The sequence below is a fragment of the Candidatus Thiodiazotropha sp. AKAK2 genome (assembly GCF_058244685.1).
Genome location: NZ_JBSYOP010000039.1, coordinates 1 through 57,254 on the forward strand (window position 1 = coordinate 1; position 57,254 = coordinate 57,254).

Annotated in this window: 53 protein-coding genes (1 of these 53 running past the window's edge); 41 read left to right on the top strand and 12 right to left on the bottom strand. The window is 53.7% G+C overall.

Annotated features, from left to right (window positions below; genetic code table 11):
- Positions 1 to 212 precede the first annotated feature (212 nt).
- Positions 213 to 1,139: an oxygen-dependent coproporphyrinogen oxidase gene (gene hemF, locus AC4IE8_RS21275; protein WP_490791999.1), complete on the top strand. Its 927-nt coding sequence runs from the start codon at positions 213 to 215 to the stop codon at positions 1,137 to 1,139.
- 253 nt (positions 1,140 to 1,392) lie between these two features.
- The gene (locus AC4IE8_RS21280; protein ID WP_068987293.1) at positions 1,393 to 3,006 is read left to right on the top strand and encodes a cation:proton antiporter family protein; all 1,614 of its coding nucleotides are present in this window, start codon (positions 1,393 to 1,395) and stop codon (positions 3,004 to 3,006) included.
- Positions 3,007 to 3,071: 65 nt separating this feature from the next.
- Here AC4IE8_RS21280 and AC4IE8_RS21285 read toward each other — a convergent pair whose 3' ends face one another.
- Positions 3,072 to 3,449 carry a winged helix-turn-helix transcriptional regulator gene (locus AC4IE8_RS21285; protein WP_068987294.1) on the bottom strand — a complete coding sequence of 126 codons (378 nt, stop codon included), beginning with the start codon at positions 3,447 to 3,449 and terminating at the stop codon, positions 3,072 to 3,074.
- A gap of 95 nt (positions 3,450 to 3,544) precedes the next feature.
- Here AC4IE8_RS21285 and AC4IE8_RS21290 point away from each other — a divergent pair, with 95 nt between their 5' ends.
- The gene (locus tag AC4IE8_RS21290; RefSeq protein ID WP_490792000.1) at positions 3,545 to 4,549 is read left to right on the top strand and encodes an alpha/beta fold hydrolase; all 1,005 of its coding nucleotides are present in this window, start codon (positions 3,545 to 3,547) and stop codon (positions 4,547 to 4,549) included.
- A gap of 683 nt (positions 4,550 to 5,232) precedes the next feature.
- On the top strand, positions 5,233 to 7,929 hold the full coding sequence (locus AC4IE8_RS21295; protein ID WP_490792001.1) for a diguanylate cyclase domain-containing protein: 2,697 nt from the start codon (positions 5,233 to 5,235) through the stop codon (positions 7,927 to 7,929).
- Between the two features lie 99 nt (positions 7,930 to 8,028).
- On the opposite strand, the gene AC4IE8_RS21300 is transcribed toward AC4IE8_RS21295, so the two are convergent.
- Both AC4IE8_RS21300 and AC4IE8_RS21305 read right to left on the bottom strand, forming a co-directional pair.
- Positions 8,029 to 8,841 carry an ABC transporter permease gene (locus AC4IE8_RS21300; protein ID WP_083226171.1) on the bottom strand — a complete coding sequence of 271 codons (813 nt, stop codon included), beginning with the start codon at positions 8,839 to 8,841 and terminating at the stop codon, positions 8,029 to 8,031.
- Positions 8,838 to 9,773, bottom strand: a complete 936-nt coding sequence (locus AC4IE8_RS21305) for an ABC transporter ATP-binding protein (protein WP_083226170.1) — start codon at positions 9,771 to 9,773, stop codon at positions 8,838 to 8,840. Before AC4IE8_RS21305 ends, AC4IE8_RS21300 begins: the two co-directional genes overlap by 4 nt.
- Positions 9,774 to 10,109: 336 nt before the next feature.
- Here AC4IE8_RS21305 and AC4IE8_RS21310 point away from each other — a divergent pair, with 336 nt between their 5' ends.
- From AC4IE8_RS21310 to AC4IE8_RS21345, 8 genes are all read left to right on the top strand, one after another.
- Positions 10,110 to 11,372 (top strand): outer membrane beta-barrel protein, encoded by a 1,263-nt coding sequence (locus AC4IE8_RS21310; RefSeq protein WP_490792002.1) that lies wholly within the window; start codon positions 10,110 to 10,112, stop codon positions 11,370 to 11,372.
- On the top strand, positions 11,369 to 12,217 hold the full coding sequence (locus AC4IE8_RS21315) for a prenyltransferase (RefSeq protein WP_490792003.1): 849 nt from the start codon (positions 11,369 to 11,371) through the stop codon (positions 12,215 to 12,217). The genes AC4IE8_RS21310 and AC4IE8_RS21315 overlap by 4 nt, the downstream gene beginning before the upstream one ends.
- The gene (locus tag AC4IE8_RS21320) at positions 12,214 to 13,083 is read left to right on the top strand and encodes a bile acid:sodium symporter family protein (RefSeq protein WP_068994194.1); all 870 of its coding nucleotides are present in this window, start codon (positions 12,214 to 12,216) and stop codon (positions 13,081 to 13,083) included. Before AC4IE8_RS21315 ends, AC4IE8_RS21320 begins: the two co-directional genes overlap by 4 nt.
- 188 nt (positions 13,084 to 13,271) lie before the next feature.
- On the top strand, positions 13,272 to 13,883 hold the full coding sequence (locus AC4IE8_RS21325) for a DUF938 domain-containing protein (RefSeq protein ID WP_068994362.1): 612 nt from the start codon (positions 13,272 to 13,274) through the stop codon (positions 13,881 to 13,883).
- Positions 13,884 to 13,980: 97 nt separating this feature from the next.
- A complete protein-coding gene (locus AC4IE8_RS21330; protein ID WP_068994191.1) occupies positions 13,981 to 14,517 on the top strand; it encodes a glycine zipper 2TM domain-containing protein in 537 nt (178 codons plus the stop codon).
- 159 nt (positions 14,518 to 14,676) lie between these two features.
- Positions 14,677 to 14,943 carry a PepSY domain-containing protein gene (locus AC4IE8_RS21335; RefSeq protein WP_068994188.1) on the top strand — a complete coding sequence of 89 codons (267 nt, stop codon included), beginning with the start codon at positions 14,677 to 14,679 and terminating at the stop codon, positions 14,941 to 14,943.
- Between the two features lie 65 nt (positions 14,944 to 15,008).
- On the top strand, positions 15,009 to 15,689 hold the full coding sequence (locus AC4IE8_RS21340) for a response regulator transcription factor (protein ID WP_068994186.1): 681 nt from the start codon (positions 15,009 to 15,011) through the stop codon (positions 15,687 to 15,689).
- Positions 15,673 to 17,022 (top strand): ATP-binding protein, encoded by a 1,350-nt coding sequence (locus AC4IE8_RS21345; RefSeq protein WP_490792004.1) that lies wholly within the window; start codon positions 15,673 to 15,675, stop codon positions 17,020 to 17,022. Before AC4IE8_RS21340 ends, AC4IE8_RS21345 begins: the two co-directional genes overlap by 17 nt.
- A 70-nt stretch (positions 17,023 to 17,092) precedes the next feature.
- Here the strand turns inward: AC4IE8_RS21345 and rsgA are convergent, their stop codons facing one another.
- The 3 genes from rsgA to AC4IE8_RS21360 form a co-directional block, all read right to left on the bottom strand.
- Positions 17,093 to 18,088 (bottom strand): small ribosomal subunit biogenesis GTPase RsgA, encoded by a 996-nt coding sequence (gene rsgA / locus AC4IE8_RS21350; protein ID WP_068994183.1) that lies wholly within the window; start codon positions 18,086 to 18,088, stop codon positions 17,093 to 17,095.
- Between the two features lie 90 nt (positions 18,089 to 18,178).
- The gene (locus AC4IE8_RS21355; protein ID WP_490792005.1) at positions 18,179 to 18,466 is read right to left on the bottom strand and encodes a c-type cytochrome; all 288 of its coding nucleotides are present in this window, start codon (positions 18,464 to 18,466) and stop codon (positions 18,179 to 18,181) included.
- A gap of 13 nt (positions 18,467 to 18,479) precedes the next feature.
- Positions 18,480 to 19,727: a M48 family metallopeptidase gene (locus AC4IE8_RS21360; RefSeq protein WP_068994173.1), complete on the bottom strand. Its 1,248-nt coding sequence runs from the start codon at positions 19,725 to 19,727 to the stop codon at positions 18,480 to 18,482.
- 311 nt (positions 19,728 to 20,038) lie between these two features.
- On the opposite strand from AC4IE8_RS21360, the gene orn reads away from it, so the two are divergent.
- Entirely contained in the window at positions 20,039 to 20,587 is a 549-nt protein-coding gene (gene orn, locus AC4IE8_RS21365; protein WP_068994168.1) for an oligoribonuclease, read from the top strand.
- Between the two features lie 18 nt (positions 20,588 to 20,605).
- Positions 20,606 to 21,712: a VanZ family protein gene (locus tag AC4IE8_RS21370; protein ID WP_490792006.1), complete on the top strand. Its 1,107-nt coding sequence runs from the start codon at positions 20,606 to 20,608 to the stop codon at positions 21,710 to 21,712.
- On the opposite strand, the gene queG is transcribed toward AC4IE8_RS21370, so the two are convergent.
- Positions 21,694 to 22,776 carry a tRNA epoxyqueuosine(34) reductase QueG gene (gene queG / locus AC4IE8_RS21375; RefSeq protein WP_068994162.1) on the bottom strand — a complete coding sequence of 361 codons (1,083 nt, stop codon included), beginning with the start codon at positions 22,774 to 22,776 and terminating at the stop codon, positions 21,694 to 21,696. The genes AC4IE8_RS21370 and queG overlap by 19 nt on opposite strands.
- A gap of 121 nt (positions 22,777 to 22,897) precedes the next feature.
- On the opposite strand from queG, the gene AC4IE8_RS21380 reads away from it, so the two are divergent.
- The 13 genes from AC4IE8_RS21380 to AC4IE8_RS21440 all read left to right on the top strand — a co-directional run bounded on the left by AC4IE8_RS21380 (position 22,898) and on the right by AC4IE8_RS21440 (position 36,972).
- Positions 22,898 to 24,409, top strand: coding sequence for an NAD(P)H-hydrate dehydratase (locus tag AC4IE8_RS21380; protein WP_490792007.1), 1,512 nt, complete (start codon positions 22,898 to 22,900; stop codon positions 24,407 to 24,409).
- Positions 24,402 to 24,872, top strand: coding sequence for a tRNA (adenosine(37)-N6)-threonylcarbamoyltransferase complex ATPase subunit type 1 TsaE (gene tsaE / locus AC4IE8_RS21385; RefSeq protein WP_068994155.1), 471 nt, complete (start codon positions 24,402 to 24,404; stop codon positions 24,870 to 24,872). Before AC4IE8_RS21380 ends, tsaE begins: the two co-directional genes overlap by 8 nt.
- Before the next feature lie 122 nt (positions 24,873 to 24,994).
- The gene (locus tag AC4IE8_RS21390; protein ID WP_490792008.1) at positions 24,995 to 26,296 is read left to right on the top strand and encodes an N-acetylmuramoyl-L-alanine amidase; all 1,302 of its coding nucleotides are present in this window, start codon (positions 24,995 to 24,997) and stop codon (positions 26,294 to 26,296) included.
- Between the two features lie 170 nt (positions 26,297 to 26,466).
- Positions 26,467 to 28,269 (top strand): DNA mismatch repair endonuclease MutL, encoded by a 1,803-nt coding sequence (mutL, locus tag AC4IE8_RS21395; RefSeq protein ID WP_490792009.1) that lies wholly within the window; start codon positions 26,467 to 26,469, stop codon positions 28,267 to 28,269.
- A gap of 1 nt (position 28,270) precedes the next feature.
- Positions 28,271 to 29,242, top strand: coding sequence for a tRNA (adenosine(37)-N6)-dimethylallyltransferase MiaA (gene miaA / locus AC4IE8_RS21400; RefSeq protein ID WP_068994150.1), 972 nt, complete (start codon positions 28,271 to 28,273; stop codon positions 29,240 to 29,242).
- A 154-nt stretch (positions 29,243 to 29,396) separates the two neighbouring features.
- Positions 29,397 to 29,663: an RNA chaperone Hfq gene (gene hfq, locus AC4IE8_RS21405; RefSeq protein ID WP_068994146.1), complete on the top strand. Its 267-nt coding sequence runs from the start codon at positions 29,397 to 29,399 to the stop codon at positions 29,661 to 29,663.
- 95 nt (positions 29,664 to 29,758) lie between these two features.
- Complete coding sequence (gene hflX, locus AC4IE8_RS21410) at positions 29,759 to 31,039, top strand: ribosome rescue GTPase HflX (RefSeq protein ID WP_068994143.1); 1,281 nt, start codon at positions 29,759 to 29,761, stop codon at positions 31,037 to 31,039.
- 298 nt (positions 31,040 to 31,337) lie between these two features.
- Positions 31,338 to 32,495, top strand: coding sequence for an FtsH protease activity modulator HflK (gene hflK, locus AC4IE8_RS21415; RefSeq protein WP_068994140.1), 1,158 nt, complete (start codon positions 31,338 to 31,340; stop codon positions 32,493 to 32,495).
- Positions 32,495 to 33,361, top strand: coding sequence for a protease modulator HflC (gene hflC, locus AC4IE8_RS21420; protein ID WP_068994137.1), 867 nt, complete (start codon positions 32,495 to 32,497; stop codon positions 33,359 to 33,361). Before hflK ends, hflC begins: the two co-directional genes overlap by 1 nt.
- A gap of 92 nt (positions 33,362 to 33,453) precedes the next feature.
- The gene (locus AC4IE8_RS21425; RefSeq protein ID WP_490792010.1) at positions 33,454 to 34,029 is read left to right on the top strand and encodes a hypothetical protein; all 576 of its coding nucleotides are present in this window, start codon (positions 33,454 to 33,456) and stop codon (positions 34,027 to 34,029) included.
- Between the two features lie 191 nt (positions 34,030 to 34,220).
- Complete coding sequence (locus AC4IE8_RS21430) at positions 34,221 to 34,406, top strand: DUF2065 domain-containing protein (protein ID WP_068994131.1); 186 nt, start codon at positions 34,221 to 34,223, stop codon at positions 34,404 to 34,406.
- A 5-nt stretch (positions 34,407 to 34,411) separates the two neighbouring features.
- The gene (locus AC4IE8_RS21435) at positions 34,412 to 35,596 is read left to right on the top strand and encodes an ATP phosphoribosyltransferase regulatory subunit (protein ID WP_068994359.1); all 1,185 of its coding nucleotides are present in this window, start codon (positions 34,412 to 34,414) and stop codon (positions 35,594 to 35,596) included.
- Between the two features lie 83 nt (positions 35,597 to 35,679).
- Positions 35,680 to 36,972 (top strand): adenylosuccinate synthase, encoded by a 1,293-nt coding sequence (locus AC4IE8_RS21440; protein ID WP_068994128.1) that lies wholly within the window; start codon positions 35,680 to 35,682, stop codon positions 36,970 to 36,972.
- Positions 36,973 to 37,147: 175 nt separating this feature from the next.
- Here AC4IE8_RS21440 and AC4IE8_RS21445 read toward each other — a convergent pair whose 3' ends face one another.
- Positions 37,148 to 37,597: an RDD family protein gene (locus AC4IE8_RS21445; protein WP_068994125.1), complete on the bottom strand. Its 450-nt coding sequence runs from the start codon at positions 37,595 to 37,597 to the stop codon at positions 37,148 to 37,150.
- A 131-nt stretch (positions 37,598 to 37,728) separates the two neighbouring features.
- On the opposite strand from AC4IE8_RS21445, the gene AC4IE8_RS21450 reads away from it, so the two are divergent.
- The 6 genes from AC4IE8_RS21450 to cmoB all read left to right on the top strand — a co-directional run bounded on the left by AC4IE8_RS21450 (position 37,729) and on the right by cmoB (position 44,789).
- Positions 37,729 to 38,130: a PilZ domain-containing protein gene (locus AC4IE8_RS21450; protein ID WP_068994121.1), complete on the top strand. Its 402-nt coding sequence runs from the start codon at positions 37,729 to 37,731 to the stop codon at positions 38,128 to 38,130.
- A 349-nt stretch (positions 38,131 to 38,479) separates the two neighbouring features.
- Complete coding sequence (locus AC4IE8_RS21455; RefSeq protein WP_490792011.1) at positions 38,480 to 41,038, top strand: PAS domain-containing sensor histidine kinase; 2,559 nt, start codon at positions 38,480 to 38,482, stop codon at positions 41,036 to 41,038.
- Positions 41,039 to 41,040: 2 nt separating this feature from the next.
- Positions 41,041 to 41,673, top strand: coding sequence for a response regulator transcription factor (locus tag AC4IE8_RS21460; RefSeq protein WP_068994115.1), 633 nt, complete (start codon positions 41,041 to 41,043; stop codon positions 41,671 to 41,673).
- Between the two features lie 114 nt (positions 41,674 to 41,787).
- Entirely contained in the window at positions 41,788 to 43,074 is a 1,287-nt protein-coding gene (locus tag AC4IE8_RS21465) for an MFS transporter (RefSeq protein ID WP_068994112.1), read from the top strand.
- Between the two features lie 9 nt (positions 43,075 to 43,083).
- The gene (gene cmoA, locus AC4IE8_RS21470) at positions 43,084 to 43,809 is read left to right on the top strand and encodes a carboxy-S-adenosyl-L-methionine synthase CmoA (protein WP_068994107.1); all 726 of its coding nucleotides are present in this window, start codon (positions 43,084 to 43,086) and stop codon (positions 43,807 to 43,809) included.
- Positions 43,806 to 44,789, top strand: a complete 984-nt coding sequence (gene cmoB / locus AC4IE8_RS21475) for a tRNA 5-methoxyuridine(34)/uridine 5-oxyacetic acid(34) synthase CmoB (RefSeq protein ID WP_490792012.1) — start codon at positions 43,806 to 43,808, stop codon at positions 44,787 to 44,789. Before cmoA ends, cmoB begins: the two co-directional genes overlap by 4 nt.
- Positions 44,790 to 45,120: 331 nt before the next feature.
- Here the strand turns inward: cmoB and AC4IE8_RS21480 are convergent, their stop codons facing one another.
- On the bottom strand, positions 45,121 to 45,513 hold the full coding sequence (locus AC4IE8_RS21480) for an OsmC family protein (protein WP_490792013.1): 393 nt from the start codon (positions 45,511 to 45,513) through the stop codon (positions 45,121 to 45,123).
- Between the two features lie 14 nt (positions 45,514 to 45,527).
- Positions 45,528 to 46,934: a dihydrolipoyl dehydrogenase gene (locus AC4IE8_RS21485; RefSeq protein WP_068994098.1), complete on the bottom strand. Its 1,407-nt coding sequence runs from the start codon at positions 46,932 to 46,934 to the stop codon at positions 45,528 to 45,530.
- A gap of 216 nt (positions 46,935 to 47,150) precedes the next feature.
- Between AC4IE8_RS21485 and AC4IE8_RS21490 the strand changes: the two genes are divergently transcribed.
- On the top strand, positions 47,151 to 47,606 hold the full coding sequence (locus tag AC4IE8_RS21490) for a hypothetical protein (RefSeq protein WP_490792014.1): 456 nt from the start codon (positions 47,151 to 47,153) through the stop codon (positions 47,604 to 47,606).
- Positions 47,607 to 47,678: 72 nt separating this feature from the next.
- On the opposite strand, the gene glcE is transcribed toward AC4IE8_RS21490, so the two are convergent.
- Positions 47,679 to 48,746, bottom strand: a complete 1,068-nt coding sequence (gene glcE, locus AC4IE8_RS21495; RefSeq protein ID WP_490792015.1) for a glycolate oxidase subunit GlcE — start codon at positions 48,744 to 48,746, stop codon at positions 47,679 to 47,681.
- Positions 48,746 to 50,206 (bottom strand): FAD-linked oxidase C-terminal domain-containing protein, encoded by a 1,461-nt coding sequence (locus AC4IE8_RS21500; protein WP_490792016.1) that lies wholly within the window; start codon positions 50,204 to 50,206, stop codon positions 48,746 to 48,748. The genes glcE and AC4IE8_RS21500 overlap by 1 nt, the downstream gene beginning before the upstream one ends.
- A gap of 691 nt (positions 50,207 to 50,897) precedes the next feature.
- Between AC4IE8_RS21500 and AC4IE8_RS21505 the strand changes: the two genes are divergently transcribed.
- From AC4IE8_RS21505 to AC4IE8_RS21535, 7 genes are all read left to right on the top strand, one after another.
- Positions 50,898 to 51,659, top strand: a complete 762-nt coding sequence (locus AC4IE8_RS21505) for a DUF3450 domain-containing protein (protein ID WP_490792017.1) — start codon at positions 50,898 to 50,900, stop codon at positions 51,657 to 51,659.
- Entirely contained in the window at positions 51,656 to 52,996 is a 1,341-nt protein-coding gene (locus tag AC4IE8_RS21510) for a MotA/TolQ/ExbB proton channel family protein (protein ID WP_490792018.1), read from the top strand. The genes AC4IE8_RS21505 and AC4IE8_RS21510 overlap by 4 nt, the downstream gene beginning before the upstream one ends.
- A gap of 1 nt (position 52,997) precedes the next feature.
- On the top strand, positions 52,998 to 53,426 hold the full coding sequence (locus AC4IE8_RS21515; protein WP_068994073.1) for a MotA/TolQ/ExbB proton channel family protein: 429 nt from the start codon (positions 52,998 to 53,000) through the stop codon (positions 53,424 to 53,426).
- Positions 53,426 to 53,836, top strand: coding sequence for an ExbD/TolR family protein (locus AC4IE8_RS21520; protein ID WP_068994070.1), 411 nt, complete (start codon positions 53,426 to 53,428; stop codon positions 53,834 to 53,836). Before AC4IE8_RS21515 ends, AC4IE8_RS21520 begins: the two co-directional genes overlap by 1 nt.
- The gene (locus tag AC4IE8_RS21525) at positions 53,836 to 54,453 is read left to right on the top strand and encodes an energy transducer TonB (RefSeq protein WP_068994067.1); all 618 of its coding nucleotides are present in this window, start codon (positions 53,836 to 53,838) and stop codon (positions 54,451 to 54,453) included. The genes AC4IE8_RS21520 and AC4IE8_RS21525 overlap by 1 nt, the downstream gene beginning before the upstream one ends.
- Positions 54,453 to 55,682 (top strand): tetratricopeptide repeat protein, encoded by a 1,230-nt coding sequence (locus tag AC4IE8_RS21530; protein ID WP_490792019.1) that lies wholly within the window; start codon positions 54,453 to 54,455, stop codon positions 55,680 to 55,682. The genes AC4IE8_RS21525 and AC4IE8_RS21530 overlap by 1 nt, the downstream gene beginning before the upstream one ends.
- Positions 55,683 to 55,913: 231 nt before the next feature.
- A protein-coding gene (locus AC4IE8_RS21535; protein ID WP_490792020.1) for a TonB-dependent copper receptor crosses the window boundary here: on the top strand, positions 55,914 to 57,254 show its 5' portion. Its footprint extends 747 nt past the window's final position; the window shows 1,341 of its 2,088 coding nt (coding positions 1–1,341); its start codon is at positions 55,914 to 55,916; its stop codon lies beyond the right edge, outside the window.

The window sequence follows — 57,254 nt, forward strand, 5'->3', positions numbered from 1 at the left end:
AAATACATGAATTGATAGGGAATCTGACTCTGAGAGGGACGCCTATGCAACTCATCGATCATCGACCGTGGTTCTCCTACAGGGGACTTACACCCCATCAGTTCATGCCCATGCTGGGCGTACACAAGTTATTAACCCGGCAGCTTGCCAATAGCGGGTTATTGGGATCGGCTGTGCCATGAATACCTAAAACAACAAGAGATATGACGACCTTGAATGAAGAACCAAACAAATCCCAGGTGAAGGAGTACCTGTTGAATCTGCAACAGACTATTTGTTCTGCCCTTGAACAGGAGGATGGTCACACCGGCTTTCTACAGGATAGCTGGCAGCGGGAAGCGGGGGAGCGATTGGGGGGTGGCGGGATCAGTGCTGTGCTTCAGGCTGGTGACGTGTTTGAGCAGGCCGGGGTCAACTTCTCCCATGTCAGTGGCAGTCAGTTACCCGGTTCGGCGACCGCGCATCGACCGGAGTTGGCGGGGCGGGCGTTCGAAGCCATGGGCCTATCCCTGGTGATACATCCAAACAATCCCTATGTACCGACCTCACACGCCAACGTCCGCTTTTTTATCGCCGAAAAAGCCGGGGAAGCTCCGGTCTGGTGGTTTGGCGGTGGTTTTGACCTGACTCCCTATTATGGCTTCGATGAAGATTGCAGAGCCTGGCACCAGGTTGCTAAAAAGGCCTGCCTGCCGTTCGGCGAGGATGTCTACAGCCGATATAAAAAGTGGTGTGACGAATACTTCTATCTTAAGCACCGGCAGGAACCACGAGGAATCGGAGGTCTCTTTTTTGACGATCTGAATGAGTGGGGGTTCAGTAAGTCCTTCGATTTCATGCAAAGTGTTGGTGACCACTATCTGGACGCCTATCTGCCGATTGTGCAGCGTCGACGGGATACGCCCTACGGCGAGCGGGAGCGGGATTTTCAACTCTATCGTCGCGGACGCTACGTGGAGTTTAACCTGGTCTATGATCGGGGTACGCTGTTTGGTCTGCAATCCGGCGGGCGTACGGAATCGATTCTGATGTCCCTGCCTCCACTGGTACGTTGGCAGTATAGCTGGACTCCGCAGGCAGGTTCGGAAGAGGCTCGATTGTATGAGCATTTCTTAAAACCCAAAGATTGGGTAGACTGACACCAGTTTGCTTTTGGCTTATGACGATAAACCCGTCAAATCTGCAAGGAAAGTCACTCCTGCCGCAGCAGGGGAGACCTTGACTGCGGACCCAAATAAATGAAGGTTAATAACAAATCAGAAACCGTTGGTTCATTGCAAACCTTAAGCATCATGTTTATACCGTTTTTTTCAGTAGTTTATGATTGCAGATATCATTGGTTTGAAAGCCGGTGTTTTTTCCTTAATCCCCTGAATTAAGTTAACCTTACGTATGGACTCCCTCCTGCTATCAATAGATCCACGTGAACCGTTGTGGATTGGGTTTGCATTTGCCTGTGGGTTACTGGTAAGTCACATTGGTTTACCACCATTGGTTGGCTTTTTACTGGCCGGTTTTATGCTCAATGCTGCAGGTGCCGAAGGTGGTGATTTTCTTCGTATCACCGCTGACCTGGGTGTTACGCTTTTGCTGTTTACCATTGGTTTGAAGCTGCGCCTAAAAGTATTGCTGCCACCCCATGTCTGGGGTGTGGCCATTTTACATATGGCTCTGGTGGTTGGTTTGATGACGATGTTTGTGCTTTTTCTCTCCTCATTTGGTTTGCCACTGGTCTCGGGGGTTGAGTTACAAACAGCGTTGATCATCGGTTTTGCCCTGACATTTTCCAGTACGGTATTTGCGGTTAAAAGCCTTGATCAGGCCGGAGGGAGTGGTTCGTTTTATGGCTTAATCGCCATTGGCGTGCTGATCATACAGGATATAGCTGCAGTGGCGTTTCTTGCCGTATCTGCGGGTAAACTGCCATCGCTATGGGCATTTGGGTTATTGGCGCTCATTCCGCTGCGTTACTTGCTGTTTGCAGTTCTGTCGCGAACCGGTCACGGCGAATTATTGGTGCTCTACGGTTTTGTATTGGCACTGGGTGGTGCCGACCTGTTCGAGCTGGTTAATCTCAAGGGAGACTTGGGGGCGCTGGTGGTTGGGATGCTGCTGGCTGGTCATCCCAAGGCTAATGAAATGGCAAAAAATCTACTTGGTTTCAAAGAGTTGTTTTTAGTGGGTTTTTTTCTCAGTGTCGGTATGGCCGTGCCACCAAGTTGGAATGCGATTCTGTTGGCCTGCCTCTTCCTTCTCGTGCTACCCATCAAGACCGCGTTGTATTTCGGCCTGTTTGCTGCCTTTAAATTGCGAGCAAGTACATCCTGGCGTTCTTCCCTTGTATTGGCCAACTACAGCGAGTTTGGCTTGATTGTCGGGTCGGTATCGGTCGCAGCCGGTTGGCTTCCAGCTGAATGGATGGCGGTATTCGCCATTCTGCTGTCGCTCTCTTTTATCGGTGCTGCACCGATCATAGATAACGGTGAGCGTCTGTATACGCTGTGGCGACCACGATTCAAACGCATGGAGCGTAAACAGCGTCTCTCTGGAGAGGAAGATATACAGATAGGTGATGTCCAGGTGCTGGTGTTTGGAATGGGGCGTGTTGGTAGTTCAGTCTACGATTCACTTGCCGTAGACTTTCCTGGCAAAGTGCTAGGGATCGACATGGATGATTTCCAGGTCGAGAGACATCTGGCCCAGGGTCAGCAGGTTGTCAAGGGAGATGCTACCAACCCCGATTTCTGGTCACGTGCGCCAGATCTGGCCGCAAAGTTGAAATGGGTAATTCTAGCATTACCCAGACACCCGGCGAACCTGGCCGCTGCTGAGCGCTTGCGTGAGATTGGATTTGAAGGGCATATCGCTTCAACATCCAAGTTTCATGATGAAATTGCCTCGCTGAAGAAGCTAGGGGTAAATTTTGTTTTCAATATCTATACAGAGGCCGGCAAAGGTTTCGCTGAGGATTTGAAACAACATTTCAATACACTCGATAAAGCTTGAAACTCATTCATCACTCAATCACTTTCAGGCAACGCCAGAGTTAATGGTCATGAAGCCAGCAACTCTTATGGTTTCGCCTCTTTCGCCGGTATTATCTGAGCTTTTGTGCCGGGTAGATGCTTTTCACCCCACTGAACCATCGTCATTAAAACAGGGCCCAAATCCTTGCCTTTTGCTGTGAGTAGATATTCATAGCGCACAGGATGATGTTGGTATGGTTTTTTCACAACGATCTCATACTCAGCCAGCCGTTTTAGCCTTTCTGCCAGAATATTGGTCGGAATTTTCTCGGGAGATCCCTGAAATTCACTATAGGTTCGCTTGCCGGCAAACAGATCCCTGACAACAAGCAGGGTCCATTTATCACCGATGATGTCGAGTGTGGATGCCACCGGGCATGATGATCTTTTGAACTTTTCGCTGCTTTCAGTCTGCTTTGCCATGATTTCAAGTTAGCACGCTATCGAGTAACTTGCAATTAACAAGTAAGTTGTCTAGACTGAAGTAACTTTAAAAATGCAAGTGACAATGTGAGGCAATGAAAATGGAATTACGGGTCTATAAGTTGATGGCGTTCGGTAAAATGGTTTTTTTCATTCTGTTGTTGAATGGCTGCGCAACCGTGGATCATAGTGGCTACTTTCAAGCTTACGAAGAGCGTTACCGGGCCGAAACCGATTACCGACTCCACCAATTACCCCGGGACGGTTTTAAGATTCATGCCCGTGAATACGGAGTCGAGAGTCATAAACCGACCCTGGTTATGATGCATGGCTTTCCGGACAGTATGCATCTCTATGACAGACTGGTGCCGCTGCTTGCTAAACACCGTCATATCATCACTTTCGATTTTTTAGGCTGGGGCGATTCAGACAAGCCTGAGCAGCATCGATATGACGTAGCCAGTCTGCGCCGGGACCTGGAGGCAGTGATTGATCATTTCAACCTGAACCAGGTAGTTCTTGTCATGCACGATGCGTCCGGTCAACCCGGAATAGACTGGGCTTTGGACAATCCACTCAAATCTTCAGGCCTGGTATTGCTTAACACCTATTACGCATCTTCACCCACGTTAAAGGCGCCTGAGGCAATCAAACGTTTTTCAACACCAGGTCTCTATCGAGACCTATCGGTCTGGGCAACGAGCCACTTCGATAGCCTCTGGATGCAAGGCTACAATCAACAGATTGCCAAGTTCATCAGCACAGACGCCTTACGGGAACCGTTTCAAAAGATACTCGGTTATCAATCACTGCAGATCCGTCCCGCCTTTTTCAGCCTGAACCGGGTATTGAATGAGGAGATCGAAAAACGTCAGGAGAAGATTCCGGCATTACAGAGACTGCAGACCCCGGTGCGGATCATATTCGGTAATGACGATACGGACCTGAATGCCGGTGTGGCGAAAGACTTTCATCAGCTGTTGCCCAACTCTGAGATCCATTTAATCGAAGGTGCAGGGCATTTTGTGCAGATCGATAAACCGTCGGTCGTGGCATCGCTGATTCGTGATTTTCCAAGCTCCGATGGTGCAGGAAGATAAGCTTGCAACTTAAATAGAGACTCAGCATTGGTCACCGGAATTTAAAAGCAATGAGACTGCCCTTAGAGGATGGGAACGGATACAGATGGGCATTCAATTGGATAGTCAGGAATTCCATGGGAGTTCAGATTCCCAGGAAATGTGGATCGCCTGCTGCCGTTGCAAACCCTGTTTCCTGGTTTGGGTATGAACGGTTGGTGCAAGTTACGGAATAGCTGGTTATTTTACGTTACTACTGTTCGGGTGGACAGCTGCTGCCGGTAGATCTCTGATATCAATTGTTAGCCATGACATGCGGCAGTATCGTGGTTGCTTTACCGATACGCGAGAATGCAGGTGGATGTTGCGGTGCAAGCGCAGCAGGCTTGAAGTCCCTAGCAATTTGCATATTATTAAAGACAGGCTATCTTGGCTGAGAGCGAACGATTTGGTCGCCGGATTAATAATTAATACAGACCGGGGATATTTGAGTGTGTGCATTGCGGTTCTGCGGTTTTTTACGAATTTTGCATAACAGCACCAAGAAGATAGTAGTAAGTGTTGATTCTGATGAAGGCCCTTTTTTCCACCGGGCAAACCTGCCGCGACTGCTGCTCTGTTTTCTGATATTAATTCCTCTGCTCTGTTCAGCTGAACAGGGGAAGGTTCAGCAGGTATTGATCCTGAACTCATACCATTCAAGCATGGATTGGGTTGTTGATATTGAGCGAGGTGTGCGTGATGCCCTGCGAGGGAAGGCTGGTCAGATCGAAATCTTTTCGGAGTACATGGACACCAAGCGCATCCCTTTTACACCTGAGTATGAGCAGCAGGTCCGTGATTTTTTAAGTAACAAGTTCACAGATAACCAGTTCGCAACCGTGCTCGTCACGGATAACAATGCCTTTGACTTTGTGCGCCGTCATGGTGAGGTACTTTTTTCCGGTGTTCCAGTGGTATTCTGCGGTATCAATTTCTTCAATGAGGAACAGCTTGAGGGGTACCCGAATTACACCGGTGTGACGGAGACCTATGATGCCAAAGGCACCTTGTCGCTGGCATTGGAGTTGCATCCCAACTCCCAGCAGGTTTTGGTGATCAATGACCATCTGCCGACCGGACTGGCCACGGAAGCGGATATCCGTCAACAGCTGAAAGGGATGGATCTCAGTATACCTGTCCGTTACGCGGAGAAGATGCCGATTGCAGAACTTGAGCGGCAATTGGAAAGGCTACCGGCGGACAGTATCGTCCTTCTTGGCAACTACTATCGGGACGGATTGGATCTCTTTATCCCTCCCAAAGAGAGTTCGCGCCTGATCTCCACCACGAGCAAGGCGCCCGTCTACAGCATGCTGGAGTTTCGTATTGGCCAGGGTGTGGTGGGTGGCTATGCGGTCAGTGGATATCGCCAGGGTCGCGCCGTCGGGGGCTTGATGGCACAGATCCTCAACGGGAAGCCGGTATCCGAGATACCTGTCCTCAAAACCGGTGTGAATCGGTTGATGTTCGATAGCATTCAGTTGGATCGTTTTGCTATCGATCCAACCAATCTCCCTGCGGAGAGTATCCAGGTCAATCTTAACAGGACCCTCTTTACGCACCAGGAGAGACTGTGGCTGGAACAGCATCCCGTGATACGAATCGCTCCGGATCCCGATTTTCCGCCTATCGAGTATTTCGATGAGAGCGGTGCGTATTATGGTCTGGCGGCTGACTATGTGCGAAAATTGGAAGAGAAGATCGGCTTTCGTTTTGACATCGTACGTCTGGAAAACTGGGACCAGGCGGTGGTCCAGGCGCAACACCGTGAGGTGGACATGTGGGCAGCGGCCAGCCCTACCGAACAGCGTCTGGAGTATATGTCTTTTACCCAACCCATGATTGATGTCCCTGCTGTCATAATGACGCGGCGTGACGAGGAGGGGGTGCTGGGAATGCAGGGCCTGATCGGGAAGGAGGTAACTGTTGTCTCGGGTTATGCCGCGCATGACTTTCTTTTGAAAAACTATCCTGCGATAACACTCGATGTGGCCCCCGATATCCGCAGTGCTTTACGCAAGGTCTCTTTCGGTGAGGTGGATGCCATGATCGGTAACCTGGCCACCTCCACCTATTACATGGAACAGGAAGGGATCAGTAACCTGAAAGTTGCCGGAGAGTCCGGTTACCGCTACCGCTTGTCATTGGCGGTACGCAGTGACTGGCCTATGTTGCGCCATATTCTCGATAAAGGGCTGAGGCTGATCACTGAGGAGGAGCGGCGCGCCATCATGGATCGATGGGTGCGTTTCGATGTGGCGGATCGGGCATGGTGGCAACTGTCACGTGAACAGTGGGTTGTACTGCTTGCTGTGCTCGGAGTGTTTGCGGTAGGCATCGTTCTGGCCTGGAATCTGATCCTGCGGCATCGCGTCAGGGAACGGACAGTCGATCTGGCCAGGATCAATGAGCGGCTGAACGAGATCAACAGTCAGCTGGTCGAGAGTGAAGAGAAATACCGCTTGATCTTCGAAACCTCGGAAGATCCGATGTGGCTGATCGAGGATAATCAGTTTGTCATGACCAATCACGCGGCATCCCGTCTGCTGGGATACGCGAGCCCGGATCAGCTGGTCAACACGCCACCCTGGGAGTTGTCACCGGAATTCCAGCCCGATGGCATGTCCTCCGCCGAGAAAGCCAAAGCAATGATAGGGCAGGCCATGAAATATGGCTATAACCGTTTTGAGTGGGAGCATATAAAGCGTGACGGTACAACCTTTCCTGTGGAGGTTTCCCTGACGCGTATTCCCTACCGCGGGCACTCGGCCATTTTCTGTATGGGGAATGACATTACCGAGCGTAAAGCGGCCGCTATGGAGATCCAACGCCTGGCTACCCATGACGCGCTCACCGGTCTCGCCGGTCTGCGTCTGGCGGAAGACCGAATAGAGATGGCGATTGCCAAGGCGCGACGGGAAAAATGTAAGATGGCCATACTGTTTATCGATCTTGATGGGTTCAAGGCGATCAACGATGAGTTTGGGCACGATGCGGGTGATGCGTTGCTTAAGGAAGTGGCGGCTCGATTGGAGAGCAAGGTGCGTGAGGTCGATACTGTCGCGCGCATGGGCGGAGATGAGTTCCTGATTGTATTGACCTCCATTCAGACGCTAGCGGATATCAAGCGTGTTTCGGAACAGATTGTTCAATCCGTGAGGCGCCCCTACCACTATGAAGATCAGAAGCTGAAAGTCAGCATCAGTGTGGGAGTCGCGCTCTATCCAGATCATGGTGAAACACGCGAAAGCCTGGTGCGGATAGCCGACAGGGCCATGTATGATGTCAAGAAGGAAAGTAAAAACGACTACCGTGTTGCGCAGTTAGAGACGCAGGGTGCGGTGGGACGAAAAGAGTGACAGGAATGAGAGGCGTCCTGTTTCCGTCAATGCAATCCTGACAATGGAGAGCCAGGCGGATCCCTCACGCTTCAGGCTGACTTGTCTGGTTGCTTCGCTTCAATTTTCCCCCAGCACCCTGCGGCGTAACAGCCGCAGATCGACCGGCAATAAAATAGCGATCATCAGAAGGAATAGAAACACCGCCATGATCAGGTGGAAACTCCATACGCCTGACAACAGCAACAGCCGTACCCCCTCCGCCAGATGGTGCAGTGGATTGATCATTAACCAGGCCTGGGCCAACAAGGCATCGCTCTCCAGAGGGAAGTAGGTGTTGCTGGCAAAACCCAGTGGCATGATCACCAGATAGAACGGAATGTTCATATGATCAATGGTTGGTACGATGGCCGTGAACAACAGACCCAGGGCCGCAAAGGCGACCCCCGCAAGAAACAGCAGCGGCAGGGTCGCAATCACACCGGTCCAGTGAAGATCGAGCCATCCCCCCAGGTTAAAACCGAGTAGTACGAAGAGTACGATGACCGCATAGGCCAGGCCCAGGCTGGCGGACCAGAGCGCCTCACCCCAGACCACATGTTCTAATCTCACCTGGGTGGTTAGTTGACCGTCCCAGGTCTTCTGGTAGTGCATGCGGATGTAGGCGGCGAACAATGCCTGAAAAAATGCGGTCATGAAAACGGTGTAGGCGAGAATGCCCGGCGCCAGATAGGCCAGGTAGGAGACATTCTGCGACTTCCAGTCGAAGTCGGGGATATTACTCCCCAGACCAACCCCGAATACCAACAGCAGGATGATCGGTTCAAAGATCGGTGGCAGCGCGGCGGTGTGCCAGTTACGCAGATAGACGGTCAAATGACGCCGCAATACGGCCCAGCTCTGCCAGGCTGTCATAGCCAGATAGAGCCTCATGAGTCGTCATCCGTCAATTGCAGAAACAGATCATCGAGATTTGGCGGCCGAACCTCAAACCGTAACTGCCCGAAGGTGGCAGAGAAGCGAGCCAGACCCGCACCGTCCAGGGCAAATTGCCAGGTGTTCAGAATTCGCGTTGGTTCGCCAAATCCCTCTTTATCAAGCCAGGACTCTATCATCTCTGCCTCCGGGATCTTGGCGTCCAGTACCACAACGTGTTCACCCACCAGATCCCCCAAAACCGTACGCGGCGCCCCCACCGAGACTACTTGTCCCTCCTTCAGGATCAGCAGATTATCTGATAAACGCTCTGCTTCATCCATGTAGTGGGTGGTCAGCACAATTCCCAATCCTTCGTTACGTAAGCCGTCAACGAGCTCCCATACTGCCATCCGCGCCTGAGGGTCGAGTCCTGTTGTTGGTTCGTCTAGGAAAAGTACCTTAGGCTGGTGCACCAAGGCTCTGGCGATCATCAGCCGGCGTCGATAGCCGCCGGACAGGGTGTCCGGTTTAGCCGTGGCGTAACGGGCGAGATCGAAGCGTTCCAACAACTCCCTGACGCGGGATTCAATATCCGTCGGTCTTGGACGAAAATAGTGTCCAAACCAGAGCAGGTTGTCCCGCACGGTGAAATCAGTATCGAAGGTATCATCCTGTGTGCAGACACCGATCAGACGATTGACCCCGTCCGGGTCTTTCTCCCGTTCGACGCCATCAATAAACACACGGCCTTCGTCGGGCTGTAAAAAGCCGTAACAGAGACGGAGTGTTGTGGTTTTACCCGCGCCGTTGGCCCCCAGCATGCCCAGGATTTCACCGGATCGGCACTGTAGATCGACTCCATTCACAACCCGAGCAGAGCCGAAGTGCTTTACCAACCCATGTGCCGCCAGCAAGGGTTTTGGGCTGTTTTGAATTACTCTACTCATCGAGTCTCTCTAGCCTGTTATCCAAGTGGGTGATGATTACGAACAACGTCATATCAGTAACGTCAAATCGTGTCCTGAATAGCTTCAATTGATCTGGGATCCTACCCTATATTTTCCACGGTTAGAGTAAAGATATCTGCAAACACTCAACCTATGGCCTAGTGAGATCTTTTGATATCATTCTTGGTCATTCAGGTGCAGGCCAAGTTCCACATAACGCATAAACAAGATACCCATTTTACATTCTCCACTCATGCCTCGATCGAATTACGGATGGTATGATTTGTCTCAGATCAAGCCAGGTCGGCCGGTAATGAAATAGAGTAGCGGCCCTATATGAAACAGGCTACTACACGATCAATAATCACTTTTTTGTTACTGGTGTCCACCCTCGGTGCTTGCCACGCTTCCGCCTGGCCCACACTGCAGAGTCGAATCCAGTTCGGTGCCATTGCCAATGACTCTTCATCGGAGAACGTTTTCCCGTCAGGGTTTCTGAATTTCGATGAGGGGGTCAACCTCAATCGGGCGGAGTTAATCATCGAAAAGTCAGCGAACTCCAATATCAAACCCCGGATCGGTCCCTTTCCCGGTCCCGCACCGGCAGAGTCCGACTGGGGTTTCGAAGTCGACTTGCGCTACGGTGAGGACGCCGCCATTACCTACGGTCTGGATGATGAGCTCTCCATCAACGAGGACAAGGATCGGCTGTTTCTCATGCCCCAGTGGTTCCTGAGCGGCTACCTGCCGTTGGCGGACGGTTTTTCCTGGATTGCGGGGAGTTGGTTCACCTCGCTGGGGTATGAGATTGGCGCTCCGGTCGATCCGCCAACCGGCTTCTATACCCACTCTTACGCCTTTGTCTATCAACCGGTCAAGCATGTGGGGGTGATGGGGGCGCTAAAGCTGCCGATGGCCGCAGAGCTTGGTCTCTGGTCTGTCGGTCTGGGATTGGTGCAGGGTTGGAACAACCTGCAGGACAACAATGACGACAAGACGCTGCTGTTCGACATTCGTTGGCGCAGTGCCGATTTCAGGACCTGGTTCGATTTTGAGAACATCATCGGCTACGAACAGTCGGAAGATGGCCTGACTGAACAGACACGGCCGTTCAACGCGGTCAGCACTAAGGGCGAAAAGCTGTTGCGCCGCATGCACTCGGTGTTGTTAAGTCACCGTTTCAACCCGATCCACCGGGTCGCGTTGAACGCCGTCTACGGCTATCAGGAAGGGGGCGATCTGCTGGCGGATAGCAACAATCCCCCCGGCTTTCTGATCACCCGGGACAGTCGCTGGTACGGTGCCAATCTGAACTGGTACCTGAAGTGGCGTGAAGATAGTCAGATTGGACTGAGAATGGAGTGGTTCAAGGATGCGGATGGGGCTCACGCGCTGTTACCAGCGGGTATCTATCGGGGATTGACCGCCAATCTCTCCTGGTGGGTGAGGGAAGGTCTCAGGATTCGCCCTGAACTGCGCTATGATCACTATTCCGGCGCCGGCGCGCCTTTCGGTGGCCGGGTACCGAGCACTTTTTTTGGTGAGGAGAAAAAGCAGTGGGTGGCCTCTCTGGATGTCACCTGGTCATTTAACCTATGAGCGGCAAATACAGTTTTATCGGCGCCATGCGACCATTTTCCCTGGTCGTGGCCATCGCCACCTGTGGCCTGGGGGTCAGTCTGGCACTGATCGACCAGGCTGTGGATGGCTGGATGGCCTGGCTGGTATTGCTGACCGGCGTGTTACTGCAGGTGGCGGTGAATCTGATCAATGACACGCCCGATCTGCAAACGCCCGGGCTGGAGTCGGCGCTCAAGCAGGCGATCCGGCGCAATGCCAGCGTAGGCTGGGGGGTGATGCTGCTGGCCATCGCCCTGGGGCTCTACATGGTGAGTGTCCGCGGTTGGCCTCTGTTGCTGCTCGGGCTGATCGGGGTGGCCGGTGCCTGGGGTTACACCGGCGGCAAGGTCAATTACAAACAGCGGGGACTGGGTATTCTGCTGGTGTTCCTGTTGATGGGGGTGTTGCTGATCGGTGGCTCCTACTACGTTCTCACCGGCATCTACACCCTTGAGGTGTTCTGGTTGTCACTACCGTTCAGCCTGTTGTCCTCCTTGCTGTTGCTGAGTAACGAACTGCGGGACTACGAAGCGGATCGAGAGGCCGGTATCCGTACGTTGATTGTGCGTATCGGCTACCGCTCCGGCATCAAGCTCTACTACCTGCTGGTGAGTCTGGTCTATCTGGTCAGCGCCTTGCTCTACTGGACCCAGATGCTGCCGGGCATTGTCATGTTGCTGGTAACCTCGATCGCACTGATCGGTCCGATCAGCCTGCTCACCGCCAATGCGTCCCAGCGCCGCAGATTGACGCCGCTGACCGGTCGTTTCTATCTGCTTTTCGGTGCCACCTATCTGGCGACACTCTGGATGCAACTGCCATGAATCACGACATCGTACTGAAACTGGCGCTACCGGTAACCCTGTTCTGTATCATGTTCAGCATGGGTAGCCGTCTGGTGGCTGCCGATTTCAAGCGGGTACTGGAAACCCCAGCCGCTGTCATCACCGGAGTGATCAGTCAGATGGTCGTCCTGCCGCTGGCGGCATTCATCCTATTGTCTCTACTGCAGCTGCCGCCTGAGCTATTCATCGGTTTCATGATTCTGGCCTTCAGTCCGGGCGGCACCACATCGAACATGTTCTCCTATCTGGCGCAGGGTGATGTGGCCCTCTCCATCACTCTGACCGCGATCGTCAGCCTGGTGACACCGTTGACCATCCCTCTGCTCGGGGGGCTGGTACTTGAATGGCAGTTGGGTGATCAGAGTGAAATTGTGCTTCCTTTCCTGCCGACCTTCGCCAAACTGGTGGTAATCACTCTGATTCCCGTACTGCTTGGTATGTTGTTGCGTCACTATCGGGCGGGCTTTTGTCTGAAACATGAGAGGCTGATAACCCGCATCCCCTTGATCATGCTGTTGTTGGTGATCGGCGGGATTATCTGGCAAAACCGGGACTCAATGGCCTTGTTCCTGGATCAGACCGGCGTGCCGGCGTTGTTGTTGTCGAGCATCGCCCTGGGTCTGGGTTACGCAGTGGCGAAATTGGCCAGCATGCCAGTCCGTACGGCCCGGACCATTGCCATAGAGACCGGAATTCAGAACGGTGGTACGGCGATTCTCGTCACCGGCACGATTCTCAACAACCCCAATATGACCATTGCGCCGGTGATGTACGGCATACTGATGCTGATACCGACCTTTGCCTATATCCTCTGGCTCAACCGCAGACAGGCTGCGATCGCATGATAGTTGGGTGCCGTTGTCCGTCATTGAGTAGATAGCTGTTGAATTGATCAGCGCCGTAATCTTTATGCCCGTTGGGTGTCCTACATGTTGCAAGGGGTATAACCGGGAATCGGCATCCCTGCGGGCTTGGCAACGGACTAGCGGCTATAATCGGCAACTGTTATGGGACACAACCATTGGAGTTCAACTTGAGTCAGGCAAACAAACCCTACGCCGAAGCCTGTGATGAGAATAAGGTGCCGATTCTGGAGCAGCTGCAGCGGTTGTTCCGTGCGACACGCTCGGTCCTGGAAATTGGCAGTGGGACCGGTCAGCATGGGGTCTTTTTCGCGGCGGCACTGCCGGATCTGACCTGGCAAACCAGTGACCGGGAGGAGAATCTCGAGGGCATCCGGGCCTGGTTGTCTGAAGCCGGGCTGGACAATCTGTTATCCCCATTCTCGCTCGACGTTACCTCGGCCTGGCCGGAGATCCGCTACGACGCCGTATTCAGTGCCAATACCACCCATATCATGTCCTGGCCGGCTGTGATCAGCCTGTTCCAAGGGGTTGGTCGTGTGCTGCAGGCAGAAGGGCAGTTTGTTTTGTATGGGCCATTCAACTACCAGGGGGCCTTCACCAGTGAAAGCAACAGTCGCTTCGATGAATGGCTGAAATCCCGGGATGCGTTGAGTGGCATCAGGGATTTTGACGATCTGAATGCTTTGGCTGCAGATCAGGGCCTGATCTTTGAAGAGGATATCGAGATGCCGGTGAACAACCGTATCCTGGTCTGGCGTAAACGCTCTGACCCCGCATAGTATGAGATTCAGTTAACGTTCAGTTTGACTCTCTTAAGCTGTAGATAACAACGGTGAGCCACTCACCTCAATTATCTGTATCTGCCAGGAGAGCGTCATGAAAAAAACCTCACTGATTACCGGGATCCTAACGCTGGCCCTGTCGATGAGCGCCACAGCCGGGCCACGGGATCGTTACCAGGATAGCGCCAAGGTCATCGATGTGGAACCTGTCTACCGGACGGTGGAGATCACCGAGCCGGAGCGCCACTGCTGGGATGAAGAGGTCACTCAATACCAGCCCGGAGAGCATGGCTACACCGGTACAGTTCTGGGCGGTATCATCGGTGGTGTGGTCGCCAATTCCGTCAGCCGCGGACGCGGTAGAGGCAAGGATGCGGCAACTCTGGCCGGAACCCTGCTGGGTGGCGCCATCGGCCACGACCTGAGTCATCAGAAGCGTGGAGGAGGTCACTATTCAACTTCCTATGAACGTCGTTGTGAAACCACTCATCAGACCCACTATGAGGAGCAGCTGACCGGCTATGATGTGACCTATCGTTATCGGGGCCGGGTCTTCACAACTTTCACAAAAGAGCACCCGGGAGAGCGGATCCCTGTGCGAGTCAGTGTCAGGCCGATCCATGATCACTGATCTGAATTTGATTGTCCTGTGATTGTCTGACTGGAAAATCGCATTAAACTGACGAAAGAGGTATAACTGATAGACCATCTGTGGCGAGCCGGGTAGTGCCCTGGCTCGCTGCAGGTGCGGACTGAACAGGTTTCAAATCTACCATCGGGTTTTCATCCTATGAGGAAAAGCAGATCACAACTTTGGCGTACCCTGCTGCTCAGCTTGCTGCTGTTGTCGCTGAACCCGGCGTTGGCCGAGGTGAGCCTCAACAAGGCTGTAGAGCAGGCTAAAAAGCGTACCGGTGGCCAGGTGATTTCGGCGGAAACCCGTAACCAGGACGGGCAGAGAGTGCACAATATCCGCATTCTGACGCAAGACGGTAAGGTGCGTCGGTTACGAATCAATGCAAATAACCGGGGTGGAGGCAAAGGTGGCAGACGCTGATCAACGGATGGTTTTACAGTGTCCATCAGTTTTCACTCAACTGAGCTGAAGGTCGGGGGCCTACGATGCGTGTTCTGCTGGTAGAAGATGAAGCGGAAATCCGCGAACCGCTTGCCGCCCGACTGGCTGAAACCGGCTACACCGTTGACAGTGCGGAAGATGGTGCAGAAGGCCTTTTCCTCGGGCGGGAGTATGCGATCGATGTGGGCATCGTCGATATCGGTCTGCCGAAAATGTCCGGTATCGAGCTGATCCGCGAATTGCGAAAACTGGATAAGCATTTTCCGATTCTGATTCTTACCGCACGAGGCAACTGGCAGGATAAGGTGGAAGGCTTGGAGGCCGGCGCGGACGACTATCTGGTGAAACCCTTCCATGTGGAAGAGCTACTGGCCAGACTGAATGCTCTGTTGAGACGCTCCGGTGGCTGGTCTCAGCCCGTGCTGTCGGGTGGTCCTGTCTCCCTGGATACCCGGACTCAGGCCGTATCGATCAATGATCAGCCCGTCGAGTTGACCGCCTACGAATACAAGGTGCTCGAATATATGATGCTGCATGCGGGAGAGGTGGTCTCGAAGACCGATCTCACCGAGCATATCTATGAGCAGGACTGGGACCGGGACAGTAATACCATTGAGGTTTTTGTCAGACGCCTGCGTAAAAAACTCGACCCGGAAGACCGCTACAAACCGATTGAGACACTGCGCGGAAGAGGTTACCGGTTTGCCCTTGAGCGGAATATCTAATCTCTCGATTCGGCAACGTCTGCTGTTGGCGGCATCCCTGGTGCTGGGTGCCTTCCTTGGTCTCACCGGTCTGTCGCTGGACAAGGCGTTTCGATCCGCCACGGAAGAGGCGCTCGAGGCCAGACTGTTAAGCAATGTCTATGCGCTGCTTGCCGCCGCGGAAGAGGGGAGTGAGGGGCAACTGACCATGCCCAGGGTATTGACCGATCCCCGCTTCAATCGCCCCGAATCCGGTCTCTATGCCCAGGTGGTCCAATATCCGGAAGGTTACAACTGGCATTCAGGCTCATCACTTGGACAGGCGTTGAGTTTCTCCCGTGACATTGCCCCCGGTGAGTCTGAGAGTGGTCGATTCCAATTGACCGTTGGGGATGTCATGGGCTTTAACTTTGCGGTGGTCTGGGAGGACTTCAATGGGCGGGAGTTGAAGTATGTGCTGTCGGTGGCCGAGGACCTGCAGCCGATCCAGGAGCAGATTGCCACCTATCGCGATACCCTGTTTCTCTGGCTGGGAGGTGCAGCGCTACTACTGCTGTTGGTGCAGGGGTGGGTCTTGAGTTGGGGGTTACGGCCGCTGCGCGAGGTGGAACAGGCGCTCACAGAGATCGAGTCGGGACGCTCGGAAAAACTCCAGGGGCGCTACCCCAAAGAGTTGAATCGACTCACCTCAAATATCAACTCCCTGATTCAGCATGCCCAGGCACGACAGCAACGCTATCGTGACAGTCTCGGCGATCTGGCCCACAGTCTGAAGACACCCCTGGCGATCCTGCAGGGTATTGCCGACCAGCCCGGCAGTCACACCGAACAGACGGTGCGGGAACAGGTCGAGCGAATGAACCAGATCGTCAGTCATCAATTGCAGCGCGCCGCCGCTTCAGGGCGACATCTGCTGACCCAGAGTCTGGAGATCGGGCCGCTGCTTGAAAGGCTGGTCAGATCTCTGGACAAGGTCTATCTGGAGAAGGGGATTGAGTGGCAGACGACGGTTGCCCCGGAGAGCCGCTTTTTCGGTGAAGAGGGGGATCTGATGGAGCTGCTCGGCAACCTGACGGAGAATGCCTGTAAATATGGCCGCAGCCGGATTCGGGTGACGGTGAGATCTGATCCCTCACTGTCGATTCTCATTGAAGATGATGGGGAGGGGATTCCCCAGCACCTTCAGCAGAGTGTGTTTCAACGGGGCAATCGAGCCGATACCAGGCAGCCCGGCCAGGGAATCGGTTTGGCCGTGGCCCTGGATATCGCACAGGCCTATGGAGGGGAGATCAAACTTGGTAAATCCGCCGATCTGGGTGGGGCTGCGGTGGAGATTCAATTCCCGGAGAGTTGATAGATAGAGCTGTCCGGCGCTGGGGTAAATCCATCCTAAGTAGACAGATCCGAGCCAAACAATGAATGGCCTATGATGCCTTGCTCAAGCGGAGAAAATTCTCCAGTCGGAGCCGGGTTATCTCACCCTGTTCCACCGCACCCTGGATGGCACAATCCGGTTCATGGCCATGGGTGCAGTTGTGAAAGCGGCACTGCCCGATATAGGGGCGGAATTCGGCAAAACCCTGCTCCAGCTCCTCACGACTGAGATTGGTTAGCCGGAAACTGCGGACACCGGGAGAGTCGATCAGTTTGCCCCCCTGCGGCAGGTGGTAGCAGGTTGCCGCTGAAGTGGTATGGCGGCCCAGTCCGGTGGCTTCTGAGAGTATCCCGGTTTCAATGTCGTGTTCCGGGAGCAGGGCATTGATGAGTGAGGATTTTCCCACCCCCGACTGTCCCAGCAGAATACTGGTTTCATCCTTCAAATGGTCAATCAATGTATCCAGTCCATGCTCACGCTTTGCACTGATGTTGATGATCGGATATCCGATCCTCGAATAGGTCTCAAACTGGTCGATGAAAGCTGATTCTGTCTCCTCGGTCAGCAGATCGATCTTATTGATCGCAATCAGCGGTGGGATCCTGATGGTTTCCGCAGTAACCAGGTATTGATCGAGTAGATAGCCACTGGGTTCTGGTTTGGGTGCCAGTACGATCACCAGTTGACTGATATTGGCGGCCAGGGGTTTGTGTCGACCGCTATAGTCCGGACGGCTGAGTACACTCTCACGAGGCTGCAGTGCGGTGACTACCCCGCTGTGTTCATCCACCTGTTGCCAGATGACCCGGTCACCGCAGACGGGATGGCCAATGTTCTGACGGGTCTGACAGCGGTAGATCCTGCCCGAACCGTCGTCGATGCCCAGCGTCGCGCCATGGCGAATGATCACCACACCCTCTTGTTCAGATTGTTCGGCAGCACTGCAAAGGGCCTGGTTTGCCCGTTGATCCAGACGTTGACGGCGTTTTTCCTGAATGGCCTTGATACGGTTTCTCTGTTGGTTTGTCAGACGCCGTTTAGCCATGCAGCGGTAATCCTAAGCTGGAAATCGCGGGCTCACCTGAGTCACACAAGCTTTTGATCTGTACAGCGATGGAAACAGTCTCACCAGAGCCTAAGGTTTGAGGTCGAATTTGTAGTATTCCAGGTTGAGATAGATTGCGGTACCCTCGATTTGGTCTTCGAACCAGGTGAGGCCAAGATTCTGTTCGCAAAAACGTACTTGTTTATGCAGACCATCGAGGCTTTTCACTCGGCGGTTTGGTCGGGTATAGAGCTCACTGCCATGACATTTCAGGCAGTGCGCTTCATTCAGCTGCTTACCCAGTTCCGCATCCCCCGCCATCAGGTTTGAGGTGGCAAGAATCAGCAATGAGGTTGCAGCTATCAATATCAGTTTCATCTACTCGCTCCGTCTATTGGGTAATCTGCTTGGATATGTGGGCGATACGCACCGGTGCCGGTGGGTGACTGTCATGGAAGAATGAATAGAGTGGATCCGGTGTCAGTGTGCTTGCATTGTCCTGATAGAGTTTGACAAGCGCCTGAATCAGAAACTCCCCACTACTCTGGCTGACGGCATAGTCATCCGCTTCAAATTCGTGGCGTCGGGAGAGAAAGCTGCCCAGGGGTGTGAAAAATATGGTGAACACAGGGATAGTCAGGACAAACAACAGTAGAGCCGCCGCATTGGAGGGTTGAGATATACCCAAACCGTTATAGAACCAGAGCTGCTGGGAGAGCCAGCCAAGCAGTGCCATGGCGCCAAGTGAGAGCAGGGCCATTAGCAGCATCTGTTTGTGGATATGTTTGTAGTGAAAGTGGCCAAGTTCGTGGGCCAGAACCGCTTCCACCTCATCCGCATCCAGGGCCTCCAGCAAGGTATCAAAAAACACAATGCGTTTGGTTTTGCCAAAGCCGGTGAAATAGGCATTGCCATGGGCAGAACGTTTGGAGCCGTCCATGACAAAGATACCGTCGCTGGTGAATCCGCAACGTTGCAGCAGCTTACCAATGCGCTCACGCATCTCCCCTTCCGACAGTGGGGTGAATTTATTGAACAGCGGTGCGATGAAGCGGGGATAGGCCCAGGAGATGGTCAAGGTGAAGCTGAGCCATACCAGCCATGCGGCAAGCCACCAGTATTGACCGGCACTGGCCATTAATTTCAGTATCACCCACAACAGCGGTAAACCGAGCAGCATTGACAGCAGCAGTCCGATCAGACGGTCCTTGATATATTGCTGCGGAGTGTTGCGGTTGAATCCGAACAGGGCTTCCAAGCGAAAGGTCCGATAGAGATCGAAGGGCAGGTCGAGCAGAGAGCCGAGAAAGAAAAAAGAGAATATAAACACAATCCCAGTGGTTAATGGACCCCATTGCATCCCGTTCCAGTACTGAATCAGTAGCTCCAGGCCGCCACCCAGAGTCCAGAAGAGCAATAGAGCCACTCCGATCAGGGCCTCGATAAAGGCAAGCTTACCCTTTGCCTGGGTATAGTCGGCCGCTTTCTGGTGGTCCTCGAGGGGAACCTGGTCCTTGAAGGCATCAGGGACCTGGCTTCGGTGTTGTGTGACATGCTGCAGATGCCGATAGAGCAACCATAGCTGTAGCATGGTGCCGAGAATCAGAAACAGTAAAAACAGTTGTGTGAAAAGTGCCATCAGTGGTTAATCAAAATTCCTGGGGTTACGGGACGCGATCGATGCGGCGACTAATTATGTCGTGTTGAGCCCTGGTATGCCAGCCAACAGACTGGGATCCGTTTCCAGTTTTGCTCATTCACGGTCTGTTCCAATGTTCCCTCTCACTTACAGTTACGGCGGTTTGTTGGGAGAATGGGTTGTGATTTTGACAGGAGTTGCAAAGCAAAGGTTCGACAGTATGTATCTTTTGCATGAATTACCATACAGTCTTAGACAGCTTCCTGTTAGAATTTCGCCGCGTAGCGATTCTGTAACAGAAGGATAACAAGATGCCTGTTGATGCCTCCAATCTGATTTGGATCGACCTGGAAATGACCGGGTTGGATACCCTGCAAGACGAAATCATTGAGATTGCAACCATTGTTACCGATGTCAATCTGAACATTCTTGCTGAAGGGCCGGTGATTGCCATCCATCAACCCCAGACAGTTCTCGATGCCATGGATGAGTGGAATCAGCGCCAGCACGGCGGCTCGGGATTGCTGGATCGGGTCAAGCAGAGTCAATTCAGTGAAGTTGAGGCACAGGCAGAGACGATCCGCTTTCTGCAACAGTACGTACCTGCCGGGGCATCACCCATGTGTGGCAACAGTATCTGTCAGGACCGGCGTTTTATGGCCAGGACGATGCCTGACCTGGAAGCCTACTTCCACTACCGCAATCTGGACGTCAGTACTTTGAAAGAGCTGATGAACCGCTGGTCACCATCATTGAGCGAGGGATTTACCAAACAGGGGAAACATCTGGCTCTGGACGACATCAAGGACTCGATTGCCGAGCTCCACTTCTATCGCAACCACTTTCTCAGGCTACCCTAGTCTGACTCCGGTTTATCCATGCTTGAAGGTTCAGGGAAGTACCCTCAAAGTATATCGGTTCACTATCTGATCGCCACCTCACTGGCGCTCCTGAGTTATCTGTTTTTTGCCTCGGTCGATGCTTACGTGGTTGACGGTGAGCAGTTGCTGGTCAACCCGGATTTTTCAGATCATCTGGCCGGCTGGCGGATCAGTGGTGATAAGGATCTGCTGCAGGTGTCTGATGGTACTGTGGAGATCCGCCACGATGCGCTATCCCAGTCCAACACGCTCTCCCAATGTTGGGATCGTGAACGGTTTCCTGACCGAATACTGGTCGGCATCAGCGCTTCAACTAAAGATCTGGCGCTCGGAGACAAACCCTGGCACCTGGCCCGGGCAGGGCTGATAGGTCAGCTTCCCGATGGGACAAAGGACTACCGGTTGACCAGCCGGTTGGTGTTGCTCAAGGAAGATGTCGGCTGGCAGCCCTATCGGACAGGCATTGAAATTGATCAATCGCTTGAGCGTATCTGTCTCTCAATCGGCTTGCTTGGCTCAAAAGGCAGCTTTCAGTTCAAAGACCCGCTGCTCTATCCGGCCGCAATACCACCCACCTACAGCCTGATCAAAAACCTGCTGCTGGCCGTCTGGGCCGCTGTTGGAGTCATCTGGCTGATACGGCTGATCAGACATTATCGCCAGAGAACCCAAATGGGATTTATGCTGGCCATACTGGTGGCGATTTCAGTGGGCATTCTGATGCCGGCCGAGCTGAAATCGGAAGTGGAAAACTGGCTTTCACTCTATCTTCCCGAGTTCACCACCAAGCAGGTGCTGAATACGCTGGGAGTACCGTATCAGTTACCGGCAGACGTACTTCCGCAACGCTGGGACGTATCCAAATTCGGCCACTTGCTGGGCTTTTTTCTGCTGAGTCTGATTCTGTTTTCTGAAAAGGAGAAGTCGGTTTGGATCCTGTTGCCGGGGCTGGTGATTGCTGCGGTAGTGACTGAAATCCTGCAACACTATGTGCCTGGCCGGGCGCCCCGATTGAGTGATGTGATGGTCGATCTGATCGGTATCGTTGCGGGCTGGTGGTTGATCAGAGGTTATTTCAAGATCCGTCAGAGCGTCGCCGGTTGATTGCGCTGACGACTCAATGCCCAGAGTATATGCTCCTTCACCAGTGGTGTGGCCTGCTCCAACCGGCCCAACAGTGCCTCTTCAACGGCATCGGATGGGGGGGTATTGCCCAATGCCACGGCCAGGTTTCTCTGCCAGCGTTGATAACCGATCCGTCGTATGGCGGATCCCTCGGTCTTCTGTAGAAAAGTCGTTTCATCCCAATCAAACAGTGAGAGCAGGCCACTGCTGTCGAGATGGTGTCTCGCGAGAAAGTCCTGTTCGTCGGTCACCTGGGCGAAGCGGTTCCAGGGGCAGATTTGCTGGCAGTCATCGCAACCGTAGATCCGGTTGCCCATGGCGGCCCTGAATGGTTCGGGAATGGCGCCATTCAGCTCTATGGTCAAATAGGAGATGCAGCGTCGCGCATCGAGCTGGTATGGGGCAGTGATGGCCCGGGTTGGACAGATCTCCAGACAGGCCTGACATCGGCCACAGTGGTTTTCAGCCGGCCGGTCGATCGGCAGGGGAATGCTGGTGTAAATCTCGCCGAGAAAAAACCAGGAACCTGAGCGTTTGTTGAGCAGATTGGTATGTTTGCCGATCCAGCCCAATCCGGCTTTTTCCGCCAGTGGTTTTTCCAGCACCGGCGCGGAATCCACATACAGCCGGTTGCTGCTGTCCGGTATTGACTGCTGGATCTTCTGCTGCAGCTTCTTCAGACGGTTTCGCAGGAGTTTGTGGTAATCCCGGCCGAGTGCATAACGGGAGATAAAGGCTTTCTGCGGATCATCCAGTACCTGTTGCAGATCCTGCATGGGCTCCGGCAGGTAGTCCATGCGCACAGAAATCACCCTCACGGTTCCGGGTTCAAGCTCTACGGGACGACTCCGTTTGCTGCCGTGCCTGGCCATGTAGTCCATCTCACCGTGACAATCCGATGTCAGCCACTGCTGCAATCGGCGCTCTGCTTCGCTGAGATCGGTATCGGTAATGCCGACGGCATCAAAGCCCAGTTCCTCACCCCACTGTTTGATTTGCAGGCTCAGCTTAAGTAGTTCGTCAGCGTTCAGTGTCTCGCTCATGCTGCTGCACTATAGCCCAGTGTCATCACGATACAACTGCTGCCCGTTGTGGGATCGATTATTTTGAGTCACCAGGGGGTTCGCGGTATCGTTGCCGATCAAATCAGAGGACAATGGATCTATGCGAGTGATGCCATTTACCGACAGTTTGCCCTACGCCCTCTACCGGGCTGATCAGGTTCGTCAATTCGATCGTATCGCCATTGATGAGTTTGAAATCCCGGGAGAGACCCTGATGGAGCGGGCAGGTATCAGAGCCTTCGATCTGCTGCGCCATAAATGGCCTGAGGTGAGAGAGATTCTGGTGGTCTGCGGGCTGGGCAACAACGGTGGGGACGGTTATGTGCTGGCCAGGCTGGCGCTGCAGGCGGGATTGCGTGTGCGGGTGCTGCAGCTTGGTGATGCCGAGAAGATCAAAGGGGATGCATTGCTGAAAGCGAAGGCCTGGATGGCTTTGGGGCAGCAGCTTGAACCTTTTCAGGGGCTTCCAGGTAAACCTGGCCTGATTGTGGATGCCATCCTGGGTACCGGGCTGGAGCGGGATCTCAGAGGGGATTGGAAGGCGGTGGTGGAGCAGATCAATCAGCATCAGGCACCGGTCTTCGCCCTGGATATCCCTTCAGGCCTCAATTCGGACAGCGGCCGGGTGATGGGGGGTGCGGTGAAAGCGGCTGCAACGATCAGTTTCATCGGTCTGAAGCAGGGTATGTTCACCGGCAACGGACCGGACTACTGTGGTGAAGTAGCCTTCGATGCCTTGGAAATACCGGCACAAATCTACGCTCGCCAGCTACTCGCCTGTCGTCGCATGGATTGGTCGAAGGTCTCTGCGTCGGTCAGCCGCAGAGAGCGCTCCTCGCACAAGGGCAGCCATGGCCATCTGCTGGTGGTTGGTGGGGATCAGGGTTATGGCGGTGCGATACGCATGGCAGCCGAGGGTGGCGCCAGGAGTGGCGCGGGGCTGGTTACCCTGGCAACCCATCCTCAGCATGCCCCGTGGAGTAACCTTGGTCGCCCTGAACTGATGTGCCGTGGTGTTGATGCTGATACGGATCTGACGCCCTTGCTACAGCAGGCCAGTGCTGTAGTACTCGGTCCTGGGCTGGGTAGGACCCCTTGGGGTGAGCGGGTCTACCATCAGGTGATAAAAACCGAACTGCCCCTGTTGCTGGATGCCGATGCGCTCTATTGGCTGGCCAGGCAGCCGGATCAGCACAACAATCGGGTGCTGACCCCCCATCCCGGAGAAGCGGCCCGTCTGTTGGGTTGGGACACCCGGCAAGTGCAAAATGATCGGTTTGCGGCGTGCGAGGCCCTGCAGCAACGCTATGGCGGGGTGGTTGTATTGAAAGGGGCCGGAACCCTGGTCGGCAGCAGCGGGAGCCAACCCTTGGCCCTCTGCAGTGACGGTAACCCGGGTATGGCAAGTGGCGGATCGGGGGATGTATTGAGTGGGGTGATCGGTGCTTTTCTGGCCCAGGGTCATGCGCTTCGGGATGCGGCGGAGCTGGGTGTCTGTCTCCATGCGGCCGCCGGCGACAAGGCCGCCGGACAAGGTGAAATCGGCATGCTGGCAGGCGATTTGATCAATGCCCTGCGAGAGACACTGAATTCGGAGCTTGTGGATGATTGAACTGAGGGTCACTGGTGAAGCGGAGCAGGAGGCTCTCGGTCGCCGTCTGGCAATGAACTGTCGAGCGCCCTGCATTGTCTACCTGGTGGGCGATCTCGGTGCGGGGAAAACCACCCTGACACGGGGGTTCCTGCGAGGAGTCGGCTATCAGGGACGGGTTAAAAGTCCTACCTACACACTGCTGGAACCCTACGAACTGGGGAGCATTTCCTGTTATCATTTCGATCTGTATCGACTCGCTGATGCCGAAGAGCTGGCCTATCTCGGCATTCAGGATCTGTTGACGGATGATGCAGTGATGTTGATCGAATGGCCAGAGAGAGGGCAGGGGGGGCTCCCGGCTGCCGATCTGCTGGTGAAGATCGAACATGATGGCCTGTCACGGCTGATTACCATCGAAGGGGGCAGTGATCGGGGATCTGAAATTATTCAGAAAATACAAAGTGATCTGGTGGATGGTTAATTTGGATCGTAGGAAATTTAGCTATCTAACAGAATAATCTGGAAAAAAAACCTTTTGCATGCTATTTTTTATGTTGTATTTTCAGTGTTACGGGTCATGGGGCAATGAGGATTAGGCTCGCTATGCTGCTGATCATGCTGATCAGCGCACTACCGCTACAAGCAAAGCAGTCTGAGATAACCGGTCTCAGGATATGGTCTGCACCGGATCATGTGCGTCTGGTGTTCGATGCCAATGGCAAGGTAAATCACAAGATATTCACTCTGCAGGGTCCGGATCGCCTGGTCCTCGATCTGAAAAACACCTCCCTCACCAAGCACCTGCCTGACCCCACCAAAGAGAACAAGATCATCCGCGGTATGCGTACTGCGAAACGCAACGACCACGATGTGCGGGTGGTGTTCGATCTCAACAGCGCGGTCAAACCCAAAAGTTTCTCGCTACGCCCCAACCGGGAGTATGGCCATCGGCTGGTAGTCGATCTGTATGATGGCAAAACCGGAATCAAACAACGTAATGCTCCGGTCAAGACAGCGAAAAAGACAAACACAGCCGGTCATCGGGATGTGGTGATTGCGGTGGATCCCGGTCATGGTGGTGAAGATCCCGGAGCCCGCGGGCGCAAAGGTACCTATGAGAAAGATGTGGTACTGGCGATCGGCCGCAAACTGGTGAAGATGCTGAATCAGCAAAAAGGCATGCGCGCCGTCCTGATCAGGGACGGGGACTACTATCTAGGGCTGAGAAAACGTATTGCAAAGGCCAGAGCCCATCAGGCGGACCTGTTTGTCTCAATTCATGCCGATGCCTTCCGTGACCCGAAAGTCAGAGGGTCCTCTGTCTATACACTCTCCCGCAGTGGCGCCTCGAATGAAGCGGCCCGTTGGCTGGCGGAGCGGGAAAACAGTGCTGACCTGGTGGGAGGTGTCTCCCTGGAGGATAAGGACGACATGCTCGCATCGGTGCTGCTCGATCTTTCCCAGATTGGTACCCTGCAAGCCAGTTCAGAAGCGGCCAGTCGGGTATTTTCCGAACTCAAGACCCTGGGCAAGACCCATAAGCGCCGTGTACAGCAAGCCGGTTTTGTGGTGCTGAAATCGCCCGACATCCCTTCCATGCTGGTGGAAACGGCGTTCATCTCCAATCCGGATGAGGAGCGCCGGCTGCGCGATCCCAAACACCAGACCAAAGTGGCCAGGGCGCTGATGAAGGGGATCCGTGACTACTTCAAGTATCAGCCTCCACCGGGTTCCTGGCTGGCGGCCAATCAGAGAACGCGTAAACACGTGATCTCATCCGGTGACACCCTGATTGCGATCGCCAATCGCTACCAGATCAGTGTCAAACGGCTACGCCACGTCAATGATCTGAAAAACGACACCATCCGTATCGGACAGGTATTGCAGATTCCACCGGGCAGTTGATCCATTCTCGGCCTGGCTGTTGTGCCCATCAAAGCTCATCTGATCTCCCTTGGCAGCCCATGACAGCGGCCGGGCTCTGCTGCCAAAGTCCCTTGACCCGATAATGGATCTTGAAGTCGGGACTCTGAGCCATTATGGTGCTGGGTTTCTGTAACCTCTGGGGCCTGACTATGCCCATTCGCACGCTTCCACCTCAACTGATCAATCAAATCGCCGCCGGCGAGGTCGTCGAACGACCAGCATCCGTGATCAAGGAGTTGGTGGAGAACAGCCTGGATGCCGGCGCACGTCATATCGAGATCGAGATTGAGCAGGGTGGCATCAAGCGTCTGCGGGTACGGGACGATGGGGTGGGGATACCCCAGCAGGAGCTGAACCTGGCCCTGTCGCGCCATGCGACCAGTAAGGTTACGCAGTTTGAGGATCTTGAGGTGCTGCAGAGCATGGGGTTTCGTGGTGAGGCGTTACCGAGCATCAGCTCGGTCTCCCGTCTGCGCTTGACCTCCAGACATCAGGACGCTGAGCAGGCTTGGGAGGTCAGCGGTGACGGCACGGACAAGACGCTGCAGCATAAACCGGCTGCACACCCCCAGGGGACCAGCGTTGAGGTTCGGGATCTGTTTTATAACACCCCGGCAAGGCGAAAGTTCCTGCGTACCGAAAAGACCGAGTTCGGCCATATTCAGGCCCTGGTTCAACGTCTGGCCCTGGCCCGTTTCGATGTGGGGTTCACCCTCCAACATAACCGCCGGGCGATCTTTTCACTGCCACCCTGTGACAATCGGCAGCAGCAGGAGAAACGTCTGTTGGAATTGCTTGGGGCGCAGTTTCTCGAACAGGCGCTGCCAATCCAGGAGCAGGCGGGGGATTTCTCGCTTTCCGGTTGGGTTGCCAGACCCGGTTTCTCCCGCGCCCAGGCGGATATGCAGTATTTCTACGTCAATCAACGGATGATCCGTGACAAGCTGGTAACCCATGCGGTTCGCCAGGGCTTTCAGGATGTGCTCTACCATGGTCGTCATCCCGCTTATGTGCTGTTTTTCAGCCTCGACCCCCATAAAGTGGATGTGAATGTCCATCCGACCAAACACGAGGTGCGATTTCGGGATTCACGCTCGGTGCACGACTTCATCTTTCGCGGACTGCATCGTCTGTTGGCTGATACCCGGCCCCAAGCGTCGACTGAAAGCGGACAACATGAGGCAGTGAACCTGCAACCCCCGGTGACAGTTCAAGGGGCGGTTGAGCACCCATACACCCCGCCCAGGCAGCAGGGGCTCGACTGGCGTGTAGCCGAGCGGCCGACTGCCTATCAGGCGGGTTTTTCTGCTCAGCAACCGATCGCTGCAGATCCTGATGAGGCGGTCACTGAGCGTCAGCCGCAACAGGTTCCCCCACTGGGTTATGCACTGGCGCAACTGCATGGGGTCTACATCCTGGCGCAAAATCAGAGCGGTCTGATTCTGGTGGATATGCACGCCGCCCATGAGCGGATCACCTATGAACGATTGAAACAGCGCTACCATGGAGAGGGCATCAGCCATCAACCGCTACTGGTGCCGATCTCAGTCTCAGTCAGCGTCAGGGAGGCCGATCTGGCGGAGGATGCCTCTGATCTGCTGCAGCGAATGGGTTTTGAAGTCAGTCGCTCCGGACGGGAGTCCCTGGCGATCCGCTCCATCCCCTCACTATTGCGGGGGGCGGATCCGGAAAAGATGTTGCGGGATATCCTCTCGGATCTGATTGAGCACGGCAGCAGTCAACGCGTGAAAGAGGAGATCGATCAGGTTCTGGCCACGGTTGCCTGTCATGGGTCTGTGCGTGCCAACCGCCGTTTGGAACTGGATGAGATGAACGCCCTGCTGAGAGATATGGAGCGCACTGAAAGGGCGGATCAGTGCAATCATGGTCGACCCACCTGGACCGAACTCACTATCAGTGAGCTCGATCGTCTGTTTCTGCGCGGCCGTTGAGATGACCCAATCCCCACTGACTCAGGAGCAGTTGCCTGCGGCGATTTTTCTGATGGGACCCACCGCCTCAGGTAAGACCGCGCTGGCGGTCGAGCTGGTGCGCCGGTTGCCGTTGGAGATCATCAGTGTGGACTCCGCTCTGGTCTATCGGGGGATGGATGTGGGCACTGCAAAACCGGATCGGCAGACGCTTGATCTCGCCCCCCATCGACTGATCGACATGATCGACCCCTCGGAGAGCTACTCCGCCGCCGCTTTCAGACAGGATGCCCTGGATGCGATGGGGGAAATCCATGCGGCGGGTAAGGTGCCGCTGCTGGTCGGCGGCACCATGCTCTACTTCAAGGCCCTGAGCCAGGGGCTCTCAGACCTGCCGGCAGCCGATCCGGTGGTGCGAAAGCGTCTGCAAGGGGAGATGGCTCAGCTCGGCCTGGTGGCACTGCATCAGCGGTTGGAGCGCCTGGATCCGGAAGCTGCGGCGAAGATTCATACCAATGATACACAACGCATACTACGGGCCCTGGAAGTGATTGAACTGAGCGGAAGGGCCATGAGTGAACTTCAACAGTCTGACAAAGGTCACATATTGCCATACCGGGTATTGAAGCTGGTTCGTGCGCCCAAAGAGCGGGCGGTACTGCATGCCAGAATTGCACAGCGTTTTGAACAGATGCTGGCGAACGGCTTTGAGCAAGAGGTCCGAGCGTTGTTGAGCCGGGGCAATCTGACACCGGCCATGCCATCGATGCGGGCTGTGGGTTATCGACAGATGCTGCACTACCTGCTTGGTGAGATCAGCAGGAATGAGATGGTGGAAAAAGGTATCATCGCCACTCGCCAGCTGGCGAAGCGACAGTTTACCTGGTTGCGGGCTGAGCAGGAATGCCACTGGCTGTATGACGGCAGTGACATTGTGGAGCAGGCTCTGGTGCTGATTTCAGATAAGTTTCCTGAGTTGACAGGACCTGGCTGAGTATTTGATTTTTAATAAATTTGAGGTATTGATATTTTGAATAGTTGGATAAAAACACAGTATGCTACACTTTCGCTTGTGAAGTAGATATTTACTACCATTTTTTCGCGCTTGTTTTTCGTTTAAAACTACAAACACAATAAGGAGAATTTCCATGTCTAAAGGGCAAAGTTTACAAGACCCTTTTTTAAATGCATTGAGAAAGGAAAGGGTACCTGTCTCAATATTTCTAGTGAATGGTATTAAGCTTCAGGGACAAATCGAGTCATTTGATCAATTCGTGGTGCTGTTAAAGAACAGTGTCAGTCAGATGGTATACAAGCACGCTATCTCCACTGTGGTGCCAGCCAGAAATGTACGCATCCAGCACGCTAACGGCCAATCCGAAGAGGAGGGGTCCGCCGGCAGTGGTAATTTTTGAAATTGTTAATATCTTTCTGCTTTAAAGGGCGTACCATGACATGGATGCGCCCATTTTAAACGCCTGTACTCTTATATCCCCATACTGTTTCCAACATGTTTGAACGTCCTAAGTCGGGTGAACGCGCTGTATTGGTTCACCTGGATCTGAATGGGATCAGTGATCCCGATGAAATCGCGGAATTCCAGGATCTTGCCCGCTCTGCCGGTGCGGAGCGGGTAGCCTTTGTCTCCGGCAGTCGCCGCCAACCCGATCCGAAATATTTTGTCGGTCGGGGCAAGGCCGAGGAGATCGGTCATATCGTCTCCTCGGAAAGTGCCGATCTGGTGATCTTCGATCACGCGCTTTCCCCCAGTCAGGAGCGAAATCTTGAGCGCGCATTCGGCTGCCGGGTGGTCGACAGAACCGGGTTGATTCTTGATATCTTTTCTCAGCGTGCCCGTTCATTTGAGGGTAAGCTGCAGGTTGAGCTGGCTCAACTGCAACATCTGTCGACCCGACTGGTCAGAGGATGGACCCATCTGGAGAGACAGAAGGGTGGTATCGGACTGAGAGGGCCGGGCGAAACCCAGTTGGAGACTGACAGACGATTGCTGAATCAGCGTATCAGCCAGATCAAAAAACGTCTTACCCGTGTCAATTCCCAACGTGAGCAGGGTCGACGCGGGCGGGAGCGTGCCGACATCCCAACCGTCTCCCTGGTTGGCTATACCAATGCCGGTAAATCAACCCTCTTCAACCGCATGGTTGGATCGGATGTGTATGCGGCGGATCAGCTCTTTGCGACCCTGGATCCCACCTTGAGAAGACTTGAACTGGATAGGGAAGGGCCGGTTGTATTGGCCGATACGGTAGGCTTCATCAGCCATCTGCCCCATGATCTGGTGGCCGCATTCAAATCGACGCTGAAAGAGACCACCGATGCCTCACTGCTGCTGCACGTGATCGATGCGGCCAGTCATCAACGTGCCACCTGTATCACTGAAGTGAATGAGGTTTTGCAACAAATCGGGGCCGACAAGGTCCATCAGATTGAAGTGTTCAATAAGATCGATCTGCTGGAGGACGTCAAACCCAGAATCGACCGGGATGAAAACGGCATGATCACCAGGATCTGGCTCTCGGCACAGACCGGTGAAGGCTGCGATCTTCTGCTGCAGGCATTGGCGGAGTACTACCGTAAAAACCATGTTAGGCAGAAGCTCAGATTGAACCCGGAAAATGGCAGATTGCATGCACTTTTATTTGAACGTGGTGCTGTGATCAATGAGTCCTCCACCGATGAGGGAGGTTGGGAGATGGATATCGATATGTCTGAGAGGGAGTTTCGACGTTTACTCAAAGAGGAACCTGCACTCGAGAGCTGTTTAGTCTGACTACCAGCGAATCCCGTTTTAGTTTGAAAACAGGAGAGATTGTGCCGTTGTCCCTCATTGCCGGCGCAGTTTCACTTGTTAGGGTATCAACAGATTCGGGTTAGTCTGTACGCGAAACCGATGGTATCGTATCCTGAAACCTGCTGTTAGAATGTGCGGCTGCAGGATATGCTGTAGACGTCTCCCTAGTGGGCAGTCAGGAATCGAAGATTGAATCGTGTCAGTATGCCCCCATATATACAGATTCGGGCAGCTGACAAATGCTGTTAACAATCAATAACCAAGTTTGGAGTGATCAATGGCCTGGAATGAACCGGGTGGAAACGGTAAAGATCCTTGGAGTGGCAAGGGTGGCGATCAAGGACCGCCGGACCTTGATGAGGTAGTAAAGAAACTACAGGACAAGTTTGGAGGCATCTTCGGAGGAGGCAAGCCCTCTCGCGGTGATGGCTCGATCGGTGGTGGATCCGGACCTGGATCGAAATCCATTGGTTTCCTAGTCGGCATAGCCCTGCTGGTCTGGCTGGCCAGTGGTATCTACATCATCGACGCCCCTGAGCGTGGTGTGGTGTTACGCTTTGGCGCTTACCATGAAACAACCCCGCCGGGACCCCACTGGCATATACCTTTCCCGATCGAGCGGGTGATTCCCGTCAACGTGGATCAGATCACCTCGTTCCGACACAAGGCGCAGATGCTGACCCGGGATGAGAATATCGTCGACGTGGAGTTCACCATTCAGTCGCGTATTCAGGACGCGGCCGACTATCTCTTCCAGGATCGCGATCCGGACAAAACCATGCGCGATGCCACGGAAACCGCGGTTCGTGAAATCATCGGTAAAAGTGACCTGGATTTCATTCTCACCCAGGGGCGTGGCGCGATTGCCGACCGGATTAAAACCGGTGCCCAGGGCTTGATCGATGACTACAAGGCCGGTTTGACGATCACCAGTGTGAACATGCAACCGGCAAAGCCGCCTGAGCAGGTGAAAAGCGCCTTCGACGATGCCATCAAAGCCCGTGAGGATAAAGAGAAGCTTGAGAACCAGGCTGAGGCCTACGCTAATGAAGTGGTACCCAGAGCGCGAGGTGAGGCAGCTCGAAGACTTGCGGATGCCAGCGCCTACAAGGATCGGGTGATAGCAGAAGCGGAGGGTGACGCCAGTCGTTTCCTGGCAATACTCAAAGAGTATGAGAGGGAGCCCAAGGTCACTCGGGCGCGAATCTATCTCGAAGCAATCGAATCGATGCTGGGTCAGACCAGCAAAGTCATGCTCGATACGGCTGAAGGGGGAGGAAACAGCCTGATGTACTTACCTTTGGACAAGCTGATTCAAGGTGTTGAGCAGGGTAGTGTCGGTAGAGGTACGGCTTCAAGCAAGACCGAGTCTTCCCGTGCACCGGTTGAAACAACCAAGTTCCGCAATGTGGACCGCACCAGGGGGGTACGTTGATGAAAATATCGAAACTGATAATCCCTATTGTTGCGGTTGCCGCGGTGTTTTTCTATTCGGCGACTTTCATCGTCAATCAGTGGGAAGTTGCCCTGAAACTGCGTCTGGGTGAAATCGTCGCAACCGACTACAAGCCTGGTCTGCACCTGATGTGGCCGATCGTCAACAATGTCGAGACCTTCGATGCCCGGATTCAGACCATGGACTCCCGTCCTGAGCGTTTCCTGACCGCGGAGAAAAAGGACGTCATCGTCGACTATTTCGCCAAATGGCGCATCGCCAATGTGGCCCAGTACTACCGCTCCACAGGCGGCAGTCTGGACAAGACAGCTCGACTGCTCCAGGAACGGATCAATACCAGTCTGCGTGATGAGTTCGGTAAACGCACCGTGCAGGATGTAATTTCCGGTGAGCGTGCCGAGATCATGGCAAAGCTGACCAGGGATGCCGATTCGATGGCCGCAGAACTGGGGGTTGAAATCCTCGATGTGCGGGTCAAGCAGATCGATCTGCCACCAGAGGTCAGTGAATCGGTCTATCAGCGTATGCGGGCAGAGCGTGAGCGTGTCGCCAGAGACCTGCGTGCGAAAGGTGCCGAGGCTGCTGAACGAATCCGCGCCAATGCGGACCGCGAGTATATCGTCATCGTCGCTGATGCCTACAAGGAAGCTGAGATAATGCGTGGTGAGGGTGACGGCAAGGCTGCCGAAACCTATGCCAACGCCTATCGCCAGAACAGTGAGTTCTACGCCTTCTATCGAAGCCTGAATGCCTATAAAAACAGCTTCCAGGACTCTTCCGATGTAATGGTGCTGCAACCGGATTCAGACTTTTTCCGCTATCTGAAAAACAGCACTGGTCAGTAGCTTAATCCTCACTCGCCCGCCTTCTCCAACTGGGGGGAGGCGGGTTAGTCAGGTCAGTCAATCGATTCTATTGCGTGTGTCAGGGAGGATGCATGAACAGGATTATCATTGTTTCAGTCGGGGCGTTGACGATTACATCTCTTTGTGTGGCCGCCTTTGTGCTGGGGAAATCTCATGCATCCCAGTCTACTGAGACGATAAAACTCAAGATCGACAGTACCATCAATGGTGTTATTTCCAGGTTGCCTGAAGAGGACCGGGACGGGGTGGCTGATCTGCTAACTCCACTGGCGCAATTGATCGATGCCAGACTGGAAACGGGCAAGGTAGAGCAGGAAATAGTTGAAAGCACAGCACTCAATCTGCAAAAAAGTCTTCAGAAACTCGCTCTGAACAACTACCGGGCCGATACCTCTCCATTTGTCCCGCCGCAGGATAAGGCTCAGTTTATCTGTGGCGAGGCCTTTACCCTGGTCTATCTCGGTCAGGATCAAGCTCATCAACTCCATGCAAAGCTGAAGATCAACTCCAATGTTGCCTATTTGAGTCCAGGTGACATCAATCAATATAAAACCGCTGATCAAAAGCTCGAAATAGCCTACCTGGAATACAAACGGGAGTGGCAGGGGCCACTTCTGAAATATTCGTGTGATGGCGGAAATCACTAGCTCCGATCACATTCTCTGCTGATGAGACTGATCGTGACGGAGCATGGCTGTGGAGGAAACAGCTGGCCTGATTGAGTAAAGCCAATCGATGAATGGACAACCGAAGCCCACTCTGGGAAAATGTTCGGCGGCCTGAATAAGGCGTCAATACAGGACCGGGACGATCCCGGTTTTTTTTTGGGGTATGACAGATGTGGCATGATCTGCTTGTTGCGTTGGCTCTGCTGTTGGTGATTGAAGGCATATGGCCTTTTCTGAATCCCAACAGCATGCGCTCAATCCTGCTGATGATTGCCCAACACGACAACCGATCCATGCGTCTCAGTGGTCTGGTCAGCATGGTTTCCGGGGTTATCCTGCTCTATCTGGTGAATTGATCTTGATGATGGAAAACGAACGTTGGATATTGCCTGACGGCATTGATGAGGTGCTTCCCCAGGAGGCGCAAGTCGTAGAGAGTAAGCGGAGAGAGCTGTTGGATCTCTATCGCAGCTGGGGTTACGACTATGTTATCCCGCCGTTTGTTGAGTTTTTGGACTCCCTGCTGACGGGAACCGGCAGCGATCTGGACCTGAATACTTTCAAGCTGACTGACCAGATGAGCGGTAGGCTGATGGGGGTCCGTGCCGATATCACGCCTCAGGCGGCACGCATCGACGCCAATCGAATCCAGGCGAAACATCCTACCAGACTCTGTTACCTGGGCACTGTCCTGCATACCCGGTCCGATGGTTTTGCCGGCACCCGCAGTCCATTACAGATCGGTGCTGAGCTGTATGGGCACTGCGGGATCGAGAGTGACATCGAAATCCTGCGGCTGATGATGGAGACATTGAATAAGACCGGGGTCGAAGAGGTCTATCTCGACCTGGGCCACGTGGGCATCTTCAAGGGGCTGGCGGAACAGGCCGGTTTAAATAAACGGCAGGAGACGGCGCTATTCGATGCTCTGCAGCGAAAGGCCCTGGTGGAAATTGAGAGCCTTTTGGCTTCGTTCGATATTGCCGAGGAACATGCTGCCATGCTGCTGCGTCTCGGGGAGCTGAATGGGGACCAGGCGTTGAGCCAGGCTCGAGAGGAGCTCAAACAGGCTTCACCGAAAGTGATTGAGGCCCTGGACTATCTGCAGGCTGTGGCCGACCAGATCGCGCAGTGGTTACCCGATGTGCCGGTACACTTCGATCTGGCGGAACTGCGAGGCTATCACTTTCATACCGGGGTTGTATTCGCCGCCTTTGTGCCGGGGAATGGCAAGGAGATCGCCAGAGGAGGCCGCTACGATGCCATCGGCAGCGTATTTGGACGTGGCAGGCCGGCAACCGGTTTCAGCACGGATCTGAAGAATCTGATCCGGGTTGCACAACCCGAATTGCAGATCACCGACGAAATGGTGATATTTGCACCGGTCTCCGAGGATCCGGCACTAACCCAGGAGGTTGCAAGATTGCGTGGTGAGGGACACCGGGTGATCAGTGCTTTATCAGGTCAATCCGGAGGAGCGGCCGAGATGGGCTGCCAACAGCAACTGCAGTGGCTGGATGACCGCTGGCAACTTATTTCTGTTTGATTTTATCAATATATCTGTAAGAATCGACAGGTTTTGTAATAAAAAATCCGGTTTTACCCGGATCTAACGATTTTGAGAGAACCATGGGCAAGAATGTCGTAGTTATCGGAACACAGTGGGGAGACGAGGGCAAAGGCAAGGTTGTTGACCTGTTGACTGAGAAGGCGTCTGCCGTCGTCAGATTTCAGGGTGGGCACAATGCTGGGCATACCCTGGTTATCGATGGCGAGCAGACCGTACTGCATCTGATACCCTCGGGTGTTTTGCGTGAAGGGGTGCGTTGCCTGATCGGCAATGGTGTGGTGTTGGCGCCGGATGCCCTGCTGGAGGAGATTGAAATGTTGGAGAAGGGTGGGGTGCCCGCCTCTGACAGAATGGGAATCTCCGAATCATGCCCACTGATTCTGCCCTATCACATCGCTCTGGATGCGGCCCGTGAAAAGGCCCGTGGCAAAAAAGCCATTGGTACCACTGGGCGCGGCATCGGGCCTGCCTATGAAGATAAAATCTCCAGACGGGGCATCCGGCTGGGTGAGATCTTTGATCAGGCACACATCTCTGAACGCCTGCGTGAAGTGATGGAGTACCATAATTTCGCGCTCAAACATCTGTTTGAGTATGGCGAAGTTGATTATCAGGAAGTGCTCGATCAGCTGATGGTGCAGGCTGAGCGCCTTAAACCGATGGTGGAAGATGTTACCGGCACCCTGCATCAGCTGCGTCAGGATGGTAAGCATGTGATGTTCGAAGGGGCTCAGGGCGCCCTGCTGGATATCGATCATGGCACCTATCCCTATGTCACATCCTCCAACACCACCGCGGGTGGCGCTGCCACCGGCACCGGTATCGGTCCACGCTATATCGACTATGTGCTGGGTATCGTAAAAGCCTACACGACTCGTGTCGGCGCCGGTCCTTTTCCAACCGAGCTGTTTGATGAGGATGGCAATCACTTGGGTACAAAAGGTCACGAGTTCGGCGCCACCACCGGACGTAAGCGGCGTTGCGGCTGGTTGGACGTTGTGGCTCTGCGTCGTTCGCTTGATATCAACAGTGTCAGTGGTATCTGTATCACCAAACTCGATGTGCTGGACGGCCTGGACAAGATCAAGATCTGTGTCGCCTACAAGCTCGATGGTCAGGAAGTGACAACGCCACCCTGCGGCGCTGATCAGTTTGAAAAATGTGAGCCGATCTACATCGAGATGCCGGGTTGGCAGGAGTCGACAGTCGGTGTGACCGACTACGATCAGTTACCCCAGGCTGCCAGAGAGTATCTGAGTAAAATTGAATCCCTGTGCGATACGCCGATCGATATTGTCTCAACCGGCCCTGATCGTAACGAGACTATCATCCGTCGTCATCCATTCAATTAACAGATTCAATCAGCTCATTTTGTTGATGCGGGAGGTCAGCTTCCGCATCAACCATTTCCCATCTTTTCAAGCAGACCTCTCCTAAGATACCTATTAGTGGGTAGGTGGCTACCAATAAATGGTTAGCAGCTGTTTTGACACTGAAATGTCCTATCTGATCGGAGTGTGATCTGGGTCAATTTTTGGTCAGAATCAGGCGGGTTCCCGAGAGCCGGTCATGCCAGGCCAGGTTGTCGGAATCGAACACCACCCAAAAAAAACCGAAACCGAAAACCAGCAGCGAGAGAATGGCGGCGAAGTGGCGTTTCAGTGCCTGTTCCCAATCCACTGGCAGACCCTCCATTGAGACCAGTTTGAGACGCCAGGCACGCATACCCAAGGTTTGACCACCCCTTAACCAGAACCAGCAAAAGAATGCTAATGGTATGATTTCAAAGAGAAATATCTGAAAAAACAGTAACCAGTTACCAGTCGGATATCCAAATGGCAGAGTGACGACCGCGGTGGCGACAAACACCAGTGCAGTCAACAAAAGGCTATCGTAAAAGATTGCGCCGAGGCGTCTCAGCAGTCCCGGAGCTACGGCTTCAGTGAGGTCATAGGGGCTCTGTGGTCGTTCAGTCATGATCCGATAATAAAGCTAATAAAAGGGAAAACCCTAACAGTCAGGCGCGATAATCCGAATTTGAAATTTGCACCACAGGATCCATACTTTAAGTTCATGTTCAGTGACATCTGATAACGGGGAGCCAAAGCATGGAACACAGATGTGATCACCGAAAATTGCTTTCATGTGAGATCACCATCAAAGACCGTAATCTCGGTAAACTGACAGGGAAAGTTCGTAATATCAGTCTTAGTGGCATGTTAGTTGATATTGGTGAAGACTCACAGCAGATTAATACAATTGTTGAGGTCTCTTTTCCTGTCGAGGCCTGCGGTGGTACCAGTCAGTGTCGTGCTAAAGCCATGGTTGTACATCAACAATCGGGTTGTTTGGGGCTTATGTTCAGTGAGCTCGATTCCAGTGTCAGGCAGATGCTTCGAAAAGCACTCTACGGCTATGCCACAGTGGCAGAGAGAGCCTACCTCTATCAGGGTTATAAAACCACCCGCAATCCCGATCCGGTGAAAAGCCTGAGGGCTTCGACATACTGATTACGAATACCTCCTGAATAATAACTATTCCATTCCAGTTAACTGGATCTATTGAGAAAGACGCGTTAAGTGTCTTTTTTTTTGCTGAGTGGTCGATGAGCCTTCACCAAGGTGAGATGATCGTAAATCCCTCCGAGATTCTCAACTGCCAGCAAGCACACTTCGGCTGGACATTGCCTATTCACGTGCCGGGTTAAACTGTCTCCAGGCCAATAGGACTGGAATCGATAGGTCAAGAAGAGTACAAATAACCCATTGAATCTAAAAAATATCACTATTAAATTATGCGATATGCCGAAACTAAAGCAATAACAGGCATCAGACCGATTTTTCAGCTGATAGGGAAAGCATGAGTGCATTGAGAAGCTCAAAATGGCAGGCGAAACTGGCTGCTGTTCCACTCCCTGCGCTCTCCCTGCTGGTAGGGATCTTGTGTGGTCTTTTGATGTGGCTGGTATTGGAGCCAATCCAGGACAGACGACTGGCAAACCTTTTCCATGATGAACTGGTCAGACGGCTCGATGTGCGGGCGGTTGAGACCCGACAGCGGTTTGAGCATTTTTTACACGAGTGGCGCCAGGTGGGGAGTGGGCTGTCGAACCATTGGCGCATCAAGAACTATCTTGGTTCAAAGGCATGGTATGAAAGCAAGAACTCGGATACGCGGGCTATTCTTCACCAGCAGACGCCGGAGTGGCTAGATCCCGGCTATCCCAAACTCAACTCCATCGAGCCTAAACATGTGGTGTTACTGGATAATCGGGCGACGCCTAGGGAAATCTATCAGAAACAGCCACTCTCATTCGATCTGGACCAGTTGTTTGAATTTTACTCAGGACGCAATGAGGCGCTGGTTACTCTGATCGATCAGGTACCCTATCTGCTGGTCTGGTCGAATGTTTCCTATCTGGAGGACGATCTGGCTGCGGTCCTGCTGCTGATTGTGCCGGTGGATGATCAGTTTCTGTTGGAATCACAATCGATGACCAATGATTCCGATACCCTGATTGCCCTGGTGGACGCCAACACTCTGAAGCTGTTATCCAGCAGCAAGCGGGAGATGATCGCAAGAAACTCTCATCTGAATGACTGGCATGAGAACTATCTGCTGACATCCCAGGCGATCACCCGTTTTCAGTCGATGGAGCAGAGCTTGCTGTTCACAACGCTGGTCTCCCGTGATGCGGTGGAAAAGACCATCCATAACATCACCAAACTGGCCCAGCAGGATCGGTTTCTTGCGGCACTGGTCTATATCATCGTCTTTTCTGTCATCTTCTATCTGATCTCGGCCAAGATAAGCCATGTGCTGATACGGATTTCACGATTCGGCCAGCAGGCGCTGGGAATCGAGCAGCCGGTAACCAAGAAAGGCAACCAGTTACTGCTGTTGGAGGATTGGGTGAAAGCCTTCTTTCGGCAGTTGATCAGTGCCCGCGATACGTTGCGCAACAAACAGGAAGAGCGGTTGCGTGAGACAGAGGTGCTGAAAAGTGCTCTGTTCGATAACTCAATGGTCTCCATCGTGACGCTGAATCAGGAGGGCATAATCGTTGAGGTCAATGGCACAGCGTTCAAAACCTTTGGTTACAGCCGCAGCCAATTGATCGGTCGTCATCTTGAAGAGATGGCGATCCATCCCAACGACCGTGAGCGCTTTCGGGCGATGCTCACGGCCTGTATCAGCATGTCGGCCTCGAACAGCAAATGCCGAGGGCAGGCGATGCAGGCCGTCACGGTGAATGGTGAGGAGAAATCCGTTGAGTGTTCTGTGATCTCGATCCATCTACATCAACAGACAGTATTCAATGTTTATCTACGGGATATCTCAGGGCAAAAACAGGCTCAGCGGGAAATCACCAGTCTGGCGAAGCTGGCCAGTGAAAACCCCAGCCCGGTGTTGCGTATCAACAAACGTGGCGTGATTGTCTATGCTAATGCCGCCAGTGAGCCGCTGATGGGGTATTGGGATTGCGAACGGGGACAGACTCTGCCGCTGTACTGGAAAAACCTGGTTGCCAGCTCATTGAAAGAGGGAACCACCAAAGAGTATGAAGTCAATCTGGACAGTCAGATCTTTTCCCTGCAACTTGCGCCAATCCTGGAGCTCGAATATGTCAACATCTACGGCCGGGACATCACACGAATCCGCATGGCTGAGATGCAGAGCCGCCAGCACCAATCCGAACTGGTCCATGTCTGTCGTCTCAGTACCATGGGTGAGATGTCCACCGGCCTGGCGCATGAGCTGAATCAGCCGCTCTCTGCCATCGTCAATTTTGCCAGCGGCTGCGTGCGTCGGTTGCAATCCGGAAAAGGGGGCGAGCCGGAGATCATTGATGCGATTGCCCAGATAACCGCCCAGGCTGAACGGGCCGGGGAGATCATCAAACGCTTGAGAACCCTGGTTGGCAAACGGCCGCAGGAGCATGAGGTCGTCAATCTTAATCACTTGGTTTTGGAGGTGGCGTCATTTATCGAATTTGAGGCCAACCGACAGCATGTGGAAGTGGCGTTGGAGCTGTCGGAGGGCGTGCTGCCGGTTGAAGTGGACCTGGTTCAGATTGAACAGGTGATGTTGAATCTGGTGCGCAATGCCATCGATGCAATGAAACAAGTTGATCAGAATCAACGGCGTCTGGTACTGAAAACCGGTAGAATGAGCTCCAAAGAGGTTCAGGTTTTAGTCCAGGACAGTGGTTCAGGGATACCGGAACAAACACAGAAACATCTTTTCGATGCATTCTTTTCTACTAAAAAGAGCGGTATGGGTATGGGATTGCCAATCAGTCAAAAAATCATGCAGGATCACAAGGGAATGATTGAGGTAGAGTCTGAATATGGTCATGGAGCAACCTTCAGATTGGTTCTGCCCTCAGATCCAACAATTGAATTACCGGGTTTTTAGTCATGAGCAATCGGCCGACAGTTTTTGTAGTTGATGATGATCAGGCGATGAGAAACTCACTGAAATGGCTGATCGAATCAGTGTCCATGCAAGTCGAGACCTTCGAATCGGCGAATGCCTTCATTCAGTCCTACTATCCAGGGCGCTCCGGTTGTCTGCTGCTTGACGTGCGCATGCCGGGGATGAGCGGTTTGGAGTTGCAGGAGTATCTGAAGGTCAATCAGATCGCCATACCGGTGATCATCATCACCGGCCATGGGGATGTACCGATGGCGGTAAGGGCTATGAAAGCCGGGGCTGTGGACTTCATCGAGAAGCCTTTCAATGACGAGTTGTTACTGGAGAGTATTCGTCATGCTATGGCGGTGGATGCCAAGCAGCGCGATATGCAGTCGCAGCGTGCTGAGATAGCCACCCGACTGGCGAGGCTGACCCCCAGGGAGCATGAAGTGATGTTGATGGTTACCAATGGCAAGGCCAACAAGGAGATTGCCACCAGCCTGGGTGTCAGTTCGAAGACAGTGGAGGCCCATCGGGCCCGGGTCATGGAGAAGATGGAGGCTGACTCGCTGGCAGAACTGGTACGCATGGCAATCAGTGCCAACCTGACCTTGGTTGAAGAACCTGAGGAGTAGGCTCCTGCCGGATCGACAGACTTGCCTGTAAGCATGCTGGCCGGCGATCGTCTGTGAGCGATCCAGGGTCACCTGCCTTGAAACAGTGGCCGGCCTCTGATATGACTCTTTTTCATGAACCAACAGACCAGTAAGGCCTTACTCAAGCACCCACCCACCTTCGCCTGGACACTCTATGACTGGGCAAACTCAGCCTTTGCAACGACTGTAATGGCCGGATTTTTCCCGGTGTTTTTCAAGCAGTATTGGAGTGCGGGTGTTGAGGTTACCGAGTCGACCTTCCGACTGGGCATGGCCAACTCCCTGGCGAGCATTCTGGTGGTCTGCATGGCGCCATTTCTCGGCGCGCTGGCGGATCAGGCCGGAGCGAAAAAGAAGTTTCTGTTGTTTTTTGCCGCCATGGGTATTGTCATGACAGGTTCCCTCTATCTGGTGGCAATGGGCAACTGGGTCATGGCCCTGGTACTTTACGGCCTGGGTATGCTCGGCTTCATGGGGGGTAACATCTTCTATGATTCCCTGCTGGTGTCGGTTACCCAAAAACAGCACTACGATCGGGTTTCCGCCTATGGCTATGCGTTTGGTTATCTTGGGGGAGGGCTGCTGTTCACCTTCAATGTGTTGATGACCCTCTATCCAGACGCTTTTGGATTGGCTGATGCCGCCCAGGCGGTACGTCTCTCGTTCATCAGTGTGGCCGTCTGGTGGGGGCTGTTTTCATTGCCGTTGTTTCTGTTGGTTGAAGAGCCCTCGGGTCCAAAGCAGCAGAAAGGACGGTTCTCTGCCAGCCTGCGCCAACTGCTGGAGACCTTCGCCAGTCTGCGCAGTCTGCGTATGACCTTTCTGTTTCTACTCGCCTACTGGTGCTACATCGATGGGGTGGACACAATCGTCAGAATGGCGGTTGATTTCGGTCTCTCGATCGGTTTCGATGCCAACAACCTGATGGTCGCCCTGTTGATCACCCAATTTGTCGGATTTCCCGCCGCACTGGTGTTCGCCTCCATTGCTTCCAAGCGAGGGGCAAAGCAGGGGATCATGATCGCCATCTTTATCTATCTGCTGATTCTGCTCTGGGCTTACCATATGGAATCGGTTTGGGAGTTTTACACCTTGGCGATCGCCATCGGCTTGGTGCAGGGTGGTATACAGGCACTCTCCCGCTCCCTCTATGCCCGGTTGATTCCCCACAATCAGGCCGCTGAGTTCTTTGGTTTTTACAACATGCTGGGTAAGTTTGCTGCGGTACTGGGGCCCTTTCTGATGGGCTGGGTCGGCGTATTGACCGGCAGCACCAGAATCTCCATTCTCTCGGTTGGCATCCTTTTTATTCTCGGTGGCGTACTGTTGAGCATGGTGGATGTGAAAGCGGGTGAAAAGGCGGCCCAGGAGTTGGAATAGATCGTTGTCATGAAAAAAGATGAACTGTATGCCGATCCGCAGCAGGTGGTCCCCGATTTCATCTTCGATGAGCGGGTCGCGCAGGTCTTTCCCGATATGATCAATCGTTCGGTTCCCGGCTATGCAACCATTATCAATATGATCGGTACTCTGGCGAGCCGCCGGGTGACCCGGGGTTCCAACTGTTACGACCTGGGTTGCTCACTGGGGGCGGCGAGCATGGCAGTCCGCTCCTCCATGCCGCACCAGGACTATGCGTTGATTGCGGTGGATAACTCCCTGCCGATGTTACAACAGGCTGCGAAGCTGCTGGAGCAGGATCAAGCCGATAGTCCGATACAGCTGGTCTGCTCTGATGTGCGGGATGTGGCAATCGAGCGGGCGTCGATGATTATCCTGAATTTCACCTTGCAATTCATACCGGCAGAGGACCGAGCGGATTTTTTAACACAACTCTATGATGGGATGCAGGATAAAGGTCTCTTGGTACTTTCGGAAAAGATTGCACTCTCCAATGAGGCTTCACAAAACCTGTTTACCGAGATGCACCACAGCTTCAAGAAAGCTCAGGGCTACAGTGACCTGGAGATCAGTCAAAAGCGCAGTGCTCTGGAAAATGTGTTGATTCCGGAGACCCTGGAGACTCATAAGCAGCGTCTTCAAATGATCGGTTTCACAACGGTGGAAGTCTGGTTTCAGTGTTTTAACTTTGTCTCACTACTGGCCATTAAATGAACTACGATTGGGATTGGTGTGACGCCTACAGTGATCATCCTCTGGGACGCTGGTTAAAGGAACTTCCACAACAGGTTGAGCGGGTATGGCGTGAACAGACCCATGGGGATATTCATAAGTGGCGAGAAGCACTGGCCCGGTTACCCGATATCCCTGTTTCAAAAGTAAATTTCAGATCCGCCAAAGTAGAAGCGGGTGACGCAGCTGATTGTGATGATCCAACCAGGAGTCAGATCGTCGATGCGCTACAGCAGCTGCACCCCTGGCGCAAAGGCCCATACCGGATATGTGGCATTGAGATCGATACCGAATGGCGCTCAGATCTTAAGTGGGATCGCCTGGTTGAGCAGATATCGTCATTGAAAAACCGAACCGTGCTGGATGTGGGTTGTGGCAATGGTTACCACCTCTGGCGCATTCATGGGGAGGGGGCGATGCGGGTGATCGGGATCGATCCGACCCAGCTGTTCAATATGCAGTTCGAAGCCTTCAAGCACTTTCTCGGCAATGATTATCCGGTGCATCTGTTTCCGCTGGGTATTGAGGATCTGCCTATGGACTTGAAGGCGTTCGATACGGTCTTCTCGATGGGGGTCTTCTATCATCGCCAATCACCTTTCTCTCACTTGTATGAGTTGATGGGGGCACTGCGCAAAGAGGGTGAGCTGGTGCTTGAAACCTTGGTGATCGAGGGGGCTGACAGGGAGGTTCTGGTGCCGGAAAACCGCTATGCGAAGATGCGCAACGTTTGGTTCATTCCCACGGTCGAGACCCTCAAAGGATGGATGAAACGCTGTGGTTTCAGGGATATTCGACTGGTTGATATTTCTACCACCACAACCACTGAGCAAAGATCGACGGAGTGGATGCGTTTTGAGTCACTGAAGGACTATCTGGATCCTCTGAATCCTGATCTGACCATCGAAGGTTATCCCGCACCAAGACGTGCCATATTGGTTGCGAAAAAGGGTAGGGGCTGAGGCAGATTTCTCTCTACAGAAAGCCTAACCGGTACCTAACTACACCGAATAGGATGGAAATAACCTGATTGATTCTGCCTGTCGCCCCTGAAAAGCGTTCAATACAAAAGAGAACATAAAAACGAATCTTCTAGAGCGCCATACTGCAAATCGCTCTCTGTGTTACATAACCCGGAGTCTGTGAGATTCCGCTATTCGTGGCAATCGCAGTGTTTAGTGCAGGCTATAGTTAGCAGGATTTCGTCTGAAGTGGATAGCTGGGAATTTCCCCAGCTAGGGTTATCCCTAGTCCATGTACGAATCGGTGCGTGATCTATTCGGTAAGGATGACCTATTTGACCTGGATCGAGAAATCGGGCGCGGTGTGCATATGTCGTTTAACTGCACACAGCTCAATGGCCCGAATGATGCCGCTTTGGTAGCGCTCTGGAAAATCCTTTGGCAAGGTCAGGTGAAAGATGATGTTACCGATCATTTTCTTCTTTTCATCCTCGATGCACTCCATTTTCAGTGCCAGACCCTCGGTGGACAGCCGTCGGGATTCAAGGAAATTCCAGGCAAAAATACCGGCGCAGGTGGCGAGCGATCCCAGGAACAGATCGAAGGGGGCTGGGGCGCTCGCCTCGCCTCCATATTTTTGAGGCTGATCCGTCTGCAGGGTGAAATCCCCCACCTGTGCTTCTATGCGTTTACCGCCGCTAAAATTGACCTCGATAGCGTCCATCTCTCACTCCTGTTTTATAAGGGGTACAGCTCTTTGATCGGGCCTTGGTTTTTTGTTTCGACCTGGGCATAAAGGCTGTTCAAAGCAGCCTGTAGTGCCTCTTCGATCACCGGGTGATAGAAGGGCATGCGGATCAGATCCCCCACGTTGAGCTGTTGTGAAATGGCCCAGTTCAACAGGTGTGCCAGATTCTCGCCGCGGGTGGTGATCATCTCCGCGCCAACCATCCGCCCTGAGGATTTCTCGGCGTAGACACGGATCACCCCCCGGTTCTGCCCCATGATCAGCGCCCGTCCCACAGGAGCCAGTTTCACCTCGCCGATGGCTGTGTTATCCAGCTCCAGCTCCTGATAGCGTTTGCCGACCAGACAGATATTGGGATCACAGAAATTGATTGCCAATGGGACCTTGCGTTTGAAGCCCATCACTTCATCATGGGCGGCGTTATAGCCGGCGATTTTGCCTTCGTCCCCGGCTTCGTGAAGGATCGGTTTTTCACCGTTCAGATCACCGGCGATGAAGATATGGGAGTCGCCGCATTGCATGGTGTTCGGGTTATACAGAGGGATGCCGTTGGCATCGAGTTCTATGCCGGCATTGGTCAGCGATAATCCCTCCACATTGGGTGTCCGCCCAAGGCTGGCAAGCACCTTGTCGACAACCACCGAGTTCTCACCGGCGGTGACCCTCACTTGCTCGCCCTCAGCAGAGAGTTCTACCGCTTCCCCCAGATAGATTGGGAATTCCCGCTGCATGATCTCCAGCGCGGTCTTGGAGACCTCGGGATCGGTGGTGCCGCCAATGGTCTCGGCCATGTCGAAGCCACTGACCTTGATACCCAGTCGGTTGAGTGACTGACCAAGTTCCAGGCCGATGACGCCCAGACCGACAACGGCCACCGATTCCGGCAGATCCTCCAGTTCAAAGAAGCTGTCGGTGGTTAAAACCTTATCGCCAAAAGCTTCCCATGCCTGAGGTACCACAGGACGGGATCCTGTGGCGATGACGATTTTCTCGGCAATCACTCGATCGCCGTTATCGAGTTGCAAAGTGTGAGGGTCGACAAACTCCGCATAGGCCTCGACGAACCGCTCACCCATATTGTCCGTACTGTTCGATAGCACCCGGTCGACGAAGTTGTCACGCAGGTCCTGAACATGTTCCATGGCTTCCGGAATATCGATCGTCATTTCGGTATGGCCATCCACGCCGTAGCGATCAAGATGGGTGCGGCGATGATAATCCTCGGCAACCTGGATCAGGGCTTTGGAGGGCATACAGCCAACTCTGGCACAGGTGGTGCCCGGTTCTCCGCCATTGATCAGGAGAAAGTTCTTCCCGCTCGGTCCAACCTGGCCGGTAGCGTTCAGACCGGCGGTACCGGAACCCAGAATAGCGACGTCGACACGTTTTTCTGCCACAGAAATCTCCAGTGAATATTTTGATGGGCGAAATTCTAACGACTTGGCCGTTAAATTTCAGCTTCTATCCGTGTGGGTTTTGGCTGTTGTGGATTTCGCCAGCGAATTAACGGAAATAAAATGCGTTATTGTGTCAAACTAGAACCTCTCGGTTTCCAGGCAACAGACCCTGAAACGAGATCATCATAATTACTAAGATACGCTGAGGAGAATCACATGAAATGGCTACTAACGACTCTATTGCTGCCAACCCTTGCACTGGCCCAGCCACCGGGTCAGGGGGGAGGACAGGTGGATCCTCAGCAACATTTTGACCAGTCGAAAAAAGCCATGCTGCCGCTGATTGAGAAGAGCATCCCGGCCATGCAGGAGACAAAGGGCTGTCTGAATCAGGCCAAGGATCAGGCAACGTTTCAAAAATGTGTCGAGATCATGATCGCCCTGGAGCAGGAGATGCAGGCTAAAATGGGCCGTGGTCCCATGCCAGGCGCAGACAAAGCTCAATCACAGCCAGCGAAAAAGATCGAGTTCAACGAGAAGAACAAGCAAAACATGCTGAAGTTTCTCGACCAATCCATTCTGGTGGGTCAGTCATTGAAAAACTGTTTCACTTCAAGTCAGTCAGCGGATCAGATGCAGAGCTGTATGCAGGCAGCAAAGCCGAAGCAGTAGCTGATAGGGCCTTGTTGACAGGAATCCAATCGTCCATGGGAGACAATCGGATTCGTGTTAACCGGTCCAAGCTTAATAGTCTGAATAGTGCCGGCCTGGATTGAACAGGCCGTGCGGATCGAATACCGCCTTCAACCCCTGCTGGATCTGCAGGATGCGGGGGTGAAGCGGGTGGAAGATGTCACCACTTCGATCACCATTGCGAAACTGTATGGCATGTCCACCCTGACTCTCAACCAGAGTGCGGATCTCCGTTGCCGGGCGCTCGCTGTAGAGCCAGCGTAACCCACCGGACCACTCTTGCAGGCAGGGTTCAGTCAGCTCCAGTGGACTGGTCGGTTTCAACGAAAGTCGCCAGAGTGGTTTGGACTGTTGGAAAAAATCGAGCTTCTGATCTCTGAGTTGTTGCCAGAAGCCGCTTGATTCACTGCTCTCCTGCAGGCCGTACTTCAGGCAGATAGCGCCGAGCCGCTGATGGTTGCAGGCGAGTCGAACCGCCTGTTTATCCGCCAGGCTGTAGCTGGCGGTGATAGGTTGTGAATCTGCGATCATCTCTCCAATAAGGCGGGTCGCACTGTCCGGATCCCGATCAATTATCAGGCTATGCTCCTCAACAGGCTTGGGCAGTACCTTGATGGAGACTTCCAACAGAATACCGAGCGTACCCATTGCACCGGCCATCAAGCGGGAAATGTCATAGCCCGCAACGTTCTTCATCACCTGACCACCGAAGCTCATGATTCTGCCCTGTCCATCCAGCAACTTGATACCCAGAAGAAGATCTCTTGGAGAACCGCCCCAGGGGCGTCTGGGGCCGCTGAGACCGGCCGCGATAGCACCGCCGATCGTACCCTTGCCATCGAAATGGGGTGGTTCAAAAGGCAGCATCTGGCCATTCGCCTCCAGCGCTGCTTCAATCTCATCCAGCGGGGTTCCTCCACGGGCGGTGATCACCAGTTCGGTGGGTTCGTAACTGACAATGCCCCGGTTGCCGCTGAGATCCAGAACCTTCTGCTGGCCCAGTTCCCGTCCATAGAAATCCTTACTGCCACTGCCCATCAACCGCAGGCAGCTGCGTTCGGCAATCGCATCTTTGATCTTGGCCTGCAGCCGTGATGATTGATCTTGATCGCCAGACATCAGAACCGCTCCAACTCAGGAAAACGCAGCTTGCCCGCATGGACATGCATGGCGCCAAATTCCGCACAGCGGGCCAGGGTCGGTATCGCTTTACCCGGATTGAGCAGATTGTGGGGATCAAAAACCGCCTTTACCGCATGAAAGGTCTCCAGTTCAGGATCCGGGAACTGGGCACACATCTGGTTGATTTTCTCGATACCCACACCATGTTCCCCGGTGATGGTACCCCCAACGGCGACACAGAGTTCGAGGATTTCACCGCCAAACTCCTCGGCTTTTTCCAACTCACCCTCATTGTTCGCATCATAGAGAATCAATGGATGCAGATTGCCGTCACCCGCATGAAAGACATTGGCGCAGGGCAAGCCATATTTTTCGGACATCTCACCGATCATGGTCAAAACCTTGCCCAGTTGATTGCGCGGGATTGTGCCATCCATGCAGTAGTAATCCGGCGCCAGCCGACCAACTGCGGGGAAGGCGTTTTTGCGGCCAGCCCAAAACCTCATGCGCTCGGTTTCATCCTCTGCCGTACGAACCTCACGGGCTCCTGAATCGAGCAGAATCTGACGTACCCGCATGATCTCTTCGGAGACCTCATCCTCACTGCCATCAACCTCGCACAGCAGTATGGCAGCCGCATCCGTGGGATAACCGGCATGTACAAAATCCTCTGCGGCGCGAAGCGAGAGGTTATCCATCATCTCCAGACCGGCAGGAAGAATTCCCTTGGCGATGATCTCCGCAACCGCCTTTCCAGCGATCTCCACATCGTCAAAAGCGGCCAGAGCCACCTGCTGTCGCTCCGGGATCGGCAACAGTTTAACGACCACTTCGACCACCAGGCCGAGCATGCCCTCTGAGCCGGTGATCAGGGTCAACAGATCGAGGCCCGGGGCATCCAGGCCGTTGGAGCCGATAGTCAGACGTTCGCCATCAATGGTGAGCAGGGTGACCTGCACCACGTTATGCAGAGTGAGGCCATATTTAAGGCAGTGAACTCCCCCCGCATTTTCCGCCACATTGCCACCGATCGAACAGGCGATCTGGGAGGAGGGATCCGGCGCGTAGTAGAGTCCATAGGGTTTGGCCGCTTCACTTACCGCCAGGTTTCTCACCCCCGGTTGGACGCAGGCCAATCGGTTGTCCTGATCGATTTCAACGATCTTATTAAGTCTCGCCAGACTGAGTAATACCCCCTGTTCGTGGGGTAGTGCACCACCGGAGAGACCGGTTCCCGCCCCACGGGCCACGACAGGTACCTGCTTTTCATGGCAATGTTTCAGTACAAGCTCCACCTGCTCAGCGGTGTAGGGCAGCAGGACGATCAGAGGAACCTTTCGATAGGCGGATAGACCATCACACTCAAAGGGGATCAGCTCCTCCTCCCGAAAGATGACGCAATCGGAAGGGAGTATGTTTAAAAACTCTGCCGCTAGGCTTTGGCGGTCAATACCCATCAATAGATCCTGCATGGTCTGTCATAGACATGGTTTCGTCTCGCTGACGACACGGGGTCATCGCGATTGCAACACTCATTGTATGCGATTGTTCCAGAAAGTGACTACCAGGTTAACCTGGGTTAGTTGGGGTTTAAACTATTGACCCTGGAGAATTTTGGCAATCAATGGATAATCCATGAGATTACAGATGGATAGGCTGCCTCTCTCATGATAGATCCATTTGGTCACCAGACTGATATTATGAGAGATTAGGTATGGATTGGATCTTGCAGGTACACTTCGGCAGACACGATAAATTGAGTTCCTGAATTGAACAATACGGAGAGGCCGAAACGACTCGGCTGAATATACCAGTGACTAGAGCCTGTTAACGCTAATCCAATACATCCTGTTGTGCCTGAAAAAGCGCCAATCAAGGCATGAGGAGCGTAGTTTGATTGTTCCAATTGAGTGACGAGCAACACCGAGTGGCACTTTTTCAGGCGCAACCCCTCCTATGAATTATCTAAAAGAGGGGGCTGGGGCTGTTTTTGCACCCAGCGGCATTATCATTCGCTCATGTAGAATAACTACACCACGTTCATTCTGCCTTGCTGGGCGCAAAACAGTCCCGGCTGGGCGGATTGGATTGGTGTTAACAGGCCCTAAGGCGCTGGATTAATCAGAATAAAAGATAATGAAGATATTTATGACATTGGCAGTTGCCCTGGGTCTGTTGATTTCACAGAGCGATGGATTCGCTGCGGAAAAACTTAAACGTGCCATCGATATAGAAGTAGCTGGCCAAAAAGCGGCCGGTAACTCGCAGAAGAGTGTTGAGCGTCTGGATGACGAAAGCCGCAAGATGCTTGAAGAGTATCGTCTGCTGAGTCAGCAGCTACAAAGGACCAAACTGGCAAACGACGATCTGCAATCCCAGGTTGAACGGCAGTCCGACGAGATCCAACGGATTTCCGCTGAGCTGAAGGAGATCGATCGGATGCGCAGTGAACTCGATCCCCTGATGCAACAAATGCTGGAGACACTGGCTGAGTTGGTTGCCAGGGACAGCCCGTTTCTCAGTGAAGAGCGAGAGGCCAGGGTGGCCTCTCTGCAGGGTGCCAATGAGGATCGCTCAATTGAGATTTCCGAGCGCTATCGGCAGCTGCTCGAGGCCTACCAGATCGAGGCGGACTATGGCCGCAACATTGAGGCCTATCAGGCCCAACTCGTGACCGAGGCTGAACAGCAGAAAATGGTGGATTTTCTGAGAATCGGTCGGGTTGCCCTGTTTTACCAAACCCTGGACGGCAAAGCAGGGGGGGTATGGGACAATCAGAATCGTCGCTGGATCAGCCTCGATGCGAGTCATATGACGGAGTTGACCCGGTCAATCCGGATAGCACGCAAGCAACTGCCTCCCGACCTGATGGTATTGCCGATGCGGATCCCTGAAGGAGGCAGCCGATGAATCGACTGCTTATCATCATCACGCTCCTGATCGGTGTTTTCGTTCAGCAACCGATGGCACTGGCCGCAGAGGATTCATTGCAATCCCTTCTGGAGGAGGTCAAAAAGTCCCGTCAGGCACAACAAAGCAGAGATCAGGCGAGGGAGAAACGATTTCTCGAGCAGCACCAGCAGCGAAAGTCGGCGCTCGAAGCCATAAAACAGAAGCTGCAGGCGGAACAACAGCGCCAGCAGCAGTTGCTGGCTCAATTTGAAGCTCAACGAGAGGAACTTGAAAAACTCAAACTGACCCATCAGCAGAGTACAGGGAGTTTCGGTGAGTTGTTTGGTGTGGTCAGGCAGGTGGCCTCAGAGAGTTTGAACCTGTTCAAAAATGATCTGACCTCGTCCCGGCAACAGCAGGATCTGGCCATCCTGGAAGAGGTCGCCAGCAGCCGTTCACTTCCCTCACTGGAGCGACTGCAGGATCTGTGGGAGATCTTTTTGACACGCATTATCCAATCCGGGCAGATCTGGCAGGCATCACTGCCGGTGATCCTCACCAGTGGAGAGGAGCAACAGGAGCAGGTGACGGTCGTCGGACTGTTTAATGCACTATCCAACGGCCGCTACCTCCGATATCTGCCGGAAACCGCCCGTTTCGTTGAGCTGAGCAGACAGCCGGCTCCCCGTTACCAGCTTCTTGCCAAGCAGGCGGAACAGAGTGATGGCGGTTTACAGAAATTGGCAATCGACCCCTCCAGAGGGGCGATTCTGTCACTGCTTGTGGCTTCGCCAACTCTATCTGAGCGGATACAGCAAGGCGGCTATATCGGCTATTTCATACTTTTCCTGGGTGCACTGGGTTCACTGGTCATCATTGAGCGACTGGTCAGTCTGTTTTTGGTCGGGCGCCGGGTAAAGCGGCAGCTGAAGCAGGAAGAGCCGATGGATAACAATCCCCTCGGGCGACTGCTCGCCATCGATCGACTGCATCACGCAATCTCCGGGGATGCCCTGCAGAAACACTTCGATGAAGCGATCCTCAGGGAGCTGCCGAAGCTCAGAAGAGGGCTGCGATTGCTGGCCATCTTTGCCGCCGTCGCGCCACTGCTCGGTCTACTCGGTACGGTGACCGGCATGATCGAGACCTTTCAGTCGATCACACTGTTTGGTACCGGTGATCCGAAGTTGATGTCAGGGGGCATCTCCCAGGCCTTGGTGACCACCGAATTGGGCTTGGCCGTGGCCATCCCGATGGTCCTGCTGCACAGCTATCTTGCCGGCCGGAGCAATCGGGTGATTCGCCTGCTGGATCAACAAAGTGCCGCAATGGTGGCGGCCCGTACTGGAAGCTGAGATGGAGATCCTGCTGAACTGGTTACCACTCGATGCACTGCGCCTGCTGGAGCGGGGCGGTATGATCCTGTTATTGATCCTGCTGCTCTCCCTGATGATGTGGAGCCTGATCATCTATCTCTATCTGCATATCTGGTGGCGCAATGGCGACCAGGTCAGTGATCGCTGCATGCCCTGGCTGCCGTTGATCATCTCCCTGGTACAGATTCTCCCGATGGTTGGACTGCTCGGTACCATTGAGGCGATGATCGAGCTCTTCCATGTAATCGCGCAACATGGATCCGGCAATATCCGGGGGATGGCCGGCGGAATTTCACAGGCCCTGATCACCACCATGGCCGGGCTGATGGCCTCGCTTTCCGGCTACTACTTCTCCAGCGATCTGCAACATCGGTTGAGCTACCACGCCACGCCCCAGGAGAGTCTCTGATGCGCCATCAGCATGTCGATGACGAGAACGGTGAACTGGCGATCAATCTGACCCCGTTGATCGACATGGTGTTCATCCTGCTGATCTTTTTCATGGTGACCTCATCTTTTGTCAAAGAGACCGGGGTTGAGGTGGATCGTCCCAGTGCCGCCACAGCCACGATGAAACAGCAGGCGGCAATTCTGATCGGCGTCACCCACAAGGGTGAGGTGTGGATCGACAAACGCCGGGTTGACATAAGGGCTGTTCGGGCCAATGTGGAGCGTCTGCATGCGGAAAATCCCGAGGGTGCTGTGGTCATCATGGCCGATCGGGAGGCACCAACCGGTGTGGTGATCCGGGTATTGGATCAATCGCGCCTTGCCGGAGTGGATAGTGTCTCCATTGCGGCAACCCGGGATCAGGAGTAATGCGTTTTCTGCTTGCTGTGCTGATTGCCGTGGCCGTGAACCTGGCCCTGTTTCTGCTGCTTGACCGGATGTTGAGTGAAAAGACGATTCAGGTGGATAAACTGGTCTCATCAGAGATCATTGAGTTCGTGCGTCTGAAATCTGAGCCGGAGCCGCCTCCCCAACAGGAGCCTGAGCAGGTGGAGGAGCTGCCGGAACCACCTCCGGCGGTACCGGAGACACCCCTGCAGCCCCTTGCTGTGGATCGCCCCGAGCTTGCGGAGTGGCAAATCCCTGAACTGGATATCCCGCTGCAGATCGGCACTGGCCCGTATATCGGTGTACGGCCGGAAATGCCGACAACCCTGGCGGCAGAGCCTGTGCCGCGAATGCGTTTTCCACCCCGCTATCCACAACGGGCACTGATGCGCCATGTCGAGGGAAAAGTGGTATTGCGCTTTACCATAAACCCGGACGGATCGGTCAGTGATGCGGAGGTCATCGAGGCTGAACCAGTGGGTTATTTTGAACAATCGGCGCTGCGGGCCATCAGCCGCTGGCAGTTTCACCCCAAAGTGGTGGATGGCAAGGCGGTTTCAAGGGTTGCGACCCAAACCATTAGCTATCGTTTGAACTGATGAGATCTGTAAAGCAAGTCATGGTGTGTTGGTGTCTCGGGGTTGGCCTGAGCCTGCAGCTGTGCACGCCACTCCATGCCGCCGATGAGCTGCCCAAGGATGCAGCCGATGCGAAGCGCTACACCTACGACTATCTGTTCATGATCGATGCACTGATACGCAATGAGAAGTATCAGCGTGCCCGTATCGAACTGGATGCTCTACTGGAGCGGGTCAAGCAGAATCCGGATGAGACGGCACTGACCCGTCAGGCTTATGGTTATCTGAGTATTGGCCTGAAGGACTACCCCTCGGCCATCGATCATTTTCTGTTTGCGGTGGAATCCGGCGTATTGCCAGCCGGGGTCAGCCTGAATCTACGCTACACCCTGGCCCAGCTGATGTATCAGCAAGAGCGCTATAAAGCAGGGCTTGCACAGCTGCAGAGCTGGTTTGAACAGAGCGAAAAGCCCACTCCCCAGGCACGGGTGTTACTGGCCAGTTTTTACTATGCGTTGAAAAAGTACAGCAAGGCGATCTCTGCTCTGAAACTGGCGATCAAGCAGTCCGACTCACCACAGGAGTCCTGGTATCAGATGTTGGTGGGACTCTATTTTGAGACCAGGCAATACAAGCCAAGCGTACCCGTGTTGCAGATTCTGGTGAATAAATACCCGGCCAAAGCCCAATATTGGCAGCAGCTGTCAGATGTTCTGCTGCAACTGGGCCGAGAGCAGCAAGCGGTAGCCGTGCTGTCACTGGCGGCTTCCAAAAACTTGGTCGATGAGAGCGGCCTGATCCGGCTGGCCAAACTCTATCTGCAACTCAACAATCCTCTGGATGCGGCGGAACTGATCAGTGAGGGTATTCAACAAGGCGTTATCAGGCTGCGCAAGGAATCCCTGACTCTGCTGGTTGATGCCTGGTTATTGGCAAGAGAGCCGGAGCATGGGATCAAGGTGCTGAAGCAGTTGGCGGAGATCGATACGTCAGGCAAGCCCCTGCTCAGAATGGGGCGTTTACTGATGGAGCAGGAGCGGTGGCAGGAGGCTCAGCAACATCTGGCACAGGGCATCAAACTGGCCCGCAAACCGGCTTTCGAAGATTGGTTGCTGTTGGGTAGCACCCACTATCGGCTGGCCGACTCAACAGCCGCACTCTCTGCATTCCAATCGGCATTGAAACTGGCTGACAAGCCTCAACAGACTGAGCTTGCCCAACGCTGGATCGACTATCTTGCCACCCCCTAGTGGGGCTGTCTGATCGTTACTTCATCTACTACATGACCCACTGGGCGTCTAACGGTCGTACGGCATGCGGCTGTGTGATATGCCGCACTCGTTGTGTGATATGCCGTATTGCCGATTCTACTCCGCCACCGACAATCGGACCTAATCATTAGATATCAGTCGCTTAAGGTTTTTGGCTCGAAAACTGCTATTTAACACTGTTTCCAAGAATTTAATAATAGAGGTGAATCGATGCGTTTTACGGCCCTATCATTGGCAATCAGTTTCATACTAACCGCTCAGGCAGTAGTGGCAGATGAACATACGGAAGATCTGCAGGATGTAGTGGTTGAAGCAGAAGGTGGAACCAGTCCAGCAGTAACAACAGCGCCAATGGATGGGGCTTCAAGCGGTATTCCTGGCGATGCAGCGGATTTCCTCAGGGACATAAACGGTGTATCCGGTATTCGTATGGGTGGCCAGGGTATCGATCCGATTATTCGTGGTCAGAGTCAGAATCGTCTCAACATCATCATGGATGGCGCCTACATCCATGGCGGCTGTCCTAACCGAATGGACCCTCCAACCGCCTATTCAGCCATGGAAAGTTACGACAGTGTCACCGTGATCAAGGGATCGCAGACCGTTATCTATGGTGGTGGCGGTAGTGGCGGCACCGTGCTGTTCGAACGCAATGCGCCGGTATTTGAGGAGGGTAAACCCTATCTGGGCAGTGCCGAAGTCGGCTATAAGAGTAATTCTCAAACCAAAGAGGCCTCGGTTGATGTGGCGGCCGGTACGGAGCTGGGTTTTGCCCGCGGCATCATTGGTTATAAAGATGCGGACAACTACGAGGATGGTGATGGTAATGAGGTTCGCTCCGCATTCACCAAACAGTCCGGCAATCTGATTCTGGGGTATACCCCAGACACCAACAAGATTCTGCAGCTGAATCTGGAAGCGACCCGTGAAGATGATGCTCTGTATGCCGGCGCCGGCATGGATTCGCCAATGAGTGATGCGGACAACATCAGACTCAAGTATGAGCAGAATGATGAAGTTGGTCCGTTCTCGGCAATCAAGGCTGAGATCTATTCAAGTGAAGTCGATCATCTCATGGACAACTATTCACTACGCGAGTTGACCGCTCCGATGCGTATGAGTGTGCCGACAACCTCCGATACCAAAGGCGGACGCTTGCTGGCGGACCTGATGCTGGGAGAGACCACTCTGACAGTCGGTTTCGATGTTCAAAACAATGAGCGCGATGCGGATCGTTTCTCCGGCATGGCGAATATGGAGCCGACCACCCTGCAGTCCATCATGTGGCCTGGCGCCGAGTTGGAGCAGACCGGTATCTTCATGGAAGTCTCCCAACCGATTGGTACTCTGGATCGGGTCAAGGCCGGACTGCGATACGATCGGGTCGATGCCTCCATCTCACGGGGTGATGAGAAACCCGATCTGGGTCCAAGCCCAACGCCAAACAACCTCTATGCGGCCTACTACGCCGACACTTCCGACGAGACCACGGAGAACAATGTTGGTGGTTTTGTTCAGTATGAGCGGGAAGTCGGTGACGGCACCTTCTAC

Excerpts from the sequence above, each read along its gene's own strand:
- AC4IE8_RS21280 (WP_068987293.1), top strand. The coding sequence starts at position 1,393 with ATGGACTCCCTCCTGCTATCAATAGATCCACGTGAACCGTTGTGGATT.
- AC4IE8_RS21285 (WP_068987294.1), bottom strand. The coding sequence starts at position 3,449 with ATGGCAAAGCAGACTGAAAGCAGCGAAAAGTTCAAAAGATCATCATGC.
- AC4IE8_RS21290 (WP_490792000.1), top strand. The coding sequence starts at position 3,545 with ATGAAAATGGAATTACGGGTCTATAAGTTGATGGCGTTCGGTAAAATG.
- AC4IE8_RS21295 (WP_490792001.1), top strand. The coding sequence starts at position 5,233 with ATGGATTGGGTTGTTGATATTGAGCGAGGTGTGCGTGATGCCCTGCGA.
- AC4IE8_RS21300 (WP_083226171.1), bottom strand. The coding sequence starts at position 8,841 with ATGAGGCTCTATCTGGCTATGACAGCCTGGCAGAGCTGGGCCGTATTG.
- AC4IE8_RS21305 (WP_083226170.1), bottom strand. The coding sequence starts at position 9,773 with ATGAGTAGAGTAATTCAAAACAGCCCAAAACCCTTGCTGGCGGCACAT.
- AC4IE8_RS21310 (WP_490792002.1), top strand. The coding sequence starts at position 10,110 with ATGAAACAGGCTACTACACGATCAATAATCACTTTTTTGTTACTGGTG.
- AC4IE8_RS21315 (WP_490792003.1), top strand. The coding sequence starts at position 11,369 with ATGAGCGGCAAATACAGTTTTATCGGCGCCATGCGACCATTTTCCCTG.
- AC4IE8_RS21320 (WP_068994194.1), top strand. The coding sequence starts at position 12,214 with ATGAATCACGACATCGTACTGAAACTGGCGCTACCGGTAACCCTGTTC.
- AC4IE8_RS21330 (WP_068994191.1), top strand. The coding sequence starts at position 13,981 with ATGAAAAAAACCTCACTGATTACCGGGATCCTAACGCTGGCCCTGTCG.
- AC4IE8_RS21335 (WP_068994188.1), top strand. The coding sequence starts at position 14,677 with ATGAGGAAAAGCAGATCACAACTTTGGCGTACCCTGCTGCTCAGCTTG.
- AC4IE8_RS21340 (WP_068994186.1), top strand. The coding sequence starts at position 15,009 with ATGCGTGTTCTGCTGGTAGAAGATGAAGCGGAAATCCGCGAACCGCTT.
- rsgA (WP_068994183.1), bottom strand. The coding sequence starts at position 18,088 with ATGGCTAAACGGCGTCTGACAAACCAACAGAGAAACCGTATCAAGGCC.
- AC4IE8_RS21355 (WP_490792005.1), bottom strand. The coding sequence starts at position 18,466 with ATGAAACTGATATTGATAGCTGCAACCTCATTGCTGATTCTTGCCACC.
- AC4IE8_RS21360 (WP_068994173.1), bottom strand. The coding sequence starts at position 19,727 with ATGGCACTTTTCACACAACTGTTTTTACTGTTTCTGATTCTCGGCACC.
- orn (WP_068994168.1), top strand. The coding sequence starts at position 20,039 with ATGCCTGTTGATGCCTCCAATCTGATTTGGATCGACCTGGAAATGACC.
- AC4IE8_RS21370 (WP_490792006.1), top strand. The coding sequence starts at position 20,606 with ATGCTTGAAGGTTCAGGGAAGTACCCTCAAAGTATATCGGTTCACTAT.
- queG (WP_068994162.1), bottom strand. The coding sequence starts at position 22,776 with ATGAGCGAGACACTGAACGCTGACGAACTACTTAAGCTGAGCCTGCAA.
- AC4IE8_RS21380 (WP_490792007.1), top strand. The coding sequence starts at position 22,898 with ATGCGAGTGATGCCATTTACCGACAGTTTGCCCTACGCCCTCTACCGG.
- tsaE (WP_068994155.1), top strand. The coding sequence starts at position 24,402 with ATGATTGAACTGAGGGTCACTGGTGAAGCGGAGCAGGAGGCTCTCGGT.
- AC4IE8_RS21390 (WP_490792008.1), top strand. The coding sequence starts at position 24,995 with ATGCTGCTGATCATGCTGATCAGCGCACTACCGCTACAAGCAAAGCAG.
- mutL (WP_490792009.1), top strand. The coding sequence starts at position 26,467 with ATGCCCATTCGCACGCTTCCACCTCAACTGATCAATCAAATCGCCGCC.
- miaA (WP_068994150.1), top strand. The coding sequence starts at position 28,271 with ATGACCCAATCCCCACTGACTCAGGAGCAGTTGCCTGCGGCGATTTTT.
- hfq (WP_068994146.1), top strand. The coding sequence starts at position 29,397 with ATGTCTAAAGGGCAAAGTTTACAAGACCCTTTTTTAAATGCATTGAGA.
- hflX (WP_068994143.1), top strand. The coding sequence starts at position 29,759 with ATGTTTGAACGTCCTAAGTCGGGTGAACGCGCTGTATTGGTTCACCTG.
- hflK (WP_068994140.1), top strand. The coding sequence starts at position 31,338 with ATGGCCTGGAATGAACCGGGTGGAAACGGTAAAGATCCTTGGAGTGGC.
- hflC (WP_068994137.1), top strand. The coding sequence starts at position 32,495 with ATGAAAATATCGAAACTGATAATCCCTATTGTTGCGGTTGCCGCGGTG.
- AC4IE8_RS21425 (WP_490792010.1), top strand. The coding sequence starts at position 33,454 with ATGAACAGGATTATCATTGTTTCAGTCGGGGCGTTGACGATTACATCT.
- AC4IE8_RS21430 (WP_068994131.1), top strand. The coding sequence starts at position 34,221 with ATGTGGCATGATCTGCTTGTTGCGTTGGCTCTGCTGTTGGTGATTGAA.
- AC4IE8_RS21435 (WP_068994359.1), top strand. The coding sequence starts at position 34,412 with ATGATGGAAAACGAACGTTGGATATTGCCTGACGGCATTGATGAGGTG.
- AC4IE8_RS21440 (WP_068994128.1), top strand. The coding sequence starts at position 35,680 with ATGGGCAAGAATGTCGTAGTTATCGGAACACAGTGGGGAGACGAGGGC.
- AC4IE8_RS21445 (WP_068994125.1), bottom strand. The coding sequence starts at position 37,597 with ATGACTGAACGACCACAGAGCCCCTATGACCTCACTGAAGCCGTAGCT.
- AC4IE8_RS21450 (WP_068994121.1), top strand. The coding sequence starts at position 37,729 with ATGGAACACAGATGTGATCACCGAAAATTGCTTTCATGTGAGATCACC.
- AC4IE8_RS21455 (WP_490792011.1), top strand. The coding sequence starts at position 38,480 with ATGAGTGCATTGAGAAGCTCAAAATGGCAGGCGAAACTGGCTGCTGTT.
- AC4IE8_RS21460 (WP_068994115.1), top strand. The coding sequence starts at position 41,041 with ATGAGCAATCGGCCGACAGTTTTTGTAGTTGATGATGATCAGGCGATG.
- AC4IE8_RS21465 (WP_068994112.1), top strand. The coding sequence starts at position 41,788 with ATGAACCAACAGACCAGTAAGGCCTTACTCAAGCACCCACCCACCTTC.
- cmoA (WP_068994107.1), top strand. The coding sequence starts at position 43,084 with ATGAAAAAAGATGAACTGTATGCCGATCCGCAGCAGGTGGTCCCCGAT.
- cmoB (WP_490792012.1), top strand. The coding sequence starts at position 43,806 with ATGAACTACGATTGGGATTGGTGTGACGCCTACAGTGATCATCCTCTG.
- AC4IE8_RS21480 (WP_490792013.1), bottom strand. The coding sequence starts at position 45,513 with ATGGACGCTATCGAGGTCAATTTTAGCGGCGGTAAACGCATAGAAGCA.
- AC4IE8_RS21490 (WP_490792014.1), top strand. The coding sequence starts at position 47,151 with ATGAAATGGCTACTAACGACTCTATTGCTGCCAACCCTTGCACTGGCC.
- glcE (WP_490792015.1), bottom strand. The coding sequence starts at position 48,746 with ATGTCTGGCGATCAAGATCAATCATCACGGCTGCAGGCCAAGATCAAA.
- AC4IE8_RS21500 (WP_490792016.1), bottom strand. The coding sequence starts at position 50,206 with ATGGGTATTGACCGCCAAAGCCTAGCGGCAGAGTTTTTAAACATACTC.
- AC4IE8_RS21505 (WP_490792017.1), top strand. The coding sequence starts at position 50,898 with ATGACATTGGCAGTTGCCCTGGGTCTGTTGATTTCACAGAGCGATGGA.
- AC4IE8_RS21510 (WP_490792018.1), top strand. The coding sequence starts at position 51,656 with ATGAATCGACTGCTTATCATCATCACGCTCCTGATCGGTGTTTTCGTT.
- AC4IE8_RS21515 (WP_068994073.1), top strand. The coding sequence starts at position 52,998 with ATGGAGATCCTGCTGAACTGGTTACCACTCGATGCACTGCGCCTGCTG.
- AC4IE8_RS21520 (WP_068994070.1), top strand. The coding sequence starts at position 53,426 with ATGCGCCATCAGCATGTCGATGACGAGAACGGTGAACTGGCGATCAAT.
- AC4IE8_RS21525 (WP_068994067.1), top strand. The coding sequence starts at position 53,836 with ATGCGTTTTCTGCTTGCTGTGCTGATTGCCGTGGCCGTGAACCTGGCC.
- AC4IE8_RS21530 (WP_490792019.1), top strand. The coding sequence starts at position 54,453 with ATGAGATCTGTAAAGCAAGTCATGGTGTGTTGGTGTCTCGGGGTTGGC.